General features: G+C 44.7%; 43 protein-coding genes (1 of these 43 running past the window's edge). 16 read left to right on the forward strand and 27 right to left on the reverse strand.

Annotated features, from left to right (window positions below; genetic code table 11):
* Positions 1 to 225: 225 nt before the first annotated feature.
* The 4 genes from EPX21_RS09365 to EPX21_RS09380 all read right to left on the reverse strand — a co-directional run bounded on the left by EPX21_RS09365 (position 226) and on the right by EPX21_RS09380 (position 7,161).
* Entirely contained in the window at positions 226 to 1,206 is a 981-nt protein-coding gene (locus EPX21_RS09365; RefSeq protein ID WP_134089412.1) for a hypothetical protein, read from the reverse strand.
* Between the two features lie 120 nt (positions 1,207 to 1,326).
* A complete protein-coding gene (gene odhB, locus EPX21_RS09370) occupies positions 1,327 to 2,892 on the reverse strand; it encodes a 2-oxoglutarate dehydrogenase complex dihydrolipoyllysine-residue succinyltransferase (RefSeq protein WP_134089413.1) in 1,566 nt (521 codons plus the stop codon).
* Positions 2,893 to 2,905: 13 nt separating this feature from the next.
* Positions 2,906 to 5,719: a 2-oxoglutarate dehydrogenase E1 component gene (locus EPX21_RS09375; RefSeq protein WP_134089414.1), complete on the reverse strand. Its 2,814-nt coding sequence runs from the start codon at positions 5,717 to 5,719 to the stop codon at positions 2,906 to 2,908.
* Positions 5,720 to 5,862: 143 nt separating this feature from the next.
* Entirely contained in the window at positions 5,863 to 7,161 is a 1,299-nt protein-coding gene (locus tag EPX21_RS09380; RefSeq protein ID WP_134089415.1) for a DASH family cryptochrome, read from the reverse strand.
* Between the two features lie 215 nt (positions 7,162 to 7,376).
* Between EPX21_RS09380 and EPX21_RS09385 the strand changes: the two genes are divergently transcribed.
* Both EPX21_RS09385 and EPX21_RS09390 read left to right on the forward strand, forming a co-directional pair.
* Positions 7,377 to 8,243, forward strand: coding sequence for a hypothetical protein (locus EPX21_RS09385; protein WP_134089416.1), 867 nt, complete (start codon positions 7,377 to 7,379; stop codon positions 8,241 to 8,243).
* 16 nt (positions 8,244 to 8,259) lie between these two features.
* Positions 8,260 to 9,180, forward strand: a complete 921-nt coding sequence (locus tag EPX21_RS09390) for a TIGR01777 family oxidoreductase (protein WP_134089417.1) — start codon at positions 8,260 to 8,262, stop codon at positions 9,178 to 9,180.
* Between the two features lie 16 nt (positions 9,181 to 9,196).
* On the opposite strand, the gene EPX21_RS09395 is transcribed toward EPX21_RS09390, so the two are convergent.
* From EPX21_RS09395 to EPX21_RS09440, 10 genes are all read right to left on the reverse strand, one after another.
* The gene (locus tag EPX21_RS09395) at positions 9,197 to 10,135 is read right to left on the reverse strand and encodes an FKBP-type peptidyl-prolyl cis-trans isomerase (RefSeq protein WP_134089418.1); all 939 of its coding nucleotides are present in this window, start codon (positions 10,133 to 10,135) and stop codon (positions 9,197 to 9,199) included.
* Positions 10,136 to 10,170: 35 nt separating this feature from the next.
* Positions 10,171 to 10,779, reverse strand: coding sequence for an FKBP-type peptidyl-prolyl cis-trans isomerase (locus EPX21_RS09400; RefSeq protein ID WP_134089419.1), 609 nt, complete (start codon positions 10,777 to 10,779; stop codon positions 10,171 to 10,173).
* Positions 10,780 to 10,972: 193 nt separating this feature from the next.
* Positions 10,973 to 12,544, reverse strand: a complete 1,572-nt coding sequence (locus tag EPX21_RS09405; protein ID WP_134089420.1) for a DHA2 family efflux MFS transporter permease subunit — start codon at positions 12,542 to 12,544, stop codon at positions 10,973 to 10,975.
* A gap of 123 nt (positions 12,545 to 12,667) precedes the next feature.
* The gene (locus tag EPX21_RS09410) at positions 12,668 to 13,780 is read right to left on the reverse strand and encodes an HlyD family secretion protein (protein ID WP_134089421.1); all 1,113 of its coding nucleotides are present in this window, start codon (positions 13,778 to 13,780) and stop codon (positions 12,668 to 12,670) included.
* Positions 13,781 to 13,814: 34 nt separating this feature from the next.
* Positions 13,815 to 15,161 (reverse strand): TolC family protein, encoded by a 1,347-nt coding sequence (locus EPX21_RS09415; RefSeq protein WP_134089422.1) that lies wholly within the window; start codon positions 15,159 to 15,161, stop codon positions 13,815 to 13,817.
* Positions 15,154 to 15,810, reverse strand: coding sequence for a TetR/AcrR family transcriptional regulator (locus tag EPX21_RS09420; protein WP_134089423.1), 657 nt, complete (start codon positions 15,808 to 15,810; stop codon positions 15,154 to 15,156). The genes EPX21_RS09415 and EPX21_RS09420 overlap by 8 nt, the downstream gene beginning before the upstream one ends.
* A gap of 267 nt (positions 15,811 to 16,077) precedes the next feature.
* On the reverse strand, positions 16,078 to 16,677 hold the full coding sequence (locus EPX21_RS09425; RefSeq protein ID WP_134089424.1) for an RDD family protein: 600 nt from the start codon (positions 16,675 to 16,677) through the stop codon (positions 16,078 to 16,080).
* A 220-nt stretch (positions 16,678 to 16,897) separates the two neighbouring features.
* Complete coding sequence (locus EPX21_RS09430) at positions 16,898 to 17,836, reverse strand: LiaI-LiaF-like domain-containing protein (protein WP_134089425.1); 939 nt, start codon at positions 17,834 to 17,836, stop codon at positions 16,898 to 16,900.
* Positions 17,837 to 17,920: 84 nt separating this feature from the next.
* Complete coding sequence (locus tag EPX21_RS09435; protein ID WP_134089426.1) at positions 17,921 to 18,469, reverse strand: PspC domain-containing protein; 549 nt, start codon at positions 18,467 to 18,469, stop codon at positions 17,921 to 17,923.
* A gap of 84 nt (positions 18,470 to 18,553) precedes the next feature.
* A complete protein-coding gene (locus EPX21_RS09440; RefSeq protein WP_134089427.1) occupies positions 18,554 to 19,261 on the reverse strand; it encodes an SDR family oxidoreductase in 708 nt (235 codons plus the stop codon).
* Positions 19,262 to 19,429: 168 nt separating this feature from the next.
* Here EPX21_RS09440 and EPX21_RS09445 point away from each other — a divergent pair, with 168 nt between their 5' ends.
* The 4 genes from EPX21_RS09445 to EPX21_RS09460 all read left to right on the forward strand — a co-directional run bounded on the left by EPX21_RS09445 (position 19,430) and on the right by EPX21_RS09460 (position 22,982).
* On the forward strand, positions 19,430 to 20,164 hold the full coding sequence (locus EPX21_RS09445) for an ABC transporter permease (RefSeq protein WP_134089428.1): 735 nt from the start codon (positions 19,430 to 19,432) through the stop codon (positions 20,162 to 20,164).
* A gap of 106 nt (positions 20,165 to 20,270) precedes the next feature.
* Positions 20,271 to 21,023 (forward strand): ABC transporter ATP-binding protein, encoded by a 753-nt coding sequence (locus EPX21_RS09450; protein ID WP_134089429.1) that lies wholly within the window; start codon positions 20,271 to 20,273, stop codon positions 21,021 to 21,023.
* Positions 21,024 to 21,147: 124 nt separating this feature from the next.
* On the forward strand, positions 21,148 to 22,041 hold the full coding sequence (locus EPX21_RS09455) for a class I SAM-dependent methyltransferase (RefSeq protein WP_206106040.1): 894 nt from the start codon (positions 21,148 to 21,150) through the stop codon (positions 22,039 to 22,041).
* A 284-nt stretch (positions 22,042 to 22,325) separates the two neighbouring features.
* Positions 22,326 to 22,982, forward strand: a complete 657-nt coding sequence (locus tag EPX21_RS09460) for a DUF6266 family protein (RefSeq protein ID WP_134089431.1) — start codon at positions 22,326 to 22,328, stop codon at positions 22,980 to 22,982.
* 832 nt (positions 22,983 to 23,814) lie between these two features.
* Here EPX21_RS09460 and msrA read toward each other — a convergent pair.
* Positions 23,815 to 24,333 carry a peptide-methionine (S)-S-oxide reductase MsrA gene (gene msrA, locus EPX21_RS09470; RefSeq protein WP_134089433.1) on the reverse strand — a complete coding sequence of 173 codons (519 nt, stop codon included), beginning with the start codon at positions 24,331 to 24,333 and terminating at the stop codon, positions 23,815 to 23,817.
* 63 nt (positions 24,334 to 24,396) lie between these two features.
* A complete protein-coding gene (locus tag EPX21_RS09475; protein WP_134089434.1) occupies positions 24,397 to 27,114 on the reverse strand; it encodes a DNA gyrase/topoisomerase IV subunit A in 2,718 nt (905 codons plus the stop codon).
* A 217-nt stretch (positions 27,115 to 27,331) separates the two neighbouring features.
* Here EPX21_RS09475 and EPX21_RS09480 point away from each other — a divergent pair, with 217 nt between their 5' ends.
* Complete coding sequence (locus EPX21_RS09480; RefSeq protein WP_134089435.1) at positions 27,332 to 28,975, forward strand: M28 family metallopeptidase; 1,644 nt, start codon at positions 27,332 to 27,334, stop codon at positions 28,973 to 28,975.
* Positions 28,976 to 29,081: 106 nt separating this feature from the next.
* On the opposite strand, the gene EPX21_RS09485 is transcribed toward EPX21_RS09480, so the two are convergent.
* The 6 genes from EPX21_RS09485 to EPX21_RS09510 all read right to left on the reverse strand — a co-directional run bounded on the left by EPX21_RS09485 (position 29,082) and on the right by EPX21_RS09510 (position 38,978).
* A complete protein-coding gene (locus EPX21_RS09485) occupies positions 29,082 to 30,071 on the reverse strand; it encodes an aldo/keto reductase (RefSeq protein WP_134089436.1) in 990 nt (329 codons plus the stop codon).
* A gap of 211 nt (positions 30,072 to 30,282) precedes the next feature.
* On the reverse strand, positions 30,283 to 32,163 hold the full coding sequence (locus EPX21_RS09490) for a RagB/SusD family nutrient uptake outer membrane protein (RefSeq protein WP_134089437.1): 1,881 nt from the start codon (positions 32,161 to 32,163) through the stop codon (positions 30,283 to 30,285).
* A gap of 10 nt (positions 32,164 to 32,173) precedes the next feature.
* The gene (locus EPX21_RS09495; RefSeq protein WP_134089438.1) at positions 32,174 to 35,401 is read right to left on the reverse strand and encodes a TonB-dependent receptor; all 3,228 of its coding nucleotides are present in this window, start codon (positions 35,399 to 35,401) and stop codon (positions 32,174 to 32,176) included.
* Positions 35,402 to 35,664: 263 nt separating this feature from the next.
* Positions 35,665 to 36,330 (reverse strand): GDSL-type esterase/lipase family protein, encoded by a 666-nt coding sequence (locus EPX21_RS09500; protein WP_134089440.1) that lies wholly within the window; start codon positions 36,328 to 36,330, stop codon positions 35,665 to 35,667.
* Positions 36,331 to 36,481: 151 nt separating this feature from the next.
* Complete coding sequence (locus EPX21_RS09505) at positions 36,482 to 38,356, reverse strand: DNA topoisomerase IV subunit B (protein WP_134089442.1); 1,875 nt, start codon at positions 38,354 to 38,356, stop codon at positions 36,482 to 36,484.
* A 121-nt stretch (positions 38,357 to 38,477) separates the two neighbouring features.
* Complete coding sequence (locus EPX21_RS09510; protein ID WP_134089444.1) at positions 38,478 to 38,978, reverse strand: phosphoheptose isomerase; 501 nt, start codon at positions 38,976 to 38,978, stop codon at positions 38,478 to 38,480.
* A gap of 201 nt (positions 38,979 to 39,179) precedes the next feature.
* Between EPX21_RS09510 and EPX21_RS09515 the strand changes: the two genes are divergently transcribed.
* The 3 genes from EPX21_RS09515 to EPX21_RS23355 are packed head-to-tail and all read left to right on the forward strand — an operon-like array spanning position 39,180 to position 43,512.
* Positions 39,180 to 39,866 (forward strand): response regulator transcription factor, encoded by a 687-nt coding sequence (locus tag EPX21_RS09515; RefSeq protein WP_134089446.1) that lies wholly within the window; start codon positions 39,180 to 39,182, stop codon positions 39,864 to 39,866.
* A complete protein-coding gene (locus tag EPX21_RS09520) occupies positions 39,863 to 41,227 on the forward strand; it encodes a HAMP domain-containing sensor histidine kinase (RefSeq protein WP_134089447.1) in 1,365 nt (454 codons plus the stop codon). The genes EPX21_RS09515 and EPX21_RS09520 overlap by 4 nt, the downstream gene beginning before the upstream one ends.
* A 50-nt stretch (positions 41,228 to 41,277) precedes the next feature.
* Positions 41,278 to 43,512, forward strand: coding sequence for a helix-turn-helix domain-containing protein (locus EPX21_RS23355; protein ID WP_134089449.1), 2,235 nt, complete (start codon positions 41,278 to 41,280; stop codon positions 43,510 to 43,512).
* A 16-nt stretch (positions 43,513 to 43,528) separates the two neighbouring features.
* Here the strand turns inward: EPX21_RS23355 and EPX21_RS09530 are convergent, their stop codons facing one another.
* Positions 43,529 to 45,637: a M1 family metallopeptidase gene (locus EPX21_RS09530; RefSeq protein WP_134089451.1), complete on the reverse strand. Its 2,109-nt coding sequence runs from the start codon at positions 45,635 to 45,637 to the stop codon at positions 43,529 to 43,531.
* A gap of 9 nt (positions 45,638 to 45,646) precedes the next feature.
* Complete coding sequence (locus EPX21_RS09535) at positions 45,647 to 46,891, reverse strand: TlpA disulfide reductase family protein (protein WP_134089452.1); 1,245 nt, start codon at positions 46,889 to 46,891, stop codon at positions 45,647 to 45,649.
* Between the two features lie 514 nt (positions 46,892 to 47,405).
* Between EPX21_RS09535 and EPX21_RS09540 the strand changes: the two genes are divergently transcribed.
* The gene (locus EPX21_RS09540; protein ID WP_134089453.1) at positions 47,406 to 48,320 is read left to right on the forward strand and encodes a hypothetical protein; all 915 of its coding nucleotides are present in this window, start codon (positions 47,406 to 47,408) and stop codon (positions 48,318 to 48,320) included.
* A 236-nt stretch (positions 48,321 to 48,556) separates the two neighbouring features.
* On the opposite strand, the gene panD is transcribed toward EPX21_RS09540, so the two are convergent.
* On the reverse strand, positions 48,557 to 48,904 hold the full coding sequence (gene panD / locus EPX21_RS09545) for an aspartate 1-decarboxylase (RefSeq protein WP_134089455.1): 348 nt from the start codon (positions 48,902 to 48,904) through the stop codon (positions 48,557 to 48,559).
* 218 nt (positions 48,905 to 49,122) lie between these two features.
* Positions 49,123 to 49,971: a pantoate--beta-alanine ligase gene (gene panC, locus EPX21_RS09550; protein ID WP_134089457.1), complete on the reverse strand. Its 849-nt coding sequence runs from the start codon at positions 49,969 to 49,971 to the stop codon at positions 49,123 to 49,125.
* Positions 49,972 to 50,212: 241 nt separating this feature from the next.
* On the opposite strand from panC, the gene EPX21_RS09555 reads away from it, so the two are divergent.
* The 5 genes from EPX21_RS09555 to EPX21_RS09580 all read left to right on the forward strand — a co-directional run bounded on the left by EPX21_RS09555 (position 50,213) and on the right by EPX21_RS09580 (position 56,235).
* Positions 50,213 to 51,037 carry a glycogen/starch synthase gene (locus tag EPX21_RS09555; RefSeq protein ID WP_134089459.1) on the forward strand — a complete coding sequence of 275 codons (825 nt, stop codon included), beginning with the start codon at positions 50,213 to 50,215 and terminating at the stop codon, positions 51,035 to 51,037.
* Positions 51,038 to 51,143: 106 nt separating this feature from the next.
* Positions 51,144 to 52,685: a DUF4270 family protein gene (locus tag EPX21_RS09560; protein WP_134089460.1), complete on the forward strand. Its 1,542-nt coding sequence runs from the start codon at positions 51,144 to 51,146 to the stop codon at positions 52,683 to 52,685.
* A gap of 33 nt (positions 52,686 to 52,718) precedes the next feature.
* Entirely contained in the window at positions 52,719 to 53,198 is a 480-nt protein-coding gene (gene ispF, locus EPX21_RS09565) for a 2-C-methyl-D-erythritol 2,4-cyclodiphosphate synthase (protein ID WP_134089462.1), read from the forward strand.
* Between the two features lie 409 nt (positions 53,199 to 53,607).
* Positions 53,608 to 55,413: a translational GTPase TypA gene (gene typA, locus EPX21_RS09575; protein ID WP_134089465.1), complete on the forward strand. Its 1,806-nt coding sequence runs from the start codon at positions 53,608 to 53,610 to the stop codon at positions 55,411 to 55,413.
* 117 nt (positions 55,414 to 55,530) lie between these two features.
* Positions 55,531 to 56,235 (forward strand): class I SAM-dependent methyltransferase, encoded by a 705-nt coding sequence (locus EPX21_RS09580; RefSeq protein WP_134089467.1) that lies wholly within the window; start codon positions 55,531 to 55,533, stop codon positions 56,233 to 56,235.
* On the opposite strand, the gene EPX21_RS09585 is transcribed toward EPX21_RS09580, so the two are convergent.
* A protein-coding gene (locus EPX21_RS09585) for a lipopolysaccharide biosynthesis protein (protein WP_134089469.1) crosses the window boundary here: on the reverse strand, positions 56,219 to 57,671 show its 3' portion. Its footprint extends 29 nt past the window's final position; 1,453 of the gene's 1,482 nt are visible here — the last part of the coding sequence; the start codon falls outside the window, past its right edge; its stop codon occupies positions 56,219 to 56,221. The genes EPX21_RS09580 and EPX21_RS09585 overlap by 17 nt on opposite strands.

Genomic DNA, 57,671 nt, shown 5'->3' on the forward strand with positions numbered 1-57,671 from the left:
AAAACTCCTCTGGAGTTTCCCACATTCCAACATCTTAATCAACAACAATAAAAGTGTCTACTTTTTTTAGGACATGACATAGGAAGTAAGCTCAAAGCAATAGGCGTTTGTTGGAATAATCCGCTATTTGTTGAATAGGGAATTTTGTTAATAGGGAATGAGGGAATAGTGACAGGGCAGCTACCGGCAACCAACAACTGGCAACTGGCAACCCACAACCTGCAACTAATAACCAATATTATAGCGCAGTTGAATCATTTGTTGATTGCTGACTTCCCCTGGCGTAAAGTGCAAACTGAACATAAAGAAGCCTTCGACATTTCCTTTTCGGAACGGTCGCCAACCAAGATCAAGTCGATCATAGCTATCTTTTGTGTAGAATCGATCTCCAAAAAGAACATCATGTGCCTGCCCTTTATAGAATGTATTATGTACAAACCACGACTTATAAGCTGCGTGCAGGTCTGCGATGAAGCCCTTAGGCGTGCGGGTATCATATTCCCCCCGTATTCGATCCAGCGAGCCTAAGGCTCCGGCCGCAATTGTCAGTGAATCCAACACCCATCGGTCGCTCAGATCGGCCCCTACCTGTAAGAGGGCAACCATATTATCGCGTACCGGAAAGTCACCTTCAGTGGTGTTGGCCGTATGAAGCATACTCAGGTAATGCGAAAAGAAAAGCAGGCCGCTTGTTGCCTTTCCCGACAAGCCCACCATAAACTGCTCCCGTTTCTCGGCGGTTTGCCGGCTCGTCCAATCGACCCATACCTGCTGATGGAACTTACCTTTTCGGTAGCGGAAAAAGAGGCCTTCAATATTGGGCCGATAATACATTAAAGTGTCGTTCAACACGGCACGCGGATAATCGCCAAGCAATTCGAAGCGGGGAAAAGCGCCTAAGTAGAAGGATAGGCCCTTATTTTCATAGTTATAATAAACAATTGGATTTACCTTTTCGCCAAAAGGTTCTGCACCGAATTCCTGCAAGAAGTTCACTCCGAAACGAAGCCGATGGGTGCTGTCAATACGGAGCCCCACTTCCGGCGCAAAACGCATCCCTAAAATCGACTGTGAATATAGATCGGCGGCTAGATATTCGCGGTTATCAGCAAAACCAAAAGCCTTCACTTGCCACTCAAATTCCTGTTGCGCTTTCGACAGCAAGAACGTGCCGCAACACAGGATAAACAGTAATATTTTTTTCATCTCTCATCAACGATGCTTCGTCTGCCATGTGGGCATTACATCGACTCTTGTCTGACAAACACTTTCAGAAAAAAAGCGGCTGAATACACTTCAACCGCTTTTTTAAAAGGTAATTTTCTACTAAATGCCCAATAGTAAGCGTGCTGGATCTTCCAATAATTCCTTCACCCTAACCAAGAAGCTTACCGACTCCCGTCCATCAACAATACGATGGTCGTAAGATAAGGCGATATACATCATCGGGCGGATTACGACCTCACCATTAACCGCCACCGGGCGTTCTACAATATTGTGCATACCCAAAATAGCCGACTGAGGCGCATTGATAATAGGCGTCGACATCATGGAGCCGAACACGCCTCCATTGGTAATAGTAAAGGTACCGCCTGTCATCTCATCAAGGGTTAATTTATTGTCCCGCGCTTTCAGGGCCAATTCGCGTACTGCTTTTTCAATTTCATGCAAGGTCATTGACTCTGCATTACGGATCACAGGCACGACCAATCCTTTCGGTGCGGAAACGGCAATCGATACGTCTGCAAAATCGCTGTAAACAATCTCATTGTCTTCTATGCGCGCATTGACCGCGGGCCACTCCGCTAAAGCGGTGGTAACAGCTTTGGTAAAGAACGACATAAAGCCTAAACCAACACCGTATTTATCTTTAAATTTGTCTTTATACTTGGCGCGTAAATCCATAATTGGCTTCATGTCTACCTCGTTAAAGGTTGTCAGCATGGCCGTCTCATTCTTAACAGAAACCAAACGTTTGGCAATGGTTTTACGTAATGAAGACATCTTCTCCCGACGCTCTTCCCTTGCTCCTGCAGCCGCTTTTGGCGCTGCGGCCGCGGCAGGTGCTTCGGCTTTTGGCTTTGGTGCAGCTGCCGGCTTCGGCTCGGTGGCTTTCTTCTCGGCCTTTAAGGCATCTTCTTTTGTAATGCGGCCATCTTTCCCTGTACCGTTAATCGTACCCGGATCAATGCCCTTTTCCTTCAGAATCTTAGCAGCAGCTGGAGAAGGTGTTCCCGCAGCATAGTTTTGTTCTTTTTCTTCTTCGTCTTCTTTGGCAGCAACAGGACTTGGGGCACTAGACGAAGCGGACGACTGTTTACCAGAGGGGACGATTTTACAAACAACATCGCCTATGGCAAGCGTATCTCCCTCTTGTGCTATGATCTGCAATGTACCGGCTACTTCAGCCGGAAGTTCGAATGTAGCTTTGTCCGACTCCAACTCAGCCAAATCCTCATCCATTTCTACATAGTCGCCATCTTTCTTCAACCATTGGGACAAGGTAACTTCAGTAATAGACTCCCCAACCGTTGGCACCTTGATTTCCACCGGTGTTCCGGTAGTGGCGCGCTCTTTAGCGGCAGGCTCTGCTTCCGAAGTAGCCTCTTCCGCGGGTTCTTCCGCAGGTTTCTCCGTTGAAGCTTCTCCTTCACCGTCGGCCTCTTCTATGGTACAAACCACCGCACCGATCTCCAGGGTATCTCCTTCTTTAGCAATAATACGGAGTATCCCAGCCTTTTCGGCTGGCAATTCAAAGGTGGCTTTATCGGACTCTAATTCAGCCAAATTCTCATCCATTTCTACATGATCGCCATCTTTTTTCAGCCATTGAGATAAGGTAACTTCCGTTATCGACTCGCCTACGGCTGGAACTTTTATTTCTATTGCCATAATCTTTTTTATGTTAGTCTACTTTTGCTGCTTCTTTTGTTGTCTTTTTTACTTGTTTTTTAGCTTCAGTTCCTGCGCTATCATCAGCAAAGGCGCGACTGATGAGCGACAGTTGCTGCGCATTATGCTGTTTTGAATATCCCGTTGCTGTACTGCTGCTCTCCTTGCGGGAGATCACATCGAGCTCTACGCTGGTTTTCCTGTATTTGCGGCAGATATGCGGCCAAGCACCCATATTCTCGGGCTCTTCCTGTACCCAATAAAACTTGTCTGCATTCTTATATTTCTGACGGATAGCCCTTATCTTTTCTGTAGGTGTAGGGTACAACTGCTCAACGCGCACAATAGCTACGTCCTTACGTTTATCATCTTGCTGCTTCTGTAACAAATCGAAATATACTTTTCCGGTACAGAATAATACGCGTTTCACATCCGATGTCTTTGCATAGCTATCATCAATAACTTCTTGGAACTGCCCCTCGGTAAAGTCCTTCAACTTACTTACCACTTTCGGATGCCGCAGCAAGCTCTTCGGTGTAAACACCACTAAAGGCTTTCTGAATTCCCGATGCAACTGGCGTCTCAACAAATGGAAGAAATTGGCTGGCGTCGTACAGTTTACCACTTGGATATTATTCTCGGCGCAAGCTTCCAAGAAACGCTCAATACGGGCCGAAGAGTGTTCCGGCCCCTGCCCTTCATACCCATGAGGCAACAGCATAACTAAGCCGTTGGAACGCTTCCATTTGGTTTCGGCACTCGTTAGATATTGATCGACGATGATCTGTGCCCCGTTGAAGAAGTCGCCAAATTGCGCTTCCCAAATGGTAAGACACTGCGGGTTGGCCAATGCATAGCCATATTCGAAACCAAGCACCCCATATTCTGATAGCAGGGAGTTATAAATATCAAATTTCACCGCGCCATCTTTGATCGCTTTAAGCGGGATATATTCTTCCTCAGAGTCTTCCAAGGTAATAACGGCATGACGATGCGAGAAAGTTCCGCGTTCAACATCCTGACCCGACAAACGGACGCGTAGTCCTTCTTCCAGTAAGGTTCCGTAAGCCATCAGCTCACCCATTGCCCAATCATAAGAATCCGCTTCAATCATATTGTAGCGGGCTTCGAATAACCTGGCCGTTTTACTGAAGAATTTTTTATCCTTAGGAAGCTGCGTGATCAGTTTTGCAATCTCAACAAATTTATTTTTATCAACCGCCGTATTGGCTGGTTTAAAGATATCTTCGTATTTAGCCGGTCTTAGGCCCTTCCAAGCGCCGGAGAACATCGGATTAGATTCACTTAGATTCTCTGCTTCCTTTGATTCATCCAAACGTTGTTGCAATAAGGCCTTAAAATCCTTTTCCATTTCCTTCGCCAAATTCGCATCCACGCTGCCTTGGTCCATCAGCTTTTTGTTGTAAATTTCGCGGGGATTAGGATGGGAGGCAATGGCTTTATATAATTTCGGTTGTGTAAACTTAGGCTCATCTGCTTCATTGTGGCCATAACGACGGTAGCATAACACATCAATATACACATCGGTATGGTAGCGCTGGCGGTATTCTACAGCCATATTAATGGCAAAAACCAAGGCTTCTACATCATCACCGTTCACATGAAAAACGGGCGAAAGGGTCACTTTGGCCAGATCGGTACAATAGGTTGAAGAACGGGCATCTTTAAAGTTGGTGGTAAAACCTATTTGGTTGTTAATAACCAAGTGGATGGTTCCACCGGTAGAATATCCGTCCAATTTGGACATTTGCGCCACCTCGTATACAATACCCTGGCCGGCGATGGCGGCGTCACCGTGTATTAAAATGGGAGCGATTTTTAATTTATCGCCATCGTATTTCATATCGATTTTAGAACGCACTAAACCCTCTACCACTGGATTGACAGTCTCCAAATGCGAAGGGTTCGGACACAAACTCAAATGGACATCTTTGCCATTGTTGGTTTTCACATCCGTAGAGAATCCTAAATGGTATTTCACATCCCCACCGAAATCAGGCTCTTCGCCTTGTGCGGCATAGGTCTTTCCCTCAAACTCAGAAAAAATATCCTTATACGTCTTTCCCATGATGTTGGCAAGCACGTTGAGTCGACCCCGGTGAGCCATACCGATCACAAATTCCTGGACACCTAAATCGGCTCCTTTTTCGATAATCGAATCCAAGGCTGGAATTACCGATTCTGCACCCTCTAAAGAAAAGCGCTTTTGTCCCAAAAATTTAGTCCCCAAGAAGTTCTCAAAAACAACGGCCTCGTTTAGCTTTTGAAGAATCCGCTTTTTCTTTTCAATCGGGAAATTAGGCTGGTTGCGGGTACTTTCCATGTACTCTGTCAGCCATTTCACCTTTTCGGGATGCCGGATATAGGTAAATTCAGCACCGATCGACTGGCAATAAGTCTCTTCAATGAGCTGGCGGATGTCCCGTAATTTGGCCGGTCCTAAGCCAACTTCTACCCCGGCATTGAAGACCGTGTCCATATCCGCTTCCGATAGGCCAAAGGTTTCCAATTCCTTTCCCGGATAGTAAGGTCTGCGCTCGCGAACGGGATTTGTTTTTGTAAACAAATGTCCACGGTCTCTATAACCATGGATCATATTCAACACCCTGATTTCCTTAAGTGAGTGCTCTGAAACGTCGCCGCCTTCTACCGGCTGCCCTCCGCCTCCTGCCTGCTCACCAAATTCGAATCCTTCAAAAAATTTCTGCCATCCAAAATCGACCGAGTCGGGGTCTTCCTTATACGCTTTGTAGATTGATTCTACGTAACTTGAGTCTGCGTTACTAAGATATGAAAGTCTGTCCATTTACTTTATAATACGATGTGCAGACAAAGTTATAAAATATCTGACGGAATGCACATTAAATCAAATTTAATTACACAGTCTGCACAAGAATTTACGTCATTTTTTTTTACACAATATATATACAAGGCAAACGCCGGAAATGTTTAGCTTGTTAAGGAGAATTGAGCTCCGCTCCAGCGCTTTACGTATTCGCCCTGGGCATTTAATAGATGCTGCAGTTTTCTAATATCTCGCACCCCGTTATCTTTCACACTGCTACCTACGCCGGCAATATGGGCCCAATTTCCGTAATTGGAGGCCGGATTATAATCTATCAATTTGTCTTCAAAATAAGCAGCACCGGAGATATGACTGATATTCAGATCATTGACCAGATAATGCGCAACCAGCGTTCGGGCAGTCTGTGGTATAAATCCAATGGTATTGAGTTGGTTCATGGCGGCATCAACAAAAGGATCGCCGGTATCTCCTCTTTTCCATTGCTCAAACAAAGCCTCCTGCACCAGCTCATAGCTTGGGGCTTCCTTGGAAAAACCTTTCGTCAAAAAGAACTTATTGCCATGTTTTTTAAACATAAAACGGAAATAATCCCGCCACAACAAGCCTGTAATGATCGCTGCGGCTTTCTTCTTCGGCAGACCTTTATCTTCATGTTGTTTTACCGCATGGTAAACCGTGTGCACAGACAGACACCCTAAGGCGATCCAAGGCGACAGTGCGCTGCCATCTTCTGAACCAAGCGGCTCAGCCATCTGCCGATCGTTTCCTGCAAGCAGCGCCTCCAGATGCTTCAACCCTTCGGTTTCTCCACCCTTAAACGGCGATGCCGCCACGTTTACGAGATCCGCTGAAAAACCGAGTGCTTCCAAGGTAGGAATTTCACTGTCTTCTAAGTCGACCGGCACCTCCACCTTCGCGGGTGTCTGCACCGAAGGACGGATGGCTGTCTCACGCTCTATTTTTTTACGGAAGGTCGCGAAAGCATCCGGAATATCCTTAATGGGAAAAGGCAGATCTTCTTTGTGATAGAGTGTATGCCCGATAAAATGGCGAAGATTTAAACGCTTTTTCCAAAGCGCTTCCTCTACCAAGGTAGATAAATGCGTTTCTTCCTTTGCTACTTCGCGGTGATGATATACTTCTTTAACCTGATAGCGCTCTGCTAAAACCGGTAATATCTCCTCCGGATACCCGGTAAGCACCAGCAAATCGGCACCCAACGCCCGGAAAGAGCGCCGCAAGTCCTGTACACTTTCTAAGATAAACCGAGCACGGATTAGGCCCGTTTTATGCATGCCGTTTTCGAGTACCTTATAGTGGCGGGGATCGAAAATATAAACCGGCACTACCCTGTCTGCTTTAGCGAGCGCTTGCCATAATATCTCATTATCACGAACGCGTAAATCATTTCTAAACCACACAAGAATTGCATCTTTATTCATCTTAAATATAGGAAACTTTTAATCTCAAATATACTGGTTTTAAATTGCATAAAGCAAGAACGCCCGTTTTCTTTATGAGCTTTTACACCCCGTTAACAAACCGCCGCGAACGCCTGTCTTTTTTTAATCCCTTTCTCATAAAATACTTATTTTATTTTAAACTAAACAGAAAGAACGATATAATTGTAGTATAAACGTGACACAGGCCTAGCGAAATGAACGTATTAATTACCGGACTAAACAATTATTTGGGAAAGAGATTGGCATGGCATCTAGCTGACGAAGGGTATATGACTTCTTGCTTAGTGCGGAACGAACAACATTTTTTAGAAACAACAGCAGAACATCCTAACATATCCGTAATACGTGGAGACCTCGTACGCGAACGTTATACGCCCGCTATTACGGAGCAAGTCGATGTAGCGATTTACCTCAGTCAGGACTCTGCCGAATGGAATGAGCAATATAAAAATCTGGAGCTCTTATCCCTGATCAATTTCATTAAACAAGCGCGGAGGAGCAACAGTCAGCAACTTATTTACATCACGCGTTTACGTACGCCTTTCATCAAGGAAGTCCAGCAGATTCTGATAGACAGCTATATCTCTTATACCATTGTGAGGATCAGTAACATCATTGGAAAAGATTCCATTTTGATGGAAATGATGAAAAGGATCTCCTCAAGACTCGTCATCTTTGCCAATCAACGCTTGGTCAAAATGCGGGCACAACCCATTGCTTTGCAGGATTTACTGACTTATTTAAGCTTCATTGTGCTCAATCCGGCGGCTTTCAATCAGAGTTTCGACATTGGTGGACCGGATATTCTCAGCTATAAAGAGATGCTGAATGCGTACATGAAACAGATCCACGTCAATAAACCGATCATTTCCTTACCAAGTTTGAACAACAGACTTTCGGCTTTTTTCATCAGTCTCACCACCGGAGTAAGTGTCTCTACTGCCCGGGCTTTCGGAGAGAACATTACACAGGACCTCTTGTGCGAAAACAATCACATCCATGATTTGTTCCCTCATGAATGCCTAACATTTGAACAGGCGCTCAAAGCCGCGCTTGCTTAACGTTAATTGCGAACACATGAAGAAAATATTAATCACCGGCGCATCGGGCATGGTTGGCAGGCACTTAACCGCAGCACTTACAAAAAAAGGATATATCGTCCACGCCCTTGTGCGAAAACCGCACCCCGATACGCAACAAGTAAAGTACTTTACCTGGGATGTCGAAAAGGGCATCATCGATAAAGTCTGCGTAGAGGACGTAGATGCCGTCGTTCACCTTGCCGGCGAAAATATCGGCAAGAAACCCTGGAGTAAGCGGGTACGAACGCATATACTCAAAAGCAGAACCGACAGTATAGGCCTCATCTATAAATTATTGGCAACAGTAGACCACCAGGTGAAGCAGGTCGTGTCGGCCTCCGGCACAGGTTATTACGGAAGTAAACGTGACGAATTATTGAATGAAGACCGTGTTCCGGCGGACGATTTTTTAGGACAGACCTGTTTTGCCTGGGAGATGGCGGTGGCCAAGGGACGTTCGCTCGGATTGCGCACCCTTTCTTTAAGAAGCGGTGTTATTTTCGCCAAAGATCAGGGAATTCTTCCCAAATTGGCAGCTCCAATTAAATTGGGACTGGGCGCAACCTTGGGAAGTGGCAAACAATACCTCTCGTGGATCCATTTGGACGATGCTGTGGCTATGTACATCTACGCATTAGAACACCCGGCCCTGCAAGGTGTATACAATATGGTTGCACCGGAACCCGTCACCAATAAACAGCTCAACCGGCAGATCGCTAAAATATTGGGAAAACCACTTTGGTTGCCGCCGGTACCCGCTTTTGTATTAAGATCGATCTTAGGAAAGATGAGCGACTTATTGTTGGACAGCACGCGCGTGTCGCCTGAAAAAATTATCAATACCGGATTCCGCTTTCAATACCCAACGCTGGAGGCGGCTTTAAAAAATATTTTCAGCAAGGAAGATCAAACCTAACGCTTGTCTTAAAGGCTTAATTGTCTTTAACGGCAACATCAAATTCCAGTGAGCTAAACGGAACAGCACCACCTCCTAAACCGTAGGCCTCGCTGGACGGGCTGAAAAAGTGTACCTGTCCACCTTTCCTGATTTTCGGTACGATTTCCTGCCAGGATCTTACTAAATTCCGCAGTGCATAATTTACTGAATCAGATTGATCGATCTGTGCTCCGTTTAATAACTTCGCTGTATAACTAAGGGTCAATGTAGAGTCTAAAGATAAAATAGGATCCCCTTCACCCATTTCATTTATGTGATAATATATACCGCTCTCGGTTTTCTCGTATTCATTACTCGACAGTCCCAAAGCCTCTATCCGCTTCTGGATGGATAAGTCTTCATACGCAGGTATACTGGCACTATCAATGACGCGGATGACATATTCCATCGACGCATTGGAAGGAATACCTTGCTCAGGCACCCCATTGCGGCCATAACTCAAAAGGCGCGAAGGAATCAATACCCGAATCTGACCATCCGTTTTCTTTAGTGCCGTCCGAATCGCCATTTTCAGCCCTTCCTCTTTTTCAAGTTGTCCCTGATAATTCGGATTGCTAGCAATGCTTGATCCTTGTGGGGAAGCGCCCAAAAAGTATCCCAAATAATCAAAATACCGATTGGTTGCCGCAAAAGTATCCGCGACGCTATAAACGCCGTCTAAAGACTTCACGGTGTAAACAAGCGGATATTGCCCCGTATAGCTGATATCGTTTCCAGTACCCTCTTCCAGAATCTGATAATACATACCGGTATTGCCAAGCGGCTCTACTTGCAGGTTATTGGCCCGAATGTAAGCCTCAATATTAGCGGTATCGAGCTCTTCAATATTTTGGTATTCCTGCTTTTTGCATGCCGCGAAAAGGGCCACGCCAAATAAACTCAATAAGGATATTTTTCTAATGGAAAGATTCATTTATGCTTTATCTCTTTATCTAATAAATATGAAAATCAGTTCTTTTGCGTTGTTGTGGGGCTTTCTATATCGGTGATATCCAAAACCTCCAGTTCGTAGTCGAGCGGTGAGTTTTCCTTCACCACTCCATAGGGTCGGTCTTGATAGCCATAAACAGAGGGGGTAATAATCCGGATCTTCGCGCCTATGCGCAAACCACTTTCCAGTAAACCGCCAACCACCTTCGGGTAAAACGCTATTTTCCAAGCCAAAATTCTGCCTGTATCGGTATCCGAGCTCAATAGTGGCTGATAGGGAATCGAATCCAACATGGTGTTGTCCTCAAAGACGGTGCTATCCAACATACGAGCTGTATACTTAACCCGAATCGATTTATTTTTTAACTGTTCGCTGTTCGTTGCTGAATCTGTCGTTAGGTAATCGACCGATGTAGCGCCCGAATCAGTCAAAATATACCAAATACCGGTTTCCTGATGGAGTTTAGCAGAATCAGACAAATGATGCGCCGTAATATAGGAAGCAATTAAAGGAGCCTCCCGTTCCAGCACAAGCTGTTGATCATACACATACACCTCCTCCTTATCGCATGATGCTGCCATAAGCCCTATCGCAATAAAGAAAAAGAGGGTGTAAACTCTGCCCATAAATCCAGTACAATGCTTTTTGCAAAGTTATTGAATTAATTGGTTAAATGTATGCATTAACATTTTTTAACACACATGCTAGCAGTAAGCCATAAGCGGCAAGCTTTAGGCGGTAGGCCATAAGCAATACGCCCTTCGGGGTTTTGACTTTTGAATTTTTACTTTTGACTTTTTACTTTTGAATTTCTACTTCTTAGTGCACATTCGACATATCTACTTTGGCCTTTGCATTTTTCAGCATCAGGATAAAGGGAACACAGATCAAAAACATAATACCGATATACAGGAATACATCCATATACGAAAGCACGGACGCTTGTCCCATTAACGATCCATCCATTGCTTTCAAGGCAGCGGCCTTCGCCTGATTAGGCGCCATACCGTGCTGCATAAAATTAGACACCATCCCTTGGTACCTTTGTTGGAAAATCGGATTGTTCGGATTGATATGTTCGATTAAATTATTGCGGTGTGCCGCATTTTGCCTGGTCATAAAGGTGGTAATCAAAGCGATACCGAAGGAGCCACCCAGTTGCCGCATCATTCCTGTAAAGGCCGCACCCTGTCCGATTTGCGGACCTTTTAAAGTCGAAAGCGACAAAGTAGTTACCGGGATAAACAACATACTCATGGCCAGACCACGCAGCATGAGCATCCAGAAGAAATTCCCTTCACCGGTATCCGGTGTTAAAATATGAACTCCCCAGAAACAGAACAGAAAGAAGAGGAACATTCCCAAAGCAGCCAAGTACTTTTGTTTGACGCCCCGCTGCAATACCTGTCCGATGATAGGCATCATGAAAGCGGTCATTAACGACGATGGCACCATCAATAAACCTGCCTGATAGGCCGTCCACCCCAAGTTGTTTTGGGTATACAAAGGAATAATAAAAGTCGAACCATATAACCCAAATCCCATAATGAAGGACAAGATGGTGCCAACACGCAGGTTACCATCTTTCAACACCCTTAATTCGACAATCGGATTCTTTGCAGTTAATTCACGCCAGATAAAGAGGTAAATGGAAGCCACACATACGATCGAAAAGGCGAGGATCATGCTGTTATTAAACCAATCTTCTTCTTGTCCGCGTTCCAACACAAACTGAAGTGAACCGACAGCCCCCGCTAAAAACACAATTCCCCACCAATCAATTTCGCTTGCCGATTTCTTCTCTCCGTATTTCGGACTTTTTACAAACTTAAGCGTCAGCATGGTGGCAATCACGCCGATCGGAATATTGATATAAAAGATATAGGGCCAACTATAATTTTCGACGATGTAACCCCCGAGCGGCGGTCCCAATGTAGGGCCGACAATAACGCCCAATCCATATAAGGCCTGCGCCATACTTCTTTTCTCTACCGGATAGACCTCCGTGATGATGGTTTGAGAGGTCACCAATAAGGCACCCCCACCTACACCCTGAAGAAATCGAAACAAGATCAATTCCCACATCGTGGTAGCGTTACCACAGAGAAACGAACATACTGTAAAAAGAATAACCGAAGCTGCGAAATAGTTACGCCGGCCAAATTGCTGCGAAAGAAAGCTTGTTAAAGGTACGACAATTACGTTACCAATTGCGTAAGCCGTAATCACCCAACCAATCTCGCTCAACGTAGCGCCCATATTCCCGCGCATTTCATTTAAGGCAACGTTGATAATCGTTGTATCAACAATCTCCAGAAGCGCGCATAAAATGGCTGTTATCGTAATAATCGCCCGACGCCAACCGTATTCGACTAAAGAATTTTGTTCCATATGTTTTAAGATTTCAGCTGCCAGCCGTTAGCAATCAGCTTTTAATGGGCTATAAAATATGCTCATCATCTATTCAATAGCTTCAATGAATAAATCGGACGGCTGAAAGCTGATTTCCAAGAGCTAATTAAGATGCACATCCACCAACACGTTCATTCCGGTGCGGATATTTTTGATTAACTCCGGACTTTGCCCTTCATTAAAGTCGATCCGTACCGGTACACGTTGAACCACCTTTACGAAGTTGCCTGAAGCGTTATCCGGTGGCAATAAGGATTGCGCAGCACCTGTGGCCGGTGAAAAGGAAGCTACCACCCCTTCTAATGTAGAGTCGGGATAAGCATCCACCTTAATAGTGACTTGCTGTCCGGCTTTCATCTTGGTAAGCTGCGTTTCTTTAAAGTTTGCAATCACCCATTTTTCGGTAGTCGGCACAATGTTGAATAGCGATTGTCCGGCCGACAGGAATTGCCCTGGCTGTAAGTTCACCTTACCGATCTGTCCGTCAATTGCAGCTGTAATAATAGTGTATGAAACGTTTAATTTAGCTGCTTCTACTTCCGCCTCCCTTTGTTTAATGGTGGCTTCCGCAACAGAGGCTTGTCCGGCACTCACCGATTTCTGCGTACCCACGGCTGCCGCTTGTCTGGCTGCAGATTGCTTTTGTGTTTGCAGGATATCCAATTGCCTTTGCGCTAATTGCTTATCCGCCAGTGCCTCCTCATATTGCTGTTGGGTGATGCTGTGATCTTTAATCAAATTCTCGTAGCGCTCAAAGTCGTTCTCCGCTCTCCACAAATTGATCTTCGCCGATTCTATCTGTGCCTCTACGGTATTCACATTCACTTGCGAGGTACTGATGTTGGCCTGGGCTACTTGAATGCCTGCACCGGCTACGTGCGCATTGCTTTCTGCGCTCGCTAAGGCGGCCTCCGCCTGTGCCAAGCCTATTTGATAATCCCGATCGTCGAGAATGACTAAAGTATCCCCTTTATGCACCAATTGGTTATCGCTCACGCGAACTTCCTTAATATAACCCGATACACGAGGGATAACCGGACTGATGGTAGATACAATCTGAGCATCATCTGTTTCTTCATGCTTTTGGCTATGGAGATATTTAATGACACCATATGTTCCTCCAACAAGAACTAAAAGAACAAAAACAATTGCAAAACCTTTATTTCCAGATTTTTTTTCCGGTTCTTTTGCTGCCGTTTGATTATTGCTTTCCATATTTATTGCTACTATCTTTTTTAATGTCTTATTTTTATTCTGCGGCGCTTACACCCGCGCTTTCATATAACTTATTATAGGCTACTACCGCATCGGCTTTCGCATACTCATAATCGATTCCCGCCTGTAAACGTGCTACATCAGCGTCAAGCAAGTCGGTCGTGGTCGCTAGACTATTATCGTATTTGTTCTTGGTAATGCGGTAGTTCTCATTGGCCTGCTCCACGGCTTTTTCGTACACCTGAATCTTTTTCAAGCTCTGCGTATAATCCTGATACGCTTTATGTATCTCAATGCGGATACCGTCTTTCAGTTGCTCTTGAGTCCACGCTAACTGCTCTTCCTGCGCTTTTGCTTGTTTCACCTTCGCGCCGGCTTTGTATAAAGAGGCCAAATTGTAACTCAAACCTACACCTGCGTTCAAGGCATTTGTAATTGTCAACGCATTCGGCACGTTTACCCCTACATAGCCTGCCGAAATCGCCAGGGACGGATAATAAGAACCTTTCGCCACATTCACGTTGGCATGTGCGGCATCTTGGCGGTTTGAAAGCGCCTTAAAATCAGCGCGGCTATCCAATGCCAGATTCTCCCATTCGGCTAGCGATTTAACCTGCGGACGAATTTCCAGGCTGCCGGTATCCAAAATCAATTTTGTCGTTTCGTCCAAACCAAGCATTAAGTCGAAATTAAAATTGGTAATTTTTTCGTTGTTCTCGGCATTAAGCAAGGCCAATTCCAGGTTGCTTTCCTGCAGTTGCACCTTTAGCAAATCGTTTCTGGCAACTAAACCGTTCGCTTCCATGTTTGCAAAATCCTTCACCCGTTGCTTAGACGTGTTTAAGTTTTCGGTCACCAATTTGACCGCTGCTTGCGCCTTGTATAGATTATAATAGGCAGCAATCGTGTTTTGAATGACCTCCTGCCTATTACGTTCGGCATCCAATTCAGCTGCCTTTCCCAAATATTTAGCAGAAGCGATTCCGTTGGTAATTCTCCCACCGGCAAAAATCGGTAAGCTTGCGGTAGCCATTCCAAACATCGCTTGGCTCACATTCGGCGCTTCGCCCCCACCTGAACTTTCTCCCGACTCATCCGAACCGGATAACTTAAAATCCACATTGGGCTTATTGACCCGCATGTATTGCCCGGAAACATCAATGTCAGGTAAGCGGTTGTCCTTTGCTTCTTGTAAAGACGCCAAGGCTTGTTTTACCTTCGTGTCGCTCACCTTCAACTCTTTACTGTTTTCCAAGCTCAGATCAATCGCCTGTTGTAAAGTGAGCGTTCTTTGTTCCTGTGCGAATACCGTATTGCTTCCTATAACAAGTAAGCAACACCCTACTAAAAGTTTATTCACCTTATTTATTATATTATTCATTTTTGCTCTTATCTTTTAATTCCGGTTGCGTTAAGTAAGCAATAAACATTTGCTTGAGATGACTTCTCAATATGTTGATTTTCTCCTGCTGAAAACGCTCCGCTTCCCGACGGTCGAGTTTAGCGTTTTGGGCATCATATCGACAATTAGTAAGCGTTTGGTTCACACTTCCAATGAGCACAGAAGAAAGAAAGAAAACATTAACGTCCTTTCGAAAAGCGCCCAATCGCTGTCCGGCTTTCACCGCCTTTTCTACCAACTTCCCGTTTTTGTTCTTCATTTCAAACACCATATCGAATAAAGGGCCTTCTTGCAAGATACTGGCTTCTCTAGTCATCAGCCGATTAAAACGTTGTCTACTGTAGAGCGTGTCGATAAATACATCAATTATCTGTTCTACTTTTTCAAAGGCTGTACTGCCCTTTTCATAGAGAATACTTTCTAATTTACCCGTAATAAATGTAAAATGCTTTTTAAAAAGGGCTTCCAGCAATTTCTCTTTTGATCCGAAGTAATAGGACACCATCGCGACATTCACCTCCGCTGCTTGTGCGATATCCCGGATAGAAGTTTTATCATAGCCTTTTTCCGAAAATAGATGCAAGGCTGTATCCATGATCAAAAGCTGCTTTTCACTATACTCAATCATTCCGTTGACGAATTAACGGCGCAAAGTTAAACAAACGTTTAATTCAAACAAGTGTTTAATTTTTTTTATCTTCGAAGGTTTGAATAAAATAAATTTAATGCATTAATACACAGCATCTTAAAGATTGTCCGCTTAATGTAAAAGGAGTTATATTGTTCTTCGGAACGCTTCTGCTTGATCGAACGGAGCTTACAGCCTATAACGTAAAACAAGTAACCGGCGCCTGGCAACTCGCAACTGGCAACTGGCAACTGACAACTCCCTTTCTTATATCAACCGCCCCTTAATAACAATGGTGCCAGCCAATTTATCGTGGAAGCACTGCTGTTTCCGGTCCATAAACCCGATCAAATAGCTAACACCTAAGGTCAGCAAACCGGTTAATTTGGCTATGTTTCTCCATAGCGCCCGTCCGAAGCCAATGGGATTACCCCGGGTATCGGTCACTTTGATCTGTAATAGCAGCTTGCCCGGAGAAGCATTTTTAGCAGAACCTTCACCAACAACACAGAGGATAAATTTACATAAGGGCACAATGGCTAATCCGAACAAAAGAAGTGTCCACTGCTCCTGCGGATGCTCCGCTTTCATCACGATGGCCAGTGCAAAGCAACAGTAAATTAAAAAGGCAAAAAAGTAGTCAATACCCGCAGCGAGCAATCGAACATCCAGGGTAGCATAGTATTGAGGTAGTGCTCGCTCATACTGAACACCCAATTTCGCACTCAGATCGGGGATTTCCCGGAGTTCCTTATAATCGTCCCAGCCCACCTCTTTGATGAAGTCTGTCCCCCTCAGTTCCATTTCTTCGAGCTGCGCTAAACTAAGCGGGCCGAATGGTTTGCCGTCCTTTATAATATAATACAAAGTAAAAATTCAAAAGTAAAAATTCAAAAGTCAAAACCCCGCCGGTGCTACTGCAACCGCTACTGCTACTATTTGTTAACGCCTATCAATCCCTACTAACTCCTTCCCTGTCAAATTAAAAGTTTGCCTACCGTAGGGACGGTTAACAGCTTCGTTAACTGTAAGCATTAGGCAATGCATACCCACAACTGGCAACCGGCAACTGATAACTAACAACGAACTAATACCTCTTCACAGAAAACGAGCTAAGTCCGCCTTTTAAATCAATTAAATATTTATGTCGGGCCTGCTCGAACCCATCAGTAATATAAGTTCCGTCGTTCTGTTTAACGAATCCGGAAAACTCCTTGGAGGATAAGCCCGACTTCACGTCGATCCGGGCCGCTGCCTCTTTCGGGATCTCGATTTCTATACTTGCTACACCCGACTCAGCCTCAATCACCGATTCGCCGACCGGCATGCCAAGCTTCGTTTCAAAGGAAGCCGCGCCTCCCTTTAAGGTGAGACGTTCTACCTTATATTGGCTTAAGTCGAAATCAACGGCTCCCGCGCCAACATCAACCCGAATCGTCCAAAGCGGATTCGTGTTTAGCGACATGTCGACTTTATTTTCATCGCCATCGATGTTCCAATTTTTCTTCTTAACATCTTTCATGTTGAAGAATAGTTCCGCCACCGAATCTTTGGTGGTTGTTTGAAGAGCGTGGCCTGCAAAAACACCGCGTGAATGGGCCTTAAATAGATCAGTCGCCGTTCCCTCCATTTTATACTCTACCGCACCGCCTTTGATCTCCAAGCGTGCCCTTCGGATGCCTGCGTTATAGGGACTCGAAAAATCTGCTTCCTTAACTTCTCCGTCATCCCCCGTTTCATCCACATCTGCGCGTCCGCGAAAATGTGCACGTTCACCCCAGGCTGTACTTGGTTTTGATACTTGAAAACCAATAAAAATCAAAATAGCGATAGTGGCAATTACGGAAATCAGGTTCCCGATCCCGTGTTTGGGCAGCAACAGATTAACCCCTAAAATGATCAAAAATACGGGCCAAAAGCGCCATAAACTCGACCAATAAAAAGAAATAACCCCGGTATTGCTCAACAGCCACATGACGCCGATAAACAGCAGCACCAAGCCCCAATTTAATCTTTCTCTGTCCATATCTTTTATATCATTAACAATCTAACCAGCCCAGGTCGGCTCATATTTTAACTGCCGGCACAACATCTACCGCCATTTCCCTAGCTATAAAGGTTCTTCAGGCCCCTTGCCTCTGCGCTCCTCATCCTCGTAAGGTCGATCTTTGATCTGCTCTCCTTGCTCGCCCTCGCCTCGCCCGTTAAACGAAGTGAAAATGGTAAAAAGGCCTCCAATCACCAGTACCAACGGCCAGTACTTTATAAACTCATCCCAGGTAATAAAATCGGATTGCAAGAGCAGGAACAAACAACCAACAAACAAAAGCACAAAGCCTACGGCCCTTCTTTCGCGCCGCTGTTTCCGTCCCACATCCCGAAACAGGTTCTCTCCACCAACGTAGTAGCTTTTCCCGCCGGGCGGCCGACCATGGGGCTCCCGAAAATCAGGAAAGTCGAAAGCTTTGCGAGGGACCACGATCCACATGACGACATAAACGATCGGTCCTACCAGGCCAATGCCCACAGCACTAAAAAAAACACTAAGTATAAATAAAACCCGTATCCAGACCTTATCGATCGCGAGGTATTCCCCAAGTCCTGCGCAAACGCCACCCAGCATGCCTTCTTGTTCGTTTCTCCTTAATTCCTTTTCCATTGTAATAAGCTATTTGCTGTAAGCTGTATGCGGTAGCCTTTGTGCTTTCAGCTAAAGGCCCCTATTCACCGTTCGACAGCTCAGCTAAATCTCCAAATCAAGCGGCCGAATAAGGATTTCGTCCACATTGGCGCCTTTACTCATCTTTAAACAGGCCACTACGGCATTCGCAATGTCTGTCGCTGCAACAAACTTCTCTTCCGGAATATCAACGCCCTCCCAAGATGAAGTGTATGTAGAACCCGGGATGATTTCGGTAACTTTAACCCCGTAGTTCCCAAGCTCTTGCCTCAATATAGCTGTTAGACCATGGACAGCATACTTTGTTACACTGTAGGACGCGGCTTTTAAAAAAGGTGATTTGCCTGCCACAGAACCCACATTGAAAAGATGTCCTCCTCCCTTTTGGCGCATCTTTTTACCAAAATAAACGGCAAGATAATGCATGCTTAACACATTGACCGCAAATTGATCCGCCAGGGCACCGGGCGCTTCATCGAACAAACTACCGGGAATAAAAAGGCCTACATTATTCACCAGCACCTCCAATTCAGGGAAAACACGATCCACCGCCCGTGCTAATTCTTTCACCTGCTCCTGATCTTTAAAGTCTGTCACCTGATAGATTATTTGCTGATCGGGGCATAGCGACTGGAGTTCGCCTTGCAGTGCTATCAAATTGCTTTCCGTTCGAGCCGTTAACAGGAGATGGTAACCTTCCTTTGCCAATGCCAGCGCGATGCTCCGTCCAATCCCTTTGGTTGCCCCGGTTATGAGCGCACATTTTTCCATGCTATAGTTTTGCTTTTTTTGAATTATTCACCATGAGCCATTCGCTCATAACAAACAAATATATTAAATTGCTGTTTGTATTTCTGTTTGGTCGGCCGATTCGCTAAATTGCATATCAATGCGATTTTATATAAGTTTGGTGATCACAATTTTTCTTGAGACACGCGTATGTTTTTTACAAGCTTCGGCAAATATCTTTTACTTTTAAAATCAGTTTTTAAAAAACCTGAGAAAGCAAGTATTTACTGGAAAGAGATCATGCACGAGATGAACAGTATCGGTGTGGGCTCTTTGGGCTTAATTGCCATCATCTCTACCTTTATAGGGGCTGTAATGACTATGCAAATCGCGTTTCAGTTAGTGTCGGATCTCATTCCCAACTCCATCATTGGGCAAATTAATCGCGATTCCAGTATATTGGAGTTAAGTCCTACCATCTCGGCGCTGGTGCTGGCTGGCAAAGTCGGCTCATCTATCTCCTCACAAATTGGGTCAATGCGTGTCACCGAACAAATTGATGCATTGGAAATCATGGGCATCAATGCGCCGGGCTACTTAATTCTTCCTAAAATTTTAGCGGGCGTTACGATGGTGCCCGTCTTAGTCATTTTATCCATATTCCTGGCCCTAAGTGGCGGCTTAGTTGGAGGATCTCTATCGGGTGCTGTAACGGCTTCAGATTATATTATGGGCATTACGGGAGATTTTAATGGCTATACGGTGGCCGTAGCCTTGGTAAAAGCTTTTGTATTCGGTTTTGTTATCACTTCCGTAGCGGCTTATCACGGCTTCTACGTAAAAGGAGGAGCCTTAGAGGTGGGCCAAGCAAGTACGCAAGGCGTTGTCGTCAGTTGTATTATGATTTTGGCAACAGACTATATCCTTACGGCCCTCATGCTGTAGACAACCTTAGGAAGCAGCGCTGGTACATCGATCAATAATGGAAAGAGCCGCGCTATAAAAGAAAGTGTAGCTATCGTAAATTACTTGGCACTTAAGACTTATTAAAATGATTACAGTTCAAGACATATATAAATCGTTTGGTGACAATGAGGTACTCCGGGGCATATCTGCCAAATTTGAACCAGGCAAAATCAGTCTGATTATTGGCGGATCGGGATCCGGAAAAAGTACCTTGCTCAAATGCATGGTCGGCCTACACGAACCCAATAAAGGAAAGGTACTTTATCAAGATCAGGACTTCACGCGGATGAATTTCGAGGAACGCATTCCTATCCGCAAGGAAATTGGCATGCTGTTCCAAAACTCGGCGCTATTTGATTCGATGACAGTGGAAGAGAATATCACCTTCCCCTTGCAGATGTTTAGCGATATGAGCAAGAAGGAACGGATTGACCGTGCGAACTTTTGTTTGGAGCGCGTAAACCTGGAAGGGAGGAACGAGCTATTTCCTGCCGAACTTTCCGGCGGGATGAAAAAGCGGGTCGGTATTGCAAGAGCCATCGCTATGACGCCGAAATATCTCTTTTGTGATGAACCTAACTCCGGTCTGGATCCCCGCACTTCCATTGTAATCGATGAGCTGATCCAAGACATTACAGAGGAGTACAATACCACGACGGTTGTAGTAACACACGACATGAACTCGGTAATGGGCATCGGCCAATACATCCTCTTTTTATATCAAGGGGAGAAGAGGTGGGAAGGCTCTAACAAAGAAATCGCCCACACGGACGTCGAAGAGCTAAACGATTTCGTATTTGCCAGCCCGTTTATGAAAATCGCCAAGGAGAAGTTTTAATAAAGCAGTAGGCTATATGCAGCAGGCTGTAGACCTATAGCTTTTTGCCTATAGCCTAAAGCTTATATGCTCTTATCCAAGAACCAACAACAAAATCCGTATCTTTGCCAAAAAAATAAACGTTTTGACACAGACATCCAGCATACAGCTTTTGACCCCTCAGTATTGGAAAGACTATGAATTGATAGATTCCGGTAATTTTGAAAAACTGGAACGTTTCGGCGATTTGATACTGATTCGTCCGGAACCGCAAGCCGTCTGGCCAAAAGCCCTAAGTGAGCAAGAGTGGACTAAACGTCATCACATCCGGTTCAAAGGTCGCTCAGCAACAACAGGCGATTGGGTTAAGAAAAACCCGAAGACCGCCGACAGGTGGCATATCGCCTATAAAAACCCGGATGTAGCAATCAAATTCCGATTAGGACTTACTTCTTTCAAGCATGTCGGCATATTTCCTGAGCAGGCTGTGAACTGGGATTACATCTCATCTACCATCAAATCTTTCAAGACGCCCCATCCCAAAGTGTTGAATCTTTTCGCTTATACCGGCGGCGCTTCCTTAATAGCTCGGGCCGCGGGCGCGGATACGACCCATGTCGACTCGATTAAGCAGGTGGTGACCTGGGCGAACGAAAACCAGGAACTGTCGGGCTTAGATAATATCCGTTGGGTGGTAGAGGATGCCTTAAAATTCGTTAAGCGCGAATTGAAAAGAGGCAATAAATATAACGGCATCATCTTGGACCCGCCAGCTTATGGCCATGGCCCTAAAGGCGAAAAGTGGAAATTAGAAGACCACATCATGGAAATGATGACGGATGTCGTTCAATTATTGGATCCAAAGGAACATTTTCTGATTTTAAACACTTACTCCCTTGGCTTCTCCTCGGTCATTGTCGAGAATCTTATTAAAAGTGCCTTTCCCTCGGTTAAAAACCTAGAGACTGGCGAACTATTCCTACAAGCGACAGCCGGCAATAAACTTCCATTAGGCGTATTCGGAAAGTTTAGAAGCTAACCGAACGGCCTTCAGTCCTTTCAATTCAACTAAAAAAGCACATTAAAAAGTTACTCTCGGTGCCCTCCCTATGGGGCATCAAGGGCCTTTCTTATTACCAACTTATCTATTTAATAGGACTTTATTTGGATTTTGTTCGGACTTTATTCGGACCTTGTTCGGATAAAGCCGACTAAAATACAATTTAAGTCCTTATTTGTTAACTCTTTATTATATCTTAGTAAATAAGTTGGTACAGTCTTAACCATAAGATGTGCCAAGTACGAACCGTCATGATAAATGTTATGGGAAAAGCAATCAACGGCGCCAATGGCCCAATCTCGGGAAAGGTAGGTAGTGTGGTCTTTTGTAAGTGGAAAGGGATCGACTATGTTCGCTCCTTGCCACGCATAAATCGAAACCGAAAACCTACTCAATCCCAAGCGAAGCAACGCAGTAAATTCAGTTTCATGCAAGAAATGTTAAGTCCCGTTGTACCTTTCGTTCGCCTGGGTTTTATGAACTACGCCCCCAATCGAACAGGGCATAACTCGGCTATGTCGTATAACCTTAAAGAGGCTATATTGGAAGAAGAAGGTGGATATAAGCTGATTTATGAAAATTTCACCTTCAGTAAAGGCATTTTACCTGCGCCAAAAGAGGTACAAGCGATCAGAGAGGGGGATTACGTTCAGTTTACCTGGAAGTATAACCCGAAAGACGAAAAGGAATCGGTTAATATCCGTAACCGAACACTACTGCTCTTATACTTAGATGGGGAAATCACTTTCGCCACCGGTAAGCAATTTGGTAATTATCGGCACGAAGGATATGACCAAATAGAAATTCCGAATGGGGTCAAAGCAGGATCAACATTTCACGCTTATATCGCCTTTTTCGCTGAGGATGGAAGTAACAACAGTTCGGATAGCGTATATGCGGGCGCTATAGAAATCCGATAAAGTTTTATACCTTTACCTTAAAAAAGGTTCTTATTCCCTGTCGAATCGTTGTTCGACAAGATAATTCTCTTTTGTTGCAAACAACGGTAACAAGGCACTCCATTGTACGTCTTAATGATCATGGAACACAAAGAAAGCCCGAAAAACAGTAAATTCATTACCTGGCTCAAGCGACTTGGATTTTGGGGTTTTCTTTTCTTTCTATTGAAAGGGATTCTTTGGTTGATACTCGGTTACTGGGTTCTTAAATAGCAGGGATTTGGGAGTTGTCGAAGAGCTACACACCTATACTTCCTAAGTCAGCAGTGAACGAGCGAATGGGAAACGAAGGATAGGCATGGAAACATCGACACTAAAAGACTTAAGTTTGCGGTAAAAAGGGTTGCGTGAAGGATGAAATAGCGTTATGGGATGAACAGTAAAAATAAAGCGGATATCTCCCGACAACCGCTTTACACTAACTAAACTAAACAACTATATAAACAATCTATATAGATCTCTTATTCCAGCAGCAAGATGCTGTTTTAACAAAGAATCCGGTTTCAAGAAATGAAGCAGAAACCGGAAACTTTAACCAACCAAACCTAACATGAGACATGCTATTTCTTTAAATAAACCGTCTTTATTTAGAACGATTATTAATAATGCAAGTATAGAATTTATTTAGAACAAGTACAAATAAAAAGGCGATTATTTTCCGCAACTTGTAAAACCGTTCCAACCGAAGCGTTCATGTACAGCACGCCCCAAGCTTGCTCTGCCAAACCTATATACGCTTAGAACAAAAAGCCGAAGCCGAGGAGATACCTACTAGGGGACTCATAGCCAAGCATTAAGCATTCGCTAAACTCTTCAAAAATTTCTGCAATTTCGGCTGTATCACGGCCGCACAGTAGGCATTCTCGGGATTGTTATTAAAGTAATCGTGGTGATAGTCCTCCGCCTCATAAAAAGTTTGCGCTTCCACTACCTCTGTAACAATCGGACTGTCGAACACGTTTTCCTCCGTTAATTTATTGATAAAGGTTTCCGCTTCGAATTTTTGTTCAGCATCATGATAAAATACGGCCGAGCGATATTGGGTGCCGATATCGTTGCCTTGTCTATTTAAGGTTGTTGGGTCATGTGTTTTAAAGAAAACGCCCAATAGATTTTTATAAGAGATTTTATTAGGATTATAATCAATTTGCACCACCTCGGCATGCCCGGTTTCTCCGGTACAGACTTCCTTATAGGTAGGATTCTCTTTATGTCCTCCCATATATCCGGGCAGCACGGTATTAACCCCCGCTAGTTGCTGAAAAATCGCTTCTGTACACCAGAAGCATCCTCCTCCAAATGTTGCTTTCATATCGGTTTAATTTAAGTAGCACCAAGGCCTTACTGATGCACAGTAAACCCTTTAAAATATACGCTAAAATAAGGATTGTTGACCATTATCGTCCAAATCGATGTCATCCGGATTGGTAATCTCCAAGTCAATTTTTGACTTAGCTTTCTCAGCCGGCCCTTTGTCTTCAGGGTTCGCCCCTTCTGTATGGCCGTCAACAGCCGCAACGTCTTCCTCCCCGGTTTTTTCACCTTCTTTCGCCTCCGCACTCGATTCAACGTATTCGTCCTCTGCAGACAATAAAGTTACCTTCTTAATCTCATGCGGACTCAGCCGATTTCCTTGCGCTTTCATCCCTTTAATATCAACAACTTCATTTAAATGTTGTTCTGTTGTTTCCGGAATTTGTGTTTTCCCTTTTAACACGTCGAGTCTGACGAGCGGATCCTTTCCGTTGGTAAGGATCAACAACTTCGATCCCGCATCGTCGTTGATAATGGAGGTACTTTTACCGATGGGCGTATTTTCAAAAACGAATCTTTTTACTAGATAATTACCACTCTTGCCGTCTATATGAACCGCCGTATACACCTGTTCGGGCTTATATTTTTCGATCCGTAACATTTTCGGATCAAAGTGGTTTGTCAGCTCAAAACTGGTTAGATGATACGTACCATCGGGCATCACGACCAATATGCGGTCATCGCCGTCAAACTCGCCTAAATATTTACCTCTGCCGTCGACATTCAAACGGTTCAAGACATCGTCAAACCAGATTTTCCTGCCCGCCAAGGTGGAAATCCCTTTGGATTTCAGGGTAATCTTTTTTATCGGATATTTACTTACTATGTTTCCCTGCGACCCGCGCCCTTTAATCGCTATTTCTGCAAAATCAAGGTCAAACTGCAGTTTCCGTAGCTTGGAATGCGGTTTGAGTTGTACATTTACCACTTCGGCCTCCCCATTTGGATTTGCCGTAAAATAGAGAACCTTCGAACCCTTGCTACCCTTGGTCAGGTCGTATTCTTTATCCCTTGTCACCCCCAATATCGAAAAGCGTTTAATATAGGAAATGCCCGTCTTGCCATCCCGGTAAATCATATTATAGACCGTGCGTTCATCGCCTTTCTTAAAAACGCCGACGTGAATAATATCCTTACCCACAAATACTTTATCCTGCACTTTCGTGACCAAGCAGGTGCCATTCTCTCTGAAGGTAATAATATCGTCGATATCAGAACAATCGCCTACATACTCATCTTTCTTCAGTCCCGTTCCGATAAAACCGTCGGCCCGATTTACATATAATTTCACGTTGGCTAAAGCCACCTGTGCCGCTTCTACCTTTTCGAATATGCGGATCTCGGTTTTCCGTTCGCGCCCTTTTCCGTATTTATCCTTTAGTTTCTGGAACCAAGCGATGGCATAATCCGTCAAATACTTCAGGTGATGCCGCACTTCCTTAATTTCCTCCTCTAAGCTTTTCATCTGCTCATCCGCCTTTTTCACATCGAAGCGCGTGATGCTGCTCATCGGCTTATCAATCAGCTTTTTATAATCTTCGGGCAGTATTTCCCGGTAAAAGCGATCAAAAAAGGGCGTAAACAAGCGGTTTAATACGGTTACTACCACCTCAAAATTCCCGGCATTTTCGTAGTCGGCATGCTTATACATCCCCTCCTGAATAAAGATTTTAAGCAGGGAGCTAAAAAAGATTTTTTCCTGTAATTCGTTTAAACGGATCTCCAGTTCCTGTTGAAGCAGGCCTTTGGTATGTGCTGTATTTTCAATGAGCACCTCATTGACACTCATGAAATGCGGCTTATCATCGCGAATAACACAGGTATTTGGCGAGATTGACACCTCACAATCCGTAAAAGCGTAGAGTGCATCGATCGTTACGTCGGGGGAGATCCCCGGCGCCAGGTGTACAATAATTTCGACCGTTGCGGCCGTATTGTCTTCGATCTTTTTGATTTTAATTTTACCCTTATCGTTAGCCGAAATAACGCTATCGATCAGTCCACCGGTAGTAGTTCCGAACGGAATTTCTGTAATGGCCAAGGTTTTCTTATCGCGCTCTTCAATCCGCGCTCTCACTTTCACCTTTCCTCCCCGCATGCCTTCATTATAGGCCGACACATCTGCCAGACCGCCCGTTGGGAAATCGGGCACCAGGTTTGGGCGACCGCCGCGAAGTACGTCGATCGATGCATCCAGGAGCTCCACAAAATTGTGCGGCATCACCTTGGTCGCTAAGCCGACCGCAATCCCTTCCGCTCCCTGAGCCAATAACAAAGGAAATTTTACCGGGAGCGTAACCGGTTCTTTATTCCGGCCGTCATAACTTAATTGCCACTCGGTGGTGTCTGGATTGAAAACGACATCGTTGGCGAATTTACTTAAGCGCCCTTCAATATAACGAGGTGCTGCGGCGGAATCGCCGGTAGTGGGGTCTCCCCAGTTTCCCTGGCAATCGATGAGTAGATTCTTTTGACCGATTTGCACCATCGCATCACCGATGGATGCATCACCGTGGGGATGATACTTCATCGTATTACCGATGACATTGGCAGCCTTGTTAAACCGACCGTCGTCCATTTCTTTTAACGAATGAAGAATACGGCGTTGCACGGGTTTCAATCCATCGTTGATATGGGGCACAGCCCTATCAAGTATAACGTAAGAAGCATAATCTAAAAACCAATTTTCATATAGCCCTGATATCGGAACGGTTTGATTGTTGTTTAAGGCTTCATCGCTATTTCCTGAAAGTTCGTTATTGTCTATTTCTTCGCTCATTTTTATTAGCCTTTAGGTGATAGCTTTCAGCAATTTGCCGGCTGTCTTCCGGCATTTTGCTCTTATATTTCGGTCAGCTGCGCCTACAGAAGCAGCCTGCAACCCAAGTAAAGCGCCGTAAAAATACTAAACATTTTGGTATTTAAGACAGGAATTATCGTTGCCTTATTTGTATACTATGCCTGAAAGGGCTAAATTTAAGCTTATTTTTTACAACATGAAGAAAACAGTATACGCATTAACGCTTGCATTGCCCTACTTATTCGCCTGCAATAGCGGAGAGAAAGAACATTCCGTGAGCGATTCGACGGCCTTCAAAAGCATTAGTGAAGCGGGCCTTGCCAACTACATCAAGGTGCTCTCGAGCGATAGCTTGGAAGGTAGAAAGCCTTTTAGCAGCGGTGAAGAGAAAACGATTCAGTACATCCAACAGCGCTTTACAGCAATTGGTCTGCAACCCGGGAATGGAGAAAGCTTTTTTCAGGAAGTGCCGATGGTAGAAATCAAATCTTCTCCGGCAGAAATCGTCACCTTTACAGGTGCCAAGGGCAAAGTCGACTTCAAACTGCTAGATGAAATCGTTTTAGGTAGTCGGCGCGTACAGCCCCGGATCGATGTCAAAAATTCGGATGTGGTATTCGCGGGATTCGGCATTGTGGCTCCTGAATTCAACTGGAACGATTATGAAGGACTGGATGTGAAAGGAAAAACTGTCGTGGTGATGGTCAATGACCCCGGGTTTTATAATAAGGAGCTGTTTAAAGGGGAAACGATGACCTATTACGGCCGCTGGACCTATAAATTTGAAGAGGCTGCCCGACAGGGGGCGACCGGCGTATTGATTATTCATGATACCAACGCGGCGAGCTATGGCTGGAATGTGGTACGCAGTGGCTGGAGCGGACCGCAGCTCAATTTACAGACGGCCGATAACGGCGCTTCCCGATGTGCTTTTGAAGGCTGGTTATCGGCTGAAGCCACGAAAGGGCTCTTTGCCTTAGCGGGTGTTTCGATGGATCTGTTAGAGGAAGCCAAGAAACCCGGCTTCAAAGCCATTGATATGCAGGTGAAAACGGGTACCACTATCAAACAACAAACTAAAAAGTCCATGTCGAACAATGTGGTAGCTAAATTGACGGGTAGCGAACGCCCTGATGAATATATTATCTATTCGGCACATTGGGACCACTTAGGGGTTGGTGAAGCTATCGAAGGCGATTCGATTTATAATGGCGCGGTGGATAACGCCACTGGCGTTGCAGCCCTTTTTGAAATTGCGAAAGCTTTTAAGGCGGCGAAAACGGCTCCCGAGCGTTCGGTCCTTTTTATTGCCTTAACGGGTGAAGAAGAAGGCCTATTGGGCTCGGAATTTTATGCCACGCACCCGATTTATCCCTTAGCTAAGACCGTGGCGAATATCAATATAGACGCATTGGCGCCCATCGGCCGGACGAAAGACCTCATCGTAACGGGAATGGGACAATCGGAAATGGACGACTACGCTTCCGCCGCAGCGAAAAAGCAAGGACGAAGCATCAAATCCGACTCGAATCCGTCTGCCGGACATTTCTTCCGTTCGGACCACTTCAATTTTGCCAAAGTGGGTGTACCGGCATTGTATCCCAGCACAGGCGATGATGTAGTAGGAAAAGGCATGGAATATGGCTTGGCGCAGAAGGAAGCGTACAATGAAAAGCGCTATCACCAGCCTGCCGACGAATTCGACGAGTCGTGGCAATTAGACGGAATGGTAGAAGATTTACGCCTATTCTTTGACGTAGGCTATACTTTAAGTCAGCAAACCGACTTTCCAAAGTGGAAAGAAGGATCGGAATTCAAAGCGGCCGGAGAGAAGAGGTAGGGGGAGGTGTGAGGTTTAAAGCTGTAGGCTGTAGGCTATAAGCCGGTTGTGCGTGCTAAAAAGCCTCACAACCGGCAACTAACAACTGGCAACCGGTAACCGGCAACTAATATTCCGGTAATAGCGGAGCGGTTCCCATAATTTCGTCAATTTCTTTCAATACTTCCGGCGTTAATTTTGGAAGGACTTCCACTGCTTTTAAGTTCTCCTGAAGTTGCGCGTCTTTCGTTGCGCCGAGAATAGCCGTGGTAACATTTGGATTAGCGATCGTCCAAGCAACGGAAAGGGTTGCCAAGCTGGTACCTAATTCACTGGCGACCTTCGTCAAGTTCTTCACCGCTTTTAGTTTTTGATCGGTATAGGATTTATCCTTCAGCCACTCATATCCTTCGAGTGCCAAGCGCGAGCCCTCGGGTATCCCTTCATTGTATTTTCCGGTCAACAAACCGGAGGCCAAAGGGCTCCAGATTGTAGTTCCCATGCCTAAGTTGCGGAAAATCGGAAGATAATCGACCTCCATTTTTTGTCTATTGAACAGATTGTACTCCGGCTGCTCCACCGCTGGCGGTTCCAGGTTCAATCGAGCGGCCACGGCATGCGCCTCAACGATTTCTGCTGCGCTCCATTCACTGGTACCCCAATAAAAAACCTTTCCTTGTTGAATTAAGGTATTCATCGTACGCACTACTTCCTCAATTGGTACATTTTTATCGGGCCGGTGACAGTAATACAGGTCGAGGTATTCTACCTGCAAGCGCTGTAGCGCTTCGTGACAAGCTTCCATTATATGTTTGCGACTTAAGCCGTATTGATTTGGTTTTTTGTCGGGCCCTTTCCAACCGAAGAAAACTTTACTGGAAACGATGTAAGAAGAGCGCTCCCAGTTCTTCGCTTTTAATACCCTACCCATCATCTTTTCGGATTCACCGCGGGAGTAAACCTCCGCATTATCAAAAAAGTTAACACCCGCATCATAGGCGATGCCCATTAGACGATCGCTTAAGCCATCATCTACCTGTCGGGCAAAAGTTACCCACGAACCAAAGGACAAGGCACTCAACTGTAAGCCCGTACGCCCCATTCTTCTATATTCCATAGCATGTTGATTAATTGATTGCTAAAAAACCTAAGTTAGGTTATTCGTCCCGAGTTCAGAAAAAAATATCCGAACTCAGGTTAAAACTAAAGAATGCGGTTAAAAGTTTCAAAAAAAATAAGAATAATGACGAATGATGGGATGATCAGCAGCAGGATGGTTAATACCAAAAGAGCATCTATTTTTGCGATAGATGCTCTTTTTAGTTCACTTAATAGCCGGGGTTCTGTACCAGCTTATCGTTTCGGTTCATTTCGTCCCGATGGATACTGATAAAATACATTTTATCTAACCACTGTCGGTTTTCAATTCCGGGAGCCAGTTCTGTAGGTGTGTAAGTATACGTATAGCTTTCTGGATCGTATTTATATACCCTTACTTGCCTACCTTCTTTTAATGCTCCGAATACACGGATGGTTTCGATTTTCTGTCCAAGAGTTGTTGGCGCAATCATCCAGCGTCTCGTATCAAAAAAACGATGTTCTTCAAAGGCCAGTTCTACCCGCCTTTCGTTCCGATACCGTTGCCTCAAGGCGTCGCCTGATTCGGTCACCGCCGGCATACCCACCCTAAAGCGTATTCGATTTAACCAATTACGCGCTTCTCCATCCTCTCCAAGCTCTATACAGGCCTCTACATAATTCAGTACCGCTTCGGTATATTTTAACACTGGCCAAGGGATATACTGACGCGTGTTTTGGTCAACCACTGCAGGGTCAGGGTCTGTAAATTTCCGAAAATAGTACCCGGTATAAGACCCGTTCCAATCCTCTATGGGGCTGTTTCTCGTATCCAGGCCATATTGCGTCGTTACAGCACCGGAAGCGCTGGTTATTTGATACTGTCCGGTTTGAATCTGATTATTGGGATCGCGTCCCGCAACGTCCGACGTACGAGGCTTCCAATCGGCACCATCATACAAAATCGTTGCGTAAAAGCGCGGATCTCGGTTCTGGTAGGGTGCTGCCCTATGAGCGGGGTTATCCCAACTGAAAACGGAGCCATCAATCATTTCATAGTCGTCCACCAAATTCTGTATCGGTGTATTTCCTGCCCAATTATGATAGCCGTTCGGCCCATTGTTTCGGCCCACATAATTACCTGCTTCATCTTTCAGGTTCATAAAGAATCTACCTAAAAGCAGTTCTTGCGCTCCATCGCTCGAAACAGCCTTACTTCCACCTCCCAATGAGAGTATTTTATAATTTTCGGTTCCTTCTTCCGAACTTACCGGAGCTGTTAAGTCCAGTTTATAAGCATAGCGCGCTTGATTAACCACGGCGAAAGCCGCTTCTTTAGCCCTTTGCCACCGTTCTGTACGACTACCAGTGGTATATCCTAGGTATTCCAGATTGCTATATCCCGCAATAGTAGGCGACTTTGCGGATGCGGTAGGTATATCATGTAGGTCGCTTGCAGCATAAAGCAGTACTCTTGCTTTCAAGGCCATCGCAGCAACATCGGTAGCTCTTCCGTTTGATTCGGCAGAACCAGCAAGCAGTTCGGCCGCTCGATCGCAGTCGGCGACAATAAAATTCACACATTCCTCATAGGTGTTCCGGGCCGCGGTATAATCTGCTGCACCCAACTCATAAGCTTCGTCTATAAGCGGAACGCCTCCATAATAACGTAAAAGTTGCTGATAATAATAGCCTCTCAAGAAGTGAACTTCTCCTAAAAGGCGGGATGCTTTTGCCGCATCATCAAATTTCGGTTCCGTTAAATTTTTAATAGCGATATTGGTCGCGCGAATCCTTTTATACAGTTCACTCCAACTATAGGTTGCATGAATAAGACCCTGGTCAGCTGGGTTGGACCGGGATTCCATAATGGTATTAATTCCTCTGCCGGGATGCGTAAACATCGACTCATCTGTTAACGATGATTGCATTTCCTCTGTAAAACCGCCCTGGCCTAATCCATTGTAAACCTCCAGTACGAACGCTTCTGCTAAAGCGCCATCACTCCAGGTTACTTCTTCCGATACTTCTCCCAATGGTTGTGTATTTACAAAATCATCGTTACAAGCACTTAAGCAGAGTGTCGTCAACAGCAACACGAGCGTTTGATATATTTTTCTTTTCAGTTTCATGACAATCAATTTAAAAAGTTACAGACGCGCCAAAATTCATAATCCTTGCCTGCGGGTAATACTGCCCCGTTTGATTCAGCGATTCGGGATCATAAGCTTTAATACCACTAATGGTAAAAAGATTCAATCCATTGGCATAAATTCGTAGATTGCTCATTCCCACTTTTCTAATCCATTCGATGGGGAAAGTATAACCTATTTCAAAGTTCTTTAACCTGATGTAGTTGGTGCTTTCCAGCCAATAGGTATTTCCGGTAGAATAATATTGGTCGCTTCGATCTGCAATCCGGGGATGTTCACTGCTCGGATTATCTACTGTCCATCGATTTTCATAAAATTGCGTCAAGTAATTTCCAATCGCTCCCGATTCTGCAGTACTTACAAATAACTCCCCTCCGGTTGCGCCCTGAAAGAGTAAAGTAAGGTCAAAATTCTTATACTGTAAACCAATATTCAAGCCTCCCTGGAAAGTTGGAACCGTGCTTTTATCTCTTCTTACCTGGTCGTCCGGTGTAATTAAACCATCGCCATTAAAATCTTTATACTTCATATCACCTGGGCGCAAATTATTGGTTATTGCGCTATAGTCCAGCGTATTTGCTGCGATATCAGCTTCATCCCGGAACACCCCGTCGTATATATAATAGAGTCCGGCATTCAACATGCTTCCGGTAGTTCGTTGCCATTCCGGTGCACCTGGCGCTTCATCCCAAAAAACGATCTTGTTTTTTGCGTAACCACCGTTCAGACCGATATTGTATTTAAAATCTCCGCCGCCGCTATTATATCCGATACTCAAGTCCCATCCCTTGTTCTCCATTTCTCCGATATTTTCTGCTGGCAAGGTCATTCCTGTACTTTGCGGGATAGATGCATTCCGTTGCCAGAGGATACTATTCCGCTTGTTCATAAAGACATCAAATTCGAAGTTTATTTTACCGTCAAGCAACTGGCCGTCCAAACCTAGGTTATAGTTATTTGCCACCTCCCAAGTGATAAAGCGATTTGGTACGCGGCTTTCATACAGCGATTTCACGAGGTTTCCGTCTACGATGTAAGTTCCGAAGCCATAGGTGGAAAAATACTGATATTCTTGCAGCACATCATTGTATGTTACATTGTCATTCCCCATCTGGCCGTAAGAAGCTCTCAACTTCAAATAGTTCATAAACGTGACATTATCTTTCCAGAAATTTTCTTCCGAAATGCGCCACGCGCCCATTATGCCCGGGAAGAAACCATAGCGGCTATTCTCGGGGAACATGTACGAACCATCGTAACGCCATAGGAATTCGGCAATATACTTTTCTTTATAGTTATAACCGACTCTTCCGAAATAGTTCAGCCTAGCTCGTTCCCATGCTGTACCGTCATTATCCTTTTCAGCATCTCCTCCGGCAAACATTTGATCGATGGCAGCAGAAATAAAGTACCGTCTAAAAGCATTGAAATTATCATTTCGGATCGTTTCCCTATTTACGCCAGCCATGATATTAAAAGCGTGTTCACCAAATTTCTTATCGTAATTGACGGTGGCACCCAATAAGATGTTTAATTGATCTTCATTACCTTGCGTTAAGGCAGGATCTGGCCGTGGACCACGCAAGCCTCTTTCCAACCTAGGGGTCACACCGTCGCTTTCGTATTCGCCCTGCCACGTGTAGAGATACCAAGGAATTTCCCACCGTTTGGTTTGTTTGATATATTTATCCGCGGACGCTGTACCCGTAACCTTCAAGCCTTCGACACCTGGAATTTGGATATCAATTTGTCCGTTGGTTTGAAAATAATAACGTTTATCCCGATCGTAACCGGTTTGGTCGGTCGTAATCACCACTGGATTTTCACCGTATTCGATATCAGGGCCCGGTAAACCATTCGGCCAAAAAGCGGGCATGGTGGGATTACCGCGCATCAACATCCTGAAGATGGTTCCGGCCGACTTTGTCGGAAAATTCCTGTCTTCTTGCCGCCCCAGCACACCGATTTTGGTGCTTATGTATTTGTTGATGGTGGCGTCTAAGTTTATACGGAGATCGTATTGCTTATAAGAGGTTGCCGAGTTCTTATAGAAGGCATCCTGATGCTGATAGCCTAGCGAAGTCAAATACCGAAAGCTGTCGGATCCTCCCGTTAATTGAATATTGTGCTGTGACTGTGGAGACCAGGTTTTTAGGGTAGCGTCATACCAATCGGTGTTCGGATGCCCCCAAGGGTCTGAACCGTCTTTAAACAAGCGTATATCCTCAGGTGAAAACGGAGCCGTAACCACGGAGCCGTTGTTAAGCGTGTAACTTCCAGTTTCGTTAAAAGCCGAATTAGCTGCTCCCCATTCGTTTACCGGTAGTTTAAACAACTCCAACTCATTCCGCATTTCTGCATATTGTGCTGCATCTGCAAGTTGTGGGATAAAAGTAGGTTGGGAAAAGCCTTGATTAAAGGTATAGGATAGCGATGGTTTACCTTCTTTACCTCTCTTGGTCGTCACCAAAATGACCCCATTCGCGGCTCGTGCACCATAAATCGCAGCGGCGGCGTCTTTCAGTACCGAAATATTATCGATGTCCGCAGGGTTAAGGCGTTCAACACCTCCCTGCCGGGCCGGAATACCGTCAATTACCACAAGCGGCGATGAGTCGCCAAATGTATTGGTACCCCTGATCCGTATACTGGAGCCATCATAACCAGGTTCCGCACTACCTTGGGTTGCCGTAACACCGGCGAGTCGACCTGCTAATGAGTTCGATACGTTAAGCACGGGCGACTTCACCAGCTCGGCACTTTTTACTGTAGCAACCGAGCCCGTGATGGTTTCCTTCTTCTGTGTACCATAACCGACAACCACAACTTCATCTAAATTTGCTAAGTCATCTTGCAGCACAATGGAAAGGGCCTTTCGGTTATTGACGGGCTCTTCGAGGGTTTTGTAACCCACCATTGTGAACACTAAAGTTGCATTTGCGGGAACGTTTTCGAGGTGAAATCGTCCTTCTCCGTCCGTACTGGTACCTTGCTGCGTACCTTTAACGATTATACTTACTCCTGGGATTCCTTCATTACCGGTCATGGAATTAACCCGTCCGGTAATATTGATTTGTTGTTGAGAAGTTTCTGTACTTTCCATCGAAACAACGGTTCCAATGCCTGTTTTTGCCCAGCCGATACCCGAGGGAACGGCCACGGAAAGCATAAAGAAGGGGTACAAAACCTTCTTGGCAGTTTTGTAGTTTAAGTTCATAAAGATTGGTTTTTAGTTTTAAATAATTGGCTATAAATGTGTAAAACACATTTTTTTGCGCAAAAAAAGATTCTGCTGATTGTTAATTCATAAATGGTTTTTTAGTTTTTGTTTATTGTTATTATTGGTTATTGTAAACATAAACAATTCTTGTATACGATGCAAGAAAAATTTAGAAAATGTGTATGACTTACAATAACTAGTAAAAAAGTAGCTAAAAAAAAAAAAAGCGATCCGTTGAACGCATCGCTTTTTTTAAACTTTTAATTGACGTAAGGTTCGAGTACCTTTTGCCAACGGTCATAGCCCTGGGCATTGAGATGCAAGCGATCCGCTTTAAACAACGCATCATCTGGCTTACCATCATCACCTAAAAGTGGGGATGCCACGTCTATATACGTTCCGTTTTTCTTCTTTTTAAGGAATTTCTCAATTTTCTTATTTGCTTCTTTCACTTGGGGAAATCCCTTTGTTCTGCTATTGCTGTATTTAATAGACAAGAAATAGACAGGTGTATTGGCCTGTTTCATTCTTATTAACTCCCAGAGCTTTTTGAAGCTAGCAAAAACCTCGTCGGCCGTTTGTCCACTTTCAATATCGTTTTCGCCGGCATAAACAAAAATCTTATCAGCTTCGTAGGGGTACACGATAGCGTCCATATAATAGGCGGGGAAATGAGCCAATTGGCAACCTCCGACACCGCGTTTTATAATGGGCTTGTTAGGAAAGCGCGCTTCCAAGTCGTCCCACAGACGAATGGAAGAACTCCCTATGAAAAGGAGTCCATGTTTCGGTGGCATTTGTAAGGAATCCGCTTTTTTGAAGGCAGCAATTTCACTTTCAAAGGGATACCGTTCTTTTTGTTGCCCATAGGTTTTTATCGCAAAAGCGATAAACAGAAGGCTTACTATAACGTTGATGTTTCTCATGGTAATTTTATTTGTTCTTAGCTAGTTGCTGTAAGCTTTAAGCCTGCCTATAGATCGATCTCGACGAAGGGATGCACATTGACAACAAAATTACTCAAAACCACGGTCTAGCTACCGGTTGCAAATACGCGCTCCTCGATCATACATTGCCTTAAACCGCTTCCTTCAGCTCGCTGGCCGCTTTGGCCGCTTCCTCTGCTAATACATCTTGCTCAATACGGAGGTTATTCACAATGTGGCGTTGGCGATCGGGCGTATTCTTACCCATGTAATATTCGAGCAATTGCTGGATCTTTTGATCTTTAGACACGATAACCGGATCTAAACGCATGTCTTTCCCGATAAAAAGGCCAAATTCATCCGGTGAGATCTCTCCGAGCCCTTTGAACCGTGTGATTTCAGGCTTTCCTCCTAATTTAATAATGGCACGCTGCCGCTCTTCATCACTGTAGCAATAGATGGTTTCTTTCTTATTCCTCACCCTGAACAAAGGAGTCTGTAAAATGGAAACGTGACCGGCCTTTACCAATTCTGGAAAGAACTGCAAAAAGAAGGTCATTAACAGCAGGCGGATGTGCATGCCGTCGACGTCGGCATCGGTAGCAATGACGATGTTATTATATCGAAGTCCGTCCAAGCCATCCTCTATATTGAGTGCATGTTGCAAAAGATTAAATTCTTCGTTTTCATACACTACCTTTTTAGTAAGCCCGAAAGCGTTCAAAGGCTTACCTTTCAGGCTGAAAACGGCCTGCGTTTGTACATCCCTGGATTTGGTAATGGACCCGCTGGCAGAATCCCCTTCGGTGATAAACAAGGTGGTCTCCTGGTTACGTTCATTTTTATCATCGTAATGGATCTTACAATCCCGCAACTTCCGGTTATGAAGAGAGGCTTTCTTGGCTCTTTCATTGGCCAATTTCTTGATCCCTGCGATATCTTTACGTTCGCGTTCAGACTGCAAAATGCGCTTTAACAAGGCGTCCGCCGTATCGGAATGTTTGTGTAAGTAATCGTCTAAGGACTTTTTGACAAAATCGTTAATGAAGGTGCGCACCGTAGGGCCTTCCGGCCCGATACTCTGGGAGCCCAATTTCGTTTTCGTTTGCGATTCAAAGACCGGCTCCTGCACCTTGATAGCAATTGCGCCGATGATGGACGACCTAATATCAGCGGCATCGAACTCTTTTTTATAGAACTCACGCACGGTCTTCACTACCGCTTCTCTAAAGGCAGCCTGGTGGGTTCCTCCCTGGGTTGTATGTTGGCCGTTTACAAAAGAATAGTATTCTTCGCCATACTGCTGCCCATGCGTTAAGGCAATTTCGATATCCTCTCCTTTTAAGTGGATAATTGGATAGCGCATCCCCTCAACATCGATATTGCGTTCGAGTAAATCGCGCAAACCATTCTCAGAAATGAATTTTTGTCCGTTGAAATTCACCGTTAAGCCGGTGTTCAGGAACACATAATTCCAGATCATGTTTTCAACAAACTCCGGTCTGTATTTGTAGTTTCTAAAGATGCTATCATCGGGAATGAAGGTCACCGCCGTACCGTTTCGTTGCGAAGTATCCTTTTCCTCGTCTTTTAAGAGCTCTCCCTTGCTAAACTCGGCTATGCGGGTACGTCCAGCCCGGTAAGATTGCACGGTAAAGGACGAGGAAAGTGCGTTAACCGCTTTTGTACCTACCCCATTCAGTCCCACCGACTTCTGAAAGGCCTTACTATCGTATTTTCCACCGGTATTAATTTTGGACACGACATCCACCACACTTCCGATCGGAATACCGCGGCCATAATCGCGCACGGACACCTTCAGTTCACTTACGCTGATGTCAATCGTTTTTCCGGCTCCCATTACAAACTCATCAATTGAGTTGTCGACCACCTCTTTCAGCAACACATAAATTCCGTCATCGTATGCCGAGCCGTCTCCCAACTTGCCGATATACATACCCGGACGCAAGCGGATATGCTCTTTCCAATCGAGCGATCGTATACTGTCTTCGTTGTAATTTGTCATATTTTAGCTATCAGTTATCAGCGATCAGCCATCTGTTTTACTTTTAGTAGCAGAGGCCGTTGCAGTAGCAGTCCCGATACCATGAGGGGCTACTACAGCGGCCCGTGCAAAGCTCACTTCTCTATCTTCCAAAATCGTCCTGTACGCGCACGATATCGTCTTCATCCGAAGGATTCGCGCTATCGGTATGTTGCCAGATTTCTGCAAGCACACCCCATCCGTCTAAACCAACAAGGCGGTGACGCTCGCCTTTTTCCAGCTTGATCACGTCTCCGGGATGTTTGGTTTTTACTTCATTTTCTACATCGGTATCGCTGATTACGACACCGACGTCTCCCTTAACCACTTGCCATATTTCCGCGCGGCGGTGATGATATTGCCACGACAGGCGTTTCTGTGGAGCAACCACTAATATTTTTGGACTCAGTTTACCAGCTATTTTTAAATCTTGTACATTCAGGCCGTCAAAGTAGGTATCTGCAAATTGTTGTGCCTGGCTCTCATCGATAACAAAAAAGCCACCCCAAGGGCGCGTCTGATCTTGTTTATCAATGTTAAAACCTTGCTCTTTAAGTGTTTTTTCTATTTCGGCGAAAATTTCCTGTTTAGCTACGTCTGTCATGGTTATTTTATTTTTTGCTAAGATAATGAGAAAAATTTAATCGCACCATCGGTTATCCGATTTCGGCTGATCTCCGATAGCCGACAGCCCTCCTCCATTAACTTTTTGCTAAGCCTCTTAATTATGTTTAATTTGCAGGCATTTAGTTATTGGCACTTGGCATTAGCTAAGGACTAATTACTACAGGCTAATTTCTACTAGATGACCAAAATACTGCTTATCGAAGATGATCACCGTTTGTCGAGTTTCATTAAAAAGGGCTTGGAAGAACAGCTTTTCTCTGTTACGAGTGTCGCCAGCGGTTACGAAGCCTTGGCAGTGACCCGGGATATCCAGTTTGATTTAATTATATTGGACATTATGCTGCCCGATGTATCCGGATTCCAGCTATGTACGGTCTTGCGCGCGCGTAAAATCATTAGTCCATTGATTATTTTAAGTGCTTTAGACAGCCCCGAGGAAAAGGTGAAAGGCTTGCAAGCGGGAGCAGATGATTACCTGGGAAAACCCTTTCATTTTGACGAACTCTTAGCACGGATCAATGCACAATTGCGGCGAAAATCATTCGAAAAAGGCATTCTCGATAGACAAAAATACGCCGATCTGGAAGTCAACATTGCAGAGCAAAGCACCAAGCGCGCGGGCAAAAGTATCTCTCTTTCGCCCCGCGAGTATAAACTTTTACTATTCCTGCTTAATCATCGCGAGCGCGTCGTTTCCCGTACACAAATTGCAGAAGCCGTTTGGGATATTCATTTCAACACACATACCAACGTGGTAGATGTGTATATTAATTACCTTCGTAACAAGATTGATAAAGGCTTTCCATACCCGCTTATACAAACGATAAAAGGCCGAGGCTATATGCTTAAACAGAAGGAAGAATGACACTAAGGCTTAAACTCGCGTGGAACTCTACACTCATCGTCACGATCATCTTGGGCATCACCTTTACCGGGACCTTTCTACTTTTTGAACAGCACGTTCGGCATTCTTTTTTTCAGCAGTTGCAAGCTAGCGCCTTAAAGGCCGCTTTTTTCCATCTAGAAAAAGACGAATTAAGCGCGCAAAAGTATGCGTTAATCGAGCAGCGCTATCACGAACTTCACCGGGAATCCATCCGGTTTTTCGACAAGGACAATCAGATGGTCTTCGAGGATGACACCTTCCGATATCATATACCCCTCCGCGTACTGAACCAGATCCGACAAAAGAAAGTGCTGTATTTTGCAGAAGACAGCAGGCAGTTTGCAGGAATCTTTTACCGCGACAATGAAGGCGATTTTGTTGTAGTGGCTTCGGATGTAGACGCAGAAGGGCAAGCACAGCTCGACAAATTGAAACGCTATCTTTTCCTTTCACTATTAGCCGGCGTTTGTTTGAGTTTTATGCTTACGCAGCTGCTGGCCAAACAAACCTTTCGCCCTTTTTCGCAGCTTATTGATAATGTCAGTGCGATCTCGACTAAAAATCTAGATGCCCGCCTATCGGTGGCAACGAACGAAAAAGACGAGCTTTCTGCACTCGCTGAAGCTTTTAACCGTTTTTTAGAGCGGCTCGAAAAAGGGGTGGACAGTCAGCGCAACTTTTTAAAACATGCTTCACACGAGCTAAAAACACCCTTGGCTGCCATTATCAGTAATTTAGAAATCACCTTGTCGCGTCCGCGAACGGCACAGGAATATAAAGAACAAATGGCTTCCCTGCATATAGACGCCTTACACATTAAATCCATCTTGGAAGGCCTACTGATTTTGTCGGGCCTGGAAGCGACACAAAATAGCTCCTTTGCTCCGCTCCGCATCGATGAATTGTTATGGGACCTACTAGAAAAAACAAGCCTTACCAATCCGCGGGCATCGATACAAATCGACTTCCATGAAGTCGAACAAAGCCCTCATTTACTCGAGGTTCAGGGCAATTTCGAGTTACTGACAATCGCTATCGGCAACCTGCTTGACAATGCGCTTAAATTCTCCGACAACCAGCCGGTTTCCATAAAATTGACGGCGCGGAACCATCGGCTCATGCTTATTGTTAAAGACAGCGGAGCGGGCATCGATTCGAGCGAATTGGATCAGATTTTCAATCTGTTCTATCGCAGTCCGAAAAACCAGACCTTACCCGGCCACGGCATCGGATTACATTTGAGTAAACAAATTTTCGACCTCCACCAGGTAGAGATTTCCGTCCGCTCAGAACTGGCAAAGTACACGGAGTTCGCCCTATTATTCCCTCGTTTTGGGTAAGTTTGTAAAATTTTCTTATTTTAAAGCAGCATTCATCAACAGTAGCAGTCATGTCGAATTTCGATGCCCATAATACCACCTTTGCCCAAGCCGTATCCTTTATCAACCACACCAATCGTCCGGTATTTTTAACCGGCAAAGCCGGTACGGGGAAAACCACCTTTCTTCGCTATATAAAGGAGCACACCCATAAAAAATTAGCGGTAGTAGCTCCTACCGGAGTAGCTGCCATTAATGCGGGCGGCACTACCCTTCACTCGCTTTTTTTTCTGCCTTTCGGCATGTATTTGGCCGATTACCCGCTTGCATGGGACGATCCGGGCAACCTAGTGTATAATAAGCAGCGCCTTTTCGGCAAGATAAAGCTTACGAAGCAGCGTCGGGCCATCTTACAGGAACTTGACTTATTGATTATCGATGAAGTGTCGATGTTGCGTGCAGACACCTTAGATGCCATTGACGCCATCCTGCGATGGGCGCGGCGGAATGCGGCTCCATTCGGAGGCGTGCAGATGCTTTTCATTGGCGACCTCTATCAGCTGCCTCCGGTGGTGAAGGGCCAGGAACAGCCTTTGTTGTATCAATATTATAAGAGTCCCTTCTTCTTTGATGCCCATGTTATGCAGGAAGTTCCGCCTGTTTTGTTGGAGCTGAACAAGGTATACAGGCAAAAAGACACCCATTTCATTTCTTTGCTCAATAATATTCGAAACAACTGTTGCTCTATGGAAGAGCTAAACCAGCTCAACAGGCATTATCAACCGGATTTCAGACCGGGCCCGGAAGAGGCTTTTATTACCTTAAGCTCCCATAACCATATTGCTGAACAGATTAACCAACGCGAATTGGACGCCTTACCGGGATCGCCTGTTTGCTTCGAAGCTGCTATAAAGGGCGACTTTTCCGAGCATTCTTTTCCGACTGATGGCAGCCTCTACCTCAAGGAGGGCGCGCAGATTATGTTCATCAAAAATGACAAAGGTGAGGAGCGCCGTTATTTTAATGGAAAGATCGGGGTGATCGTTAAAATCGACGCCCGTGCAGGCGAAATCAAAGTCCGCTTTCCCGGAGAGCAAGAGGCCTTTACGGTGGAACAGGAAGAATGGAAAAACCTACGCTATAACTACGATAAACAAAGCGACAAAATCAGTGAGGAGACACTGGGAACTTTTAAGCAATATCCCATTCGTTTGGCTTGGGCGGTAACGATTCATAAAAGTCAGGGATTAACCTTTGATAAGGCCGTCATTGATGCAGGATCGAGCTTTGCCGCCGGACAAGTATACGTTGCCTTAAGTCGCTTAACAAGGTTGGAAGGACTGGTGCTGCGATCCAAAATTACCCAAGCGAGTATCCACACAGATCCCCATGTCGTAACCTTTTCCAAGGGTATACTGCCTGAAGAGGAAATCGCCGAGCTGTTGTTGCAGGAGCAAAAGGCTTACCTTTTAAACAACCTTAGCAAAACCTTCTTTTGGAGCAACCTCACCTCGGAGACGAATACGTTAAAAAATGATATTTTAGCTAAAAACATTCCCGACAAGAGCCTGGCCTATAAAAAGATTGGCATCATAAGCAGCGCTTGCAACCAGCAATTTGAAGTAGCAGAAAAATTTAAAAACTGGTTAAACAAGCAGTTTTTAAATTTAAATGACCTTGATATTGATTTGATTCATGAACGGACTACGAAAGCTGCTACTTGGTTTTTGAAGTGTTTGGAAGATGAGCTTATCGCCCCTCTTAAACAGCATATAGACGCATGGGCTATTAAGAAAAAGAATAAAAAGTACCAGAAAGAGCTAGCCGATCTGTTGCTTAGTTACCAGCGCAAACGGGAGCAAATTAAGCAAAGTACCTTCATTACACAGGCTATCCGTGATGGTAGAAATATACAGGATGTAATCCATGAGGTTACCCGTCATCAACAACAAGCCGTCGTGGCACCAAGCGAGAAAGAGACGAAGAAGTCAAAAACTGCGGTTGGTGAAACCAAACGGACGAGCCTCAGCCTCTTTAAAAAAGGACATAGCATTGAGGAAATTGCCTCTTTGAGAGGACTTACGAGCAGCACGGTTATCACACACCTGATATCCTTTATCGGTAGCGATTTAACGGCCGCCGAACTCATGCCGGCGAGCAAACTGGAGGCGGTCATCGCCCTGTTGAAACAACATCCCGAAAAGTCAATTACCGAAATCCGCGAGCTGCTTAACCGAAAAGTCGAGTTTCATGAAATACGGATAGCCCAAGCTGCGTTACGATCGAAGACGGGCAACGTCGCGTAGTTAGGCCAGACGTCCCTTAGTTTTTTAGACGTAACGCTTGCTGAACACTCGGCGCATCATCCTGTGCGGCCATTTTTAGTACTTCTTGACTATCATAGGCTTTATAATGCGTACGTAATAACATCACGGCACTCGCTCGAACATAAGAACGCGCGTCATCTATAGCCATCTTTTTAATAGTAGGATAAATAGACTTCCGTTCGCCCGCCGATAAATTTTCGACCGACCTTAAAGCCATTAAACGTATAATCCAAGCTTTATCGGTTAGGGCTGCCCGCACCACTTCCTTTGCTTTGCTGCTGTCGATTTTATCCTTGAGGTGTTGTAAAGCCTCGAATCGATCCATGAACAGCGATCCATGATGGTATTGGTATGCCCATTCGTCAATAGATTTATACTGTTCTTTCTGTGCTAAAACGCATTTCTTGGCATCCACATTGACCCATTGCGGGGCTTTTGCAAGCGGAAAGCGAAAGGTCTGCTCCTGCTTGGTAAGCGTTACGGATTGCCGACTTGCATGGTCATCGACATAAATGTCGATGGCAAGAGGCAACTTATAAAGTGGTGTATTCGACAAATCCTGCTTTTGGGCAATTCGAACAAGCACTTGCTTGGTGCTACCGGCGTAATCCGTTTTTATTTCGAGAACGGGATGACCTGAAGCTAAAAACCATTGATTAAAAAACCAATTGAGATCTTGTCCGGTAACTTGCTCAAAGGCCAAGCGCAAATCGTGAATTTCAACCGATTGATAAGCATGATTTTTCAGATAAAGTTGAAGTGCTGCAAAAAAAGCCTCCTCGCCAACAAGGTCTCTTAACATATGAAGAATCCTCCCCCCTTTTTGGTAAGACACTTCATCGAACATTTGCTCCCGATCCGCATAATCGAACCGAATGACGTCCAGCTCTTTATTTTTATCTTTTGCAAAATAACTCAACTGATCATTAAGCGCGTGCATATCGGCCGCCTCCTTACCATATTTATGTTCCAACCACAAATACTCACCATAGGTCGCGAAAGACTCATTTAGGGGAAGATTAGCCCAGGATTCAGCCGTTACCAGATCGCCAAACCAGTGATGAAACAGTTCGTGCGCCACGATGTCCTCATAGGTTTCATCCTTATAATCGGCGGGGGTCATATTCATCCGATCGAAAAACACCGATGCAGAAGTATTCTCCATAGCCCCGCTTACAAAATTACGTACCACGATTTGAGCGTATTTATCCCAGGGGAAGTCGACCCCCAATTTGCGCGAATAAAACTCCATCATTTCCGGTGTCTTACCGAAAATCATCGGAGCATAAGGCGCAAATTCCGGTTCCATGTAATAGCTCACTTCTTTTCCCCGCCACTGATCTTTGACGATGTCGAAAACGCCCGCAGCAATCATCACCAAATAAGGCGCGTGTGGCAAATCCTGTTTCCAAACATCCGTCCGCATTCCGTTATCGCCTTTCATAGTTTCCACAAGCAAGCCATTGGAGAGCGTAACCATCGAATCAGGGACAGTCAGTGCAATCCGCTGCGTCATTTTCAACATGGTGTTATTCATGGTAGGAAACCAATTGGCATTGCATTCCGTCTCTCCTTGCGACCATAATTGACGCGGCACGCCCGTCACCGTATCCGGCTCAATGAAATAAAGTCCCCTGTCGTCTGGGGATGAAATGTCTTTCCCTACTTCCAGTTCATTCGGTTTAGCAATGTAATCGATAAACAGTTTAAAGGTTTCATCTCTGCTATATTTTCGATCCAGCGCAATGGCCAGCTTTTTTCCATTGTAAGAAAAGGGCACCTTCACCCTTCCTGCAGCAGTTTCACGGGAAACTTCTTTCAGTTCAAAACCGTTTGCATCCAGTATCACCGAATCTTGCGGATAAAAATAGCTTTGCAAAGTAAGCGTTGCCTTTCCCAGCACCTGAGCCCGCTCCCAATCGAAATGGAGATCTAAATCCGTGTGCTTTATACTTACTTTTATAGGATAAGAGCCCTGATAAATGTCGGCATTGGGCGCGTTAGCAAATATAGTAACGGGCGGAATATCGACATGCTTGGTTGTTGCGCAGGACCCGCTCAGGAGTAGGCAGGCGACAGCAAAGAGCAGGAAATTTTTGGGCATAGGGATGCTTTATTGAGCTAATAAGCTGTTGATCTCTTTTTCAAATTCCTGCGTAAATTCGGTATAATGCTTACCCGTAGCCGGCCCGCTGAAGCCCGTATGAATTTTATCTACCGTACCGTCTTTTTTAATAAGGATGGTGGTAGGGAAAGCGGAAAAATTATCCAAGGCCGGTATACTTTCTTCCACCTGCCCCTTATCGTTGGTATAGCCCGTCAGCAGGATCGGGTAATTCACTTTGAAACGGTTCTTCAGATTCATAACTGCAGCTTTAGCCTTATCCGTCTCCTTATAGCGCTCATAAGCAAGACCGACGATTTCGAGCCCTTTGTCTTTATATTTATCATAAAAGGGTGCCAAAAATGCCGTTTCGTCCATGCAATTGGGACACCATGAACCGAGGAATTGCACAATGACCACTTTATCCTTAAAGCGATCATCACTTAAAGAGACCGGCTTGCCCTCCAGATCGTTAAAGCTGAAATCGATTCGATCGTTGCCTGCCTTCAGTCCGGCAATTTTATAGGCGTCAGGCAGCATCGCATCTTCGTCGCGGCGCGCCGACCAGCTTACTACCGAGCTGGGGCCTGAATACATTTTACCATTGATAATATCGTTATTGTCAGTTAAATCGCCGGTAAACAACACGGGGCTTGACCCAGCGAAAGCCGAGACCATAAATGTCTTATTATCAACCACGCCACTTAAAAAGCGGTAGTCGCCCGTCGTCGTTAGAAAAGATCCATTCACCTCGTTTCCCGATTGCTCAAATTCTCCGACAGCAAAGGAGGTGTCTGCGCCGTTATTTCTATAAAACTGTACAGACCACCTACCGGTTACATTGGTCACTCCGGTATTTTCCTCTTTCACGAAACGGAACGTTTCATTGGCTTCGCCTACAAAAGGCATGGTAACCGTTTTATTAGGCAAATACCTAATCCAGCGCCCTTCTAAGCCCTTTGACGTTTTGGCTGCCCTGATTTCGCTTTCATAAAGAGGCGTCTTGAAAAAAACAGAGTCGGCCGTTTCTTCGACTTCATTGATGTTCAGTCGCTCTTTCCCGTTTAAGAAAGCCATTTGTTTAACCCCTAAGGAGTCGTATATTTCAAAGTTGAAGGGTATTTCAACGGTGCCGTCGGTTTTCAATGTAGCTCTCCAGACGCCATTCTCGAGCGGAGTTGTTTTATTTGTGCAGGCTGTAAAGGCGAAGGCCGCCAGAAAGCCGAAGGAAAAAAAATGTGCAATGTTCTTCATAAACGACTAAGTAATCAGATATTCTTCACTATTCATCCGCTAAAATACTAATCTTTCGTTTAACTTTCTACTTGGTTGTTTGTTATTGGTTATCAGTTGCCAGTTATCAGTTGTCGGTTATCAGTGTCTTGTTCGTCGCTGATAGACCGCGTAGAGCTTACTGCCACTCTTTGGCGGTTGCCCTTGCTTCGTTTCTCTTTTGCTGATTTCTCGAAGGCTTCGCCGGAAATACCTCATGGAACAGCCCGGCTGCCGATTGCTGCGTTCGCAAGCCTAGGCCGGTTTTTGTGCTTCGGAACGGTTCTGCTTGATTGAACGGAGCTTAATGCTTATAGCGTACTGCCTATGGCGTAAAGCTTAAAAACTTATAACCTATAACTGGCCTACTGCCTACAGCTTAATGCTTAAAGGCATATCTCAACCGTTTTCGAATACTTCTATTTATAACTACTAATAATATTAGCTTTTTCATTTATTTTATGTAAGTTTAATTTCTAATCACTTGATAAATACAATGACGGAAAATTCATCAAGACGTATAGATGACCCCTTGTGGAAATCTATTTTAGAACAGACCTTTTCTTATTTTTTGCAGTTTATCTTTACGGATGCGGATGATGTCTTTGATCTCGCTAAGCCTTTCGATTATCTGGATAAGGAGTTTGAATCCTTGTTTCCCCCCGAGACTAGTGGCAAGGGGGTACGCTATGTAGACAAACTGGTTAAGGTCTTTCTCAAAGACGGCCGAGAGCAGTTTGTGCTTTGTCACGTAGAGGTTCAGTCCAGCAAAGGCAGGGGCGATCTGGCTGAACGCATGTTCCAGTATTTTTACAAAATTTCAGATCGCTATAAAGTACCCGTTACAGCTATTGCCATCCTTGCCGATGGCAATAAGAACTACCGGCCGCAGGCGTATATACAGGAGTTCATGGGCACGAGCCTGCGGTATTCTTTCAATAGCTATAAAATCCTGGACCAGGACGAATCGATGTTACGGAGCAACACCAACCCCTTTGCCGTGGTGGTGCTTACAGCACTATTGGCTATTACGAGACGGAATGCCGATGACGACGAATTAAAAAATATTAAGCATAGCCTGTACGATGAGATGATGGCACGAAATATGAGTAAATATAGCAGGCAAGGTATTTACGACTTTTTGTCGCATTATGTTCGTTTTCAAAATAAAGAAAATTTCTATATCTTTGAAAAAGAGGTTGAAACAAAACTAGGAAGGAGCAATATCATGGGAACAAGAGAATATTTATTGGATAAGGCGGAGAAGCAAGGATTGGAAAGAGGAATGGAAAGAGGCAAGCGAGAAGAAGCCATTGCCATCGCCCGGGAACTAAAGAAAGAAGGGCTTTCCATCGAGTTCATTGCTAAAACCACCAAGTTAACGACCGAAGAAGTCGAAAAACTCAAATAGGCTTTAGCAATAATTAGTACTGCTGCTACTTTTATAGTATCGTCACCCAGACTTGATCCGGGGTGTATTTCTTACTTACATCTACCATTTTTATTTTAGTTTTATACAGCCGTCAGTGGCTTGGCTTGATGAGCAACGCTTACTGCCTACGGCTTAGAACCTAAAGCTTACTGCCTAAAGCCTATGGCGTAAAGCTTAAAAACTTATAACCTATAACTGGCCTACTGCCTACAGCTTTATACCAATTTGTTGTTATGATCAGGGAAGACCAGAATAGGTTCGTACTTTTTAGCTTCTTCGATAGGAAGTTGGCAATAAGAGATAATGATAACCACGTCACCCACCTGCACCAGGCGTGCCGCGGCACCGTTTAAACAGACCATACCCGAACCTCGCTCGCCCTTTATTACATAGGTTTCAAAGCGAGCTCCGTTATTGTTGTTTACAATCTGGACTTTTTCATTCGGAATAATATTCGCCGCCTCTATTAAATCCTCGTCAATCGTAATACTTCCCACGTAATTGAGTTCAGCTTGAGTGACCTTTACGCGATGAATTTTTGATTTCAACACCTCGATAATCATGGGGGCAAAGATACGGATTTGTTATATAATACATCTAAGAACGGCGGCTCATTTACAAAATATGATCTATAGATTACCAACAGGGAACGAAACGAATTAATCGATAAGGAAATAGTATCCGAGCATGCAGCCCGCGGTAATAGCTGAAGCATCTGCCACAACCTAATAAGGCAAAGAGACTATATAAGCATATCGCTTATGGCATACAGCACTGCCTATTACAGCAATATATTATCAATTAGGCGAACCCCTCCCACCCAGGCGGCCAATATAACCACCAAAGGCCTTATATTTTGTTGCTCCGGTCCTATTTCCGTCAGATCGCGCGGATTGCAGACCGCAAAATATTCCAGTTCGACCCCCTTTGCTTGTTGAAGGAACCGAAGTGCTTCCTCTTTTGCTTGCTGTGGAGATTCACCTTGTTCCACGGCTTGCTTCACCATAAACAAGGCTTTCGAAAGCGCCAGTGCCTGTGTTCTCGCACGCGGAGAAAGGCGCACATTGCGGGAGCTTTTCGCCAGTCCATCCGCATCCCTTATCGTGTCTACTATTTCGAGCCGAACAGGTAAAGCGAGTTTATCTACCATCAATTGAATGACCATGCATTGCTGAAAATCTTTCTGTCCAAAAAAGGCAATGTTTGGCTTTACGATGTGAAAGAGCTTATTCACAATTTGGGTGACTCCCTGGTAATGTCCCGGTCTTTTCGCTCCTTCCCAAATTTTATCCAGCTGCCCCAGGTCAAAAGACCAAGCCTCTTCATCCGAAGGATACATTTCCCCCACAGTCGGGAGGAATAGCACATCACAGCCGGCTGCTTCGAGAAGCGCTATATCTTTTTCAATGGGTCGCGGATACTTTTCTAAATCCGCGGGATCGTTAAACTGCGTGGGGTTTACGAATATACTGCAAACGCTTATCGATGTCGTGCTTTTTGCCCGTTCGATCAAGGCTAAATGCCCTTCATGGAGGGCACCCATGGTCGGCACAAAACCGATTGTTTTACCAGCCGAGCGAAACGCTGATAGATGAGCTTCCAGCGCATTTTTAGTCGTAAATGTTTCCAATTTTTCCGTTGTTAAAACAAGGGGATAAAGTTGAACAAATTAAAGCTAACTACAAAGGTTTTTTTATAAATCGTTGATATATCATAAGATAATGCGTATATTTGCAGACCGATTTTCATTAGAGCAATTATTTTAATGACTAATAAACTATCAAAAATAGGTTTAGCCGGCTCATACCGGTATGATTCATTGTGTTTGATAGTCTCACATTTCAACATTCTAAAAATATAATTTATTGGAGATGGCAAAAACGAAGATATTGTACATTACCCACGAGATGTCGCCTTTCCTCGAACTAAGTAAAATTTCTGAGATAACAAGAGAGTTACCCCAGGCCATGCAGGAAAAAGGGTTTGAAATACGGATTTTGATGCCTCGGTTTGGCAACATTAACGAGCGCAGAAACCGTTTACATGAAGTTATAAGGCTTTCGGGTATGAATATTGTAGTGGACAATAACGACAACCCTCTTATCATCAAAGTTGCATCCATCCCAGCTGCCCGCATGCAAGTTTACTTTTTGGATAACGAAGAGTACTTCCAACGTAAACACATATTTACCGACAAAGAAGGCAAATTCTTTAAAGACAACGACGAACGGGCTATCTTTTTCTGTAAAGGCGCATTGGAAACTGTTAAAAAGTTAGGATGGTCTCCTGATGTGGTGCATTGCCATGGCTGGATGACGTCCCTGGTACCCGCGTATGTAAAAACGGCTTACAAGGATGATCCAACCTTTAAGGATACCAAAATCATTTATTCGCTATATGCGGACAAATTTGAGCATACGCTAAATGAGCGTTTTGCAGATAAGGCCGTTATCGGAAACATGGACGCTAGCGCTTTATCAAGCTATGATTCGGCCGATTATTATGGCCTTTACCGTGGCGCCCTTCATTATACAGATGCCATCGTTTTGTCTGAAGAGAACATCGATGAAAAACTGTTAAATATTGTTAAAAACAGCGAAATTCCGGTAACCGACTGCAGAAATGATGCAGAATTCGAAAATTATTCCAACCTTTACGAGCAATTTTCCAATGAAGAATTGGAAACTGTGGCTTAGCGAGGAAGGCTGAACTGCAGCACCACAGGAAGAACCTTTGTAGCTTTATCGAACAGACAATCGTTATAATGGTTTTACAAAGCTTTATAGAACATATTATTTTATAATGAAGTATTATACTCGAGACTTATTGACACTGTTGATAAGTCTCTTTATTTTAAGTAGTTGCAAAAACCCAACAGGAATAGGATTAGACAACAATCCCGGAGATTCGTTTTATGGCACGCTGAATGACACGGTTACGTTAAAAACCGTGACCTTGCGTGATGATAGTGCCCGGAGTGTACCCCGTCAAGCCAACAGCAGCAGCAATATTCCGGCCATTAACATCAATCAACTTCCGTTTGGTTATTATAATGATCCCGTTTTCGGAGAGACACAAGCCAACGTAGCACTTGCCGTTTTACGTCCTGAAAGCGGCGATATACGCCTGCCTGAAAATGCCCAGATTGATTCGGCGGTGCTTGTTATCCGCTATGGAAGTTCCTTCGTGGGGGATTCGGTTTCTTCGGTTTACCAAGTGAACGTGAAGCAACTGGATGAGGTTTATGCACCAAACACGGTGTACTATAGCACTAAAGCGTGGAATGTGAAAAGCGAGGAAGTCGCACGTAAAGAAATTCGTCATTTCAACCTGAAAGATAGCATCAGCGTCATTGTAAGAGGAAGCACCGGACAGGATAGCACCGTTAGACGAGGCCCAGAGCTACGTTTACGTTTAAACAACGCCTTTATCAGCAACCTTTTATCGCACACACTTGATTCGGCGACGGTGAACTCGGAAGCAGGTTTTCTAAATCACGCCAAAGGCCTTTACCTTACGGTAGATAAGAGTGTACAGCAGGGTGTAGGCGGCTTGGCGACATTAAGTCCTAATGGTCAGCTCACCTCTAGCGGATCGAGCACACCCAATTTCATGGAAGTGACCTATCGTGTTCCGGATAGCGAAGGAGGTACAGATACTTTAACGAAGCTTTTCCCTATTCCGCTACCGGCAAACAGCAGCACCGGCTCGCCTTTTACGTACATGACGGCCAGCGTGGAGCACAACTTTTCACCGGTCATTCAAAATCAGTTAGCGAACGCCAATGTAAACCAAACCACGGTTTATGCACAAGCGATGGGCGGCCTCAGGACGAGAGTCTCTTTTCCGTATATCGATCAACTGAAGGGAAAGAAAATTGCGGTTAACCGGGCAGAACTGGTGGTCTATGTAGAAGATGACAACAACGCCTCTGCGCGTCCTGCTCCTCGACTAACCTTATATAGAAAAGACGTTGCCGGCAACAATCAGCCCATACCAGACGGCGATTCGCGTAGCGTACCAGATCCCAGGTCTCAATTCCCTAGTCTCGCAAACAGCGGTGCCGGTGCTTATGCCCTAGGTGGAATCTATGACGACAAGAACAAAAGGTATGTTTTTACGATGACTTCCTTTGTCCAAGATGTGATCTTAGGCAAAGTGCAGCAGTCAGACGTATATATCGCCCCCGTGTCGGAGACGCCGTCGCAGATGAATACCATACCGTTTTGGCCGGACATCACGACGCCGAGCAGCGTTGTTCTAAAAGGTTATAACCCCGAAGATGCGCAGGCACGAAATGAAATCCGCACCAAACTGAACATTTATTATACCGAATTGGATTAAGAGCTTAGGGTAAAAATAAATGGAAAGATCAATATGAAGATAAAAGTGGGCTTCGGCTTTGACGTACATCAATTGAAAGAAAACCACCCCTTTATTTTGGGGGGCGAAAAGATTGATCACCACGCGGGTGCTTTTGGGCATTCGGATGCCGACGTACTCGTGCACGCTATTTGTGATGCGATATTAGGGGCAGCCAATTTAGAAGATATCGGCTACCATTTTCCGAATACGGACCCGAAGTGGAAAGGCGTCAGTAGTTTGCTTCTATTGGAAGCATGTATCCAATTATTGAAAAGCAAAGGCTGGCAACTTGGTAACATCGATGCGATGTTGTGTTTGGAGGCTCCCAAAATAAAACCCTATATCCCGGCAATGAAGCAACACCTTGCGCAGTCCAGCGGCTTGGACGTGGAAGACATCTCCATCAAAGCGACGACCAACGAGACCATGGGCTTCATTGGGAGAAAAGAAGGGGTGGTTGCCTATGCGGTGTGCTTGATTCAAAAACCTTAAGACCAGGACGTAACTATTTCGTTTGCTCCGGAAGATTTGAGAAATCCACGCCGCACTTACAGTTGGAACCACAGGCAGTCCCCTTTTTGGGTTTAAGACTATTGTACAACATCCTCCCCAAATAGAGCGCGGCTGCCACAAACAATAAAAAAACCATTACCGATTGTAAATCCATATCACAAAGTTAGCTAAAATTCCATTCATTATCAACTGAATAACTCGCAGAAGGGATCGGCACGAAAAAGCGAAAGGCGAGAAAAATAAAAGCCCTTTGGCGCTTAATTTTTCAAATGGAATAGTTACCTTTGCGCAAAATTTTCCATCTAGTTCTTTGATACTCAAAGGCGGATGAAAAGTCGGTAAATTGCAAAAGGCAGTTTATCCCAAAATTTGAGATATAAATACTTGGATGCAAAAAATTAGAAACATTGCGATTATTGCACACGTTGACCATGGAAAAACGACCTTGGTTGATAAGATTTTACACTACACCAAACTTTTTCGTGAAAACGAACAAACCGGCGACCTCATTCTGGACAATAATGATCTAGAGCGCGAACGCGGGATTACGATCGTATCGAAAAACGTATCGGTTCGTTACCAAGATGTCAAAATAAACATTATTGACACCCCTGGTCACGCCGACTTTGGTGGTGAAGTTGAACGGGTATTAAAAATGGCTGACGGGGTTATCCTCCTGGTAGACGCTTTTGAAGGCCCCATGCCTCAAACACGCTTCGTAACGCAGAAAGCACTTGCCTTAGGTTTAAAGCCTATCGTGGTAGTGAACAAGGTCGACAAAGAGAACTGCCGTCCTGAAGAAGTATATGAGCAAGTGTTTGAACTTTTCTTCAACTTAGATGCCACCGAAGAGCAATTAGACTTCCCTGTACTTTATGGCTCTTCTAAAATGGGATGGATGTCGAAAGACTGGAAACAGCCGACGGAAGATTTCACCGACTTGCTGGATGCGATCTTGGAACATATTCCTTCTGCTCCTTTTTATGAAGGCACCTTACAAATGCAAATCACCTCATTGGATTATTCTTCCTTCGTAGGTCGGATTGCTGTAGGACGTGTTGCGAGAGGTACCATTAAAGAAAATCAGCCCGTTTCTCTCGTGAAACGCGACGGAAAAATAATGAAATCCCGCGTGAAGGAGTTATACACCTTCGAAGGGCTGGGCAAGGTACGTGTACAAGAAGTTCCTTCTGGTGATATCTGTGCGGTAGTAGGCATCGAAGGCTTTGAAATTGGCGACACCATTGCCGATTTCGAAAATCCGGAGCAATTGGAAGTTATCCACATCGACGAGCCTACCATGAACATGCTCTTCACCATTAATAACTCTCCGTTCTTCGGTAAAGAAGGTAAATACGTAACCTCACGTCACTTGTACGACCGTTTACAAAAGGAGATGGAGAAAAATCTTGCCTTAAAGGTAGTTCCTACCGATTCGGCGGATGCCTTCCTGGTTTACGGAAGGGGTATTCTGCACTTGTCGGTATTGATTGAAACCATGCGTCGTGAAGGATACGAGTTACAAGTAGGCCAGCCTCAGGTAATCTTGAAAGAGATTGATGGCGTAAAATGCGAACCTATTGAAACCCTCGTAGTCGATGTTCCTGCTGAAGTGTCAGGTAAAGTAATCGAATTGGTAACCCAACGCAAGGGCGAGCTTTTGATTATGGAAACCAAAGGCGATATGCAACACCTGGAATTTGAAATCCCATCGCGCGGTATCATCGGCCTAAGAAATAACGTGTTAACCGCTACGGCAGGAGAAGCCGTTATGGCGCACCGCATGAAGGATTACCAGCCTTGGAAAGGCACGATCCCCGGCCGTCTGGCCGGCGTGTTAGTTTCGATGGAAAAAGGGCAAACAACCGCCTATTCAATCGATAAATTGCAGGATAGAGGTCATTTCTTTGTTGATCCGGGCGTAGATATCTACGAAGGGCAAATTGTGGGCGAACACACGCGCGACAACGACCTAGTGGTTAACATTGTAAAAGGAAAACAGTTGACCAATATGCGTGCTTCTGGAAGTGATGACAACGTACGAATTGCTCCGGCAATTAAGTTTTCTCTAGAGGAGGCGATGGAATATATCCAAGCGGATGAATACATCGAAGTAACCCCTCAGAACATTCGTTTAAGGAAGATTTATTTAACGGAAAACGAACGTAAAGTAAACGCTAAAAAGTTTCAATAAATTAGAACGATATAAAAAAAGCAGGGCGGCTCTTGGGCCGCCCTGCTTTTTTTATGGAAGCGCTGTACCGCTTTGTAAATTTTCTTTATTATTGCACCATACTAAACACCAGTGAATATGAATAGGCTCGATGTGCTCAACATGATTATCAAACAAAAGAAGGCTAAAACGTACCTCGAGATCGGTGTACAAACCGGCACCGTTATATCCAAAATACAGTGTTCACGTAAAATAGGTGTCGATCCCGAGTTTTTATTCAGCCTTCCCCTAAAAATAAAACGACTGTTAGGGCTCGTCAAATTTGAAACCTACGAATACACCAGCGACTATTTTTTTGAGCATTTGGCGAAGACTGTATTGAAAGACGGGGTGGATGTTGCCCTGGTGGACGGCCTACACACCTATGAGCAATCGAAGCGCGATGTAGAGAACTGCTTAAGCTATCTTAACGAGGGAGGCATCATTGTTATGCACGATTGTAACCCTTTGAACGAGGCGGCTGCCTATACGATTAAAGAACATTTCAACGAAGTGCGGGAAAAAGTGAAGAATTGGGATTTACCCGGATGGCAGGGCCAATGGAATGGCGATGTCTGGAAAACGGTAGCTGATTTGCTGGTTACGCGCCCGGATTTGACGGTGTTTACGCTGGACATGGACTATGGCCTCGGCGTGGTTACCAGAGGCAAGAGAAGCATCGATATACCTTTTTCCATTGCCGAAATACAGCAAGGCGATTATGCTTTTTTTGAAAAAAACCGCAAGCAGCTTCTAAACCTGAAACATCCGAAATTTATCAAGGAATTTATCGGGATCGCTTAAGGCGAGCGATCACGTCGCTGATCATTTCGTTGATGTCGGTGGAGAGCTTAAGGACATAAACCATCCCTCCGTACAATAAGGAAATAAGTCCGCCGCGAATCAAGGTATCTACATACAGGTTCTGTTGAACCGGCAGTAGGGTGCTGCCCCAATACACGAGTGCTCCAACCGCAATGACTAGCAAATTGTTGATGGTAAACGGTTGCAGTTTGAATTTTAGCAGGATAAACAGACACCTCGAGAGATTGAATACAAACATCGTCAGCGCGGAGGCCATCGCCGCTCCGGTGATACCATACTTCGGAATAAAGAGCAAGTTACTTCCGATGGTTAAGCCAACCAGAGCGAGATAGAAGAAAGAGTCGTATCGATAATAGCGGGAAGTAGCCAATATAACCGCATTGACACCCGTAAAAGCATCGAATAAATTCGCTAAACCAATAAAGAACACAACATATACTCCATGTACGTATTCCGGAGGAAGTATCTTCAAGACATTGTGTATATTAGCCCATACCGCGATGAACAGAAATAGTGCGACAATCGATTGGTTGATGCAGCTTTTTCTATACACTGTTTGGATATTATCCATATCCTTTCGAATCCACGATTCAGCTATCACCGTATAGGCAATGCTGTACAAGCTCCGGGTGGGCAAAGCAATGATGATCCCGAAAGAGGCGGCAATGCTATAAATTCCGGTATCTCCCAAGCCAAAATAACTGTTCACCATGTAACGATCAATATTGTCGACCAATAACGGAGACGCGCCGGTTAAGATGCCGAAGAGGCAAAGGCTGATTAAGTTCCTTCGGATGTCTTTATTTAAAAAGGCGAGCTTCGGTTTAAGTGAAAAATTTCCTTTTCTGACTAAGCGAATCACCATTAATACCATCGGCATTAAATTGACCGATAGCCAAAGCCACATGAAGGATTGAAAGTCCAATACACGGAATAGCAATAAAACCACACATAATAAGATCAACACCTTAAGCGTGAACTCGCGTATGAGCCTCCCGGCCGCAGCGTCGTATAAAAGCCTGGAATATAAATCGAATACGTTAAAGTAGAGATTGGCGAAGGTGAGCGGGATCAGATACCAATAGTAATTGCGAAAAAGGTTATTATCTTGAGACTTCTGACTTATAATCAACTCTTTAAACTGATAAGCCCCTATAACAAATAAGATAAAGCCGATAAGAGAAACCACACAAGCTAAGAACAAATAGCCGTTATGCTTGTTCTTTTCATTCCGGAAATAGGGAAAATAGCGGGCAGTGGCATTAAAGCCGAGAATTGCGAACTGGGCAAATATCATGGAAAAGGAAGTAAGGATATTGATAAGCCCTACCTGATCTGCACTTAATACCTTGGTTAAAATAAAGGTATTGGTCACAAAGCCTATAAAAACACCGATATAAGAAAAGAACGTGCCT

Source organism: Olivibacter sp. XZL3 (assembly GCF_004368405.1).
Classification (GTDB): domain Bacteria; phylum Bacteroidota; class Bacteroidia; order Sphingobacteriales; family Sphingobacteriaceae; genus Olivibacter.

Excerpts from the sequence above, each read along its gene's own strand:
- EPX21_RS09365 (WP_134089412.1), bottom strand. The coding sequence starts at position 1,206 with ATGAAAAAAATATTACTGTTTATCCTGTGTTGCGGCACGTTCTTGCTG.
- odhB (WP_134089413.1), bottom strand. The coding sequence starts at position 2,892 with ATGGCAATAGAAATAAAAGTTCCAGCCGTAGGCGAGTCGATAACGGAA.
- EPX21_RS09375 (WP_134089414.1), bottom strand. The coding sequence starts at position 5,719 with ATGGACAGACTTTCATATCTTAGTAACGCAGACTCAAGTTACGTAGAA.
- EPX21_RS09380 (WP_134089415.1), bottom strand. The coding sequence starts at position 7,161 with ATGAATAAAGATGCAATTCTTGTGTGGTTTAGAAATGATTTACGCGTT.
- EPX21_RS09385 (WP_134089416.1), top strand. The coding sequence starts at position 7,377 with ATGAACGTATTAATTACCGGACTAAACAATTATTTGGGAAAGAGATTG.
- EPX21_RS09390 (WP_134089417.1), top strand. The coding sequence starts at position 8,260 with ATGAAGAAAATATTAATCACCGGCGCATCGGGCATGGTTGGCAGGCAC.
- EPX21_RS09395 (WP_134089418.1), bottom strand. The coding sequence starts at position 10,135 with ATGAATCTTTCCATTAGAAAAATATCCTTATTGAGTTTATTTGGCGTG.
- EPX21_RS09400 (WP_134089419.1), bottom strand. The coding sequence starts at position 10,779 with ATGGGCAGAGTTTACACCCTCTTTTTCTTTATTGCGATAGGGCTTATG.
- EPX21_RS09405 (WP_134089420.1), bottom strand. The coding sequence starts at position 12,544 with ATGGAACAAAATTCTTTAGTCGAATACGGTTGGCGTCGGGCGATTATT.
- EPX21_RS09410 (WP_134089421.1), bottom strand. The coding sequence starts at position 13,780 with ATGGAAAGCAATAATCAAACGGCAGCAAAAGAACCGGAAAAAAAATCT.
- EPX21_RS09415 (WP_134089422.1), bottom strand. The coding sequence starts at position 15,161 with ATGAATAATATAATAAATAAGGTGAATAAACTTTTAGTAGGGTGTTGC.
- EPX21_RS09420 (WP_134089423.1), bottom strand. The coding sequence starts at position 15,810 with ATGATTGAGTATAGTGAAAAGCAGCTTTTGATCATGGATACAGCCTTG.
- EPX21_RS09430 (WP_134089425.1), bottom strand. The coding sequence starts at position 17,836 with ATGGACAGAGAAAGATTAAATTGGGGCTTGGTGCTGCTGTTTATCGGC.
- EPX21_RS09435 (WP_134089426.1), bottom strand. The coding sequence starts at position 18,469 with ATGGAAAAGGAATTAAGGAGAAACGAACAAGAAGGCATGCTGGGTGGC.
- EPX21_RS09440 (WP_134089427.1), bottom strand. The coding sequence starts at position 19,261 with ATGGAAAAATGTGCGCTCATAACCGGGGCAACCAAAGGGATTGGACGG.
- EPX21_RS09445 (WP_134089428.1), top strand. The coding sequence starts at position 19,430 with ATGTTTTTTACAAGCTTCGGCAAATATCTTTTACTTTTAAAATCAGTT.
- EPX21_RS09450 (WP_134089429.1), top strand. The coding sequence starts at position 20,271 with ATGATTACAGTTCAAGACATATATAAATCGTTTGGTGACAATGAGGTA.
- EPX21_RS09460 (WP_134089431.1), top strand. The coding sequence starts at position 22,326 with ATGGGAAAAGCAATCAACGGCGCCAATGGCCCAATCTCGGGAAAGGTA.
- msrA (WP_134089433.1), bottom strand. The coding sequence starts at position 24,333 with ATGAAAGCAACATTTGGAGGAGGATGCTTCTGGTGTACAGAAGCGATT.
- EPX21_RS09475 (WP_134089434.1), bottom strand. The coding sequence starts at position 27,114 with ATGAGCGAAGAAATAGACAATAACGAACTTTCAGGAAATAGCGATGAA.
- EPX21_RS09480 (WP_134089435.1), top strand. The coding sequence starts at position 27,332 with ATGAAGAAAACAGTATACGCATTAACGCTTGCATTGCCCTACTTATTC.
- EPX21_RS09485 (WP_134089436.1), bottom strand. The coding sequence starts at position 30,071 with ATGGAATATAGAAGAATGGGGCGTACGGGCTTACAGTTGAGTGCCTTG.
- EPX21_RS09490 (WP_134089437.1), bottom strand. The coding sequence starts at position 32,163 with ATGAAACTGAAAAGAAAAATATATCAAACGCTCGTGTTGCTGTTGACG.
- EPX21_RS09495 (WP_134089438.1), bottom strand. The coding sequence starts at position 35,401 with ATGAACTTAAACTACAAAACTGCCAAGAAGGTTTTGTACCCCTTCTTT.
- EPX21_RS09500 (WP_134089440.1), bottom strand. The coding sequence starts at position 36,330 with ATGAGAAACATCAACGTTATAGTAAGCCTTCTGTTTATCGCTTTTGCG.
- EPX21_RS09505 (WP_134089442.1), bottom strand. The coding sequence starts at position 38,356 with ATGACAAATTACAACGAAGACAGTATACGATCGCTCGATTGGAAAGAG.
- EPX21_RS09510 (WP_134089444.1), bottom strand. The coding sequence starts at position 38,978 with ATGACAGACGTAGCTAAACAGGAAATTTTCGCCGAAATAGAAAAAACA.
- EPX21_RS09515 (WP_134089446.1), top strand. The coding sequence starts at position 39,180 with ATGACCAAAATACTGCTTATCGAAGATGATCACCGTTTGTCGAGTTTC.
- EPX21_RS09520 (WP_134089447.1), top strand. The coding sequence starts at position 39,863 with ATGACACTAAGGCTTAAACTCGCGTGGAACTCTACACTCATCGTCACG.
- EPX21_RS23355 (WP_134089449.1), top strand. The coding sequence starts at position 41,278 with ATGTCGAATTTCGATGCCCATAATACCACCTTTGCCCAAGCCGTATCC.
- EPX21_RS09530 (WP_134089451.1), bottom strand. The coding sequence starts at position 45,637 with ATGCCCAAAAATTTCCTGCTCTTTGCTGTCGCCTGCCTACTCCTGAGC.
- EPX21_RS09535 (WP_134089452.1), bottom strand. The coding sequence starts at position 46,891 with ATGAAGAACATTGCACATTTTTTTTCCTTCGGCTTTCTGGCGGCCTTC.
- EPX21_RS09540 (WP_134089453.1), top strand. The coding sequence starts at position 47,406 with ATGACGGAAAATTCATCAAGACGTATAGATGACCCCTTGTGGAAATCT.
- panD (WP_134089455.1), bottom strand. The coding sequence starts at position 48,904 with ATGATTATCGAGGTGTTGAAATCAAAAATTCATCGCGTAAAGGTCACT.
- EPX21_RS09555 (WP_134089459.1), top strand. The coding sequence starts at position 50,213 with ATGGCAAAAACGAAGATATTGTACATTACCCACGAGATGTCGCCTTTC.
- EPX21_RS09560 (WP_134089460.1), top strand. The coding sequence starts at position 51,144 with ATGAAGTATTATACTCGAGACTTATTGACACTGTTGATAAGTCTCTTT.
- ispF (WP_134089462.1), top strand. The coding sequence starts at position 52,719 with ATGAAGATAAAAGTGGGCTTCGGCTTTGACGTACATCAATTGAAAGAA.
- typA (WP_134089465.1), top strand. The coding sequence starts at position 53,608 with ATGCAAAAAATTAGAAACATTGCGATTATTGCACACGTTGACCATGGA.
- EPX21_RS09580 (WP_134089467.1), top strand. The coding sequence starts at position 55,531 with ATGAATAGGCTCGATGTGCTCAACATGATTATCAAACAAAAGAAGGCT.